General features: G+C 33.5%; 53 protein-coding genes, 2 tRNA genes and 2 pseudogenes. 33 read left to right on the top strand and 24 right to left on the bottom strand.

Annotated features, from left to right (window positions below; translation table 11 throughout):
• Nucleotides 1-197: 197 nt before the first annotated feature.
• Complete coding sequence (locus HMPREF2597_RS11065; protein WP_002478410.1) at nt 198-704, top strand: YjcG family protein; 507 nt, start codon at nt 198-200, stop codon at nt 702-704.
• Between the two features lie 59 nt (nt 705-763).
• Here HMPREF2597_RS11065 and ltaA read toward each other — a convergent pair whose 3' ends face one another.
• Nucleotides 764-1,957, bottom strand: coding sequence for a lipoteichoic acid biosynthesis MFS flippase LtaA (gene ltaA / locus HMPREF2597_RS11060; protein WP_002459494.1), 1,194 nt, complete (start codon nt 1,955-1,957; stop codon nt 764-766).
• Complete coding sequence (locus HMPREF2597_RS11055; RefSeq protein ID WP_002478409.1) at nt 1,935-3,110, bottom strand: diglucosyl diacylglycerol synthase; 1,176 nt, start codon at nt 3,108-3,110, stop codon at nt 1,935-1,937. The genes ltaA and HMPREF2597_RS11055 overlap by 23 nt, the downstream gene beginning before the upstream one ends.
• A 408-nt stretch (nt 3,111-3,518) precedes the next feature.
• Between HMPREF2597_RS11055 and HMPREF2597_RS11050 the strand changes: the two genes are divergently transcribed.
• From HMPREF2597_RS11050 to HMPREF2597_RS11020, 7 genes are all read left to right on the top strand, one after another.
• On the top strand, nt 3,519-5,003 hold the full coding sequence (locus HMPREF2597_RS11050) for a UDP-N-acetylmuramoyl-L-alanyl-D-glutamate--L-lysine ligase (RefSeq protein WP_002478408.1): 1,485 nt from the start codon (nt 3,519-3,521) through the stop codon (nt 5,001-5,003).
• The gene (locus tag HMPREF2597_RS11045) at nt 4,993-5,247 is read left to right on the top strand and encodes a YueH family protein (RefSeq protein ID WP_002459491.1); all 255 of its coding nucleotides are present in this window, start codon (nt 4,993-4,995) and stop codon (nt 5,245-5,247) included. The genes HMPREF2597_RS11050 and HMPREF2597_RS11045 overlap by 11 nt, the downstream gene beginning before the upstream one ends.
• Nucleotides 5,248-6,810 carry a peptide chain release factor 3 gene (locus HMPREF2597_RS11040; RefSeq protein WP_002478407.1) on the top strand — a complete coding sequence of 521 codons (1,563 nt, stop codon included), beginning with the start codon at nt 5,248-5,250 and terminating at the stop codon, nt 6,808-6,810.
• Between the two features lie 307 nt (nt 6,811-7,117).
• On the top strand, nt 7,118-7,915 hold the full coding sequence (locus HMPREF2597_RS11035) for a TerC family protein (RefSeq protein WP_002459489.1): 798 nt from the start codon (nt 7,118-7,120) through the stop codon (nt 7,913-7,915).
• Between the two features lie 199 nt (nt 7,916-8,114).
• The gene (locus tag HMPREF2597_RS11030; protein ID WP_002478406.1) at nt 8,115-10,091 is read left to right on the top strand and encodes a S1C family serine protease; all 1,977 of its coding nucleotides are present in this window, start codon (nt 8,115-8,117) and stop codon (nt 10,089-10,091) included.
• A gap of 16 nt (nt 10,092-10,107) precedes the next feature.
• Entirely contained in the window at nt 10,108-11,466 is a 1,359-nt protein-coding gene (locus HMPREF2597_RS11025; RefSeq protein ID WP_002459487.1) for a TrkH family potassium uptake protein, read from the top strand.
• 228 nt (nt 11,467-11,694) lie between these two features.
• Nucleotides 11,695-13,209, top strand: a complete 1,515-nt coding sequence (locus tag HMPREF2597_RS11020; RefSeq protein WP_002478405.1) for a bifunctional metallophosphatase/5'-nucleotidase — start codon at nt 11,695-11,697, stop codon at nt 13,207-13,209.
• A gap of 102 nt (nt 13,210-13,311) precedes the next feature.
• Here HMPREF2597_RS11020 and HMPREF2597_RS11015 read toward each other — a convergent pair whose 3' ends face one another.
• Together HMPREF2597_RS11015 and HMPREF2597_RS11010 are read right to left on the bottom strand one after the other, a co-directional pair.
• The gene (locus HMPREF2597_RS11015; protein ID WP_002459485.1) at nt 13,312-13,914 is read right to left on the bottom strand and encodes a CPBP family glutamic-type intramembrane protease; all 603 of its coding nucleotides are present in this window, start codon (nt 13,912-13,914) and stop codon (nt 13,312-13,314) included.
• 6 nt (nt 13,915-13,920) lie between these two features.
• Entirely contained in the window at nt 13,921-14,106 is a 186-nt protein-coding gene (locus tag HMPREF2597_RS11010; protein WP_002459484.1) for a YkvS family protein, read from the bottom strand.
• 199 nt (nt 14,107-14,305) lie between these two features.
• Between HMPREF2597_RS11010 and HMPREF2597_RS11005 the strand changes: the two genes are divergently transcribed.
• Nucleotides 14,306-15,292, top strand: a complete 987-nt coding sequence (locus tag HMPREF2597_RS11005) for a lipoate--protein ligase (protein WP_002459483.1) — start codon at nt 14,306-14,308, stop codon at nt 15,290-15,292.
• A 75-nt stretch (nt 15,293-15,367) separates the two neighbouring features.
• On the opposite strand, the gene HMPREF2597_RS11000 is transcribed toward HMPREF2597_RS11005, so the two are convergent.
• On the bottom strand, nt 15,368-15,586 hold the full coding sequence (locus HMPREF2597_RS11000; protein ID WP_002478404.1) for an IDEAL domain-containing protein: 219 nt from the start codon (nt 15,584-15,586) through the stop codon (nt 15,368-15,370).
• Nucleotides 15,587-15,804: 218 nt separating this feature from the next.
• On the opposite strand from HMPREF2597_RS11000, the gene HMPREF2597_RS10995 reads away from it, so the two are divergent.
• The 5 genes and pseudogenes from HMPREF2597_RS10995 (at nt 15,805) to HMPREF2597_RS10975 (ending at nt 17,676) form a co-directional block, all read left to right on the top strand.
• Nucleotides 15,805-16,374, top strand: a complete 570-nt coding sequence (locus HMPREF2597_RS10995) for a competence protein ComK (RefSeq protein WP_002459481.1) — start codon at nt 15,805-15,807, stop codon at nt 16,372-16,374.
• A gap of 143 nt (nt 16,375-16,517) precedes the next feature.
• A tRNA-Asn gene (locus HMPREF2597_RS10990) sits at nt 16,518-16,592 on the top strand.
• Between the two features lies 1 nt (nt 16,593).
• Nucleotides 16,594-16,682 (top strand) — tRNA-Ser (locus HMPREF2597_RS10985).
• Between the two features lie 96 nt (nt 16,683-16,778).
• Nucleotides 16,779-17,480: pseudogene (locus tag HMPREF2597_RS10980) on the top strand (minor capsid protein); the annotation flags it as partial.
• Between the two features lies 1 nt (nt 17,481).
• Nucleotides 17,482-17,676 (top strand): hypothetical protein, encoded by a 195-nt coding sequence (locus HMPREF2597_RS10975; RefSeq protein WP_002459479.1) that lies wholly within the window; start codon nt 17,482-17,484, stop codon nt 17,674-17,676.
• 716 nt (nt 17,677-18,392) lie between these two features.
• On the opposite strand, the gene HMPREF2597_RS10965 is transcribed toward HMPREF2597_RS10975, so the two are convergent.
• Nucleotides 18,393-18,884: a hypothetical protein gene (locus HMPREF2597_RS10965; protein ID WP_002459478.1), complete on the bottom strand. Its 492-nt coding sequence runs from the start codon at nt 18,882-18,884 to the stop codon at nt 18,393-18,395.
• Nucleotides 18,885-18,910: 26 nt separating this feature from the next.
• On the opposite strand from HMPREF2597_RS10965, the gene HMPREF2597_RS10960 reads away from it, so the two are divergent.
• Nucleotides 18,911-19,312, top strand: coding sequence for a DUF1433 domain-containing protein (locus HMPREF2597_RS10960; protein ID WP_002478400.1), 402 nt, complete (start codon nt 18,911-18,913; stop codon nt 19,310-19,312).
• Between the two features lie 395 nt (nt 19,313-19,707).
• Here HMPREF2597_RS10960 and HMPREF2597_RS10955 read toward each other — a convergent pair whose 3' ends face one another.
• From HMPREF2597_RS10955 to HMPREF2597_RS10950, 3 genes are all read right to left on the bottom strand, one after another.
• Nucleotides 19,708-19,893, bottom strand: a complete 186-nt coding sequence (locus HMPREF2597_RS10955) for a hypothetical protein (protein ID WP_002459476.1) — start codon at nt 19,891-19,893, stop codon at nt 19,708-19,710.
• Nucleotides 19,894-20,030: 137 nt separating this feature from the next.
• Entirely contained in the window at nt 20,031-20,135 is a 105-nt protein-coding gene (locus tag HMPREF2597_RS12985) for an SAR1012 family small protein (RefSeq protein WP_002478399.1), read from the bottom strand.
• A 234-nt stretch (nt 20,136-20,369) separates the two neighbouring features.
• Nucleotides 20,370-21,308: a 1,4-dihydroxy-2-naphthoate polyprenyltransferase gene (locus tag HMPREF2597_RS10950; RefSeq protein ID WP_002478398.1), complete on the bottom strand. Its 939-nt coding sequence runs from the start codon at nt 21,306-21,308 to the stop codon at nt 20,370-20,372.
• A gap of 177 nt (nt 21,309-21,485) precedes the next feature.
• On the opposite strand from HMPREF2597_RS10950, the gene HMPREF2597_RS10945 reads away from it, so the two are divergent.
• From HMPREF2597_RS10945 to menB, 4 genes are read left to right on the top strand one after another with little or no spacing between them, the layout of a single operon-like run.
• On the top strand, nt 21,486-22,847 hold the full coding sequence (locus HMPREF2597_RS10945) for an isochorismate synthase (RefSeq protein WP_002478397.1): 1,362 nt from the start codon (nt 21,486-21,488) through the stop codon (nt 22,845-22,847).
• Entirely contained in the window at nt 22,837-24,507 is a 1,671-nt protein-coding gene (gene menD / locus HMPREF2597_RS10940) for a 2-succinyl-5-enolpyruvyl-6-hydroxy-3-cyclohexene-1-carboxylic-acid synthase (RefSeq protein ID WP_002478396.1), read from the top strand. Before HMPREF2597_RS10945 ends, menD begins: the two co-directional genes overlap by 11 nt.
• Nucleotides 24,494-25,297, top strand: coding sequence for a 2-succinyl-6-hydroxy-2,4-cyclohexadiene-1-carboxylate synthase (gene menH, locus HMPREF2597_RS10935; protein ID WP_070817300.1), 804 nt, complete (start codon nt 24,494-24,496; stop codon nt 25,295-25,297). Before menD ends, menH begins: the two co-directional genes overlap by 14 nt.
• Entirely contained in the window at nt 25,290-26,108 is an 819-nt protein-coding gene (gene menB / locus HMPREF2597_RS10930) for a 1,4-dihydroxy-2-naphthoyl-CoA synthase (protein ID WP_002478394.1), read from the top strand. The genes menH and menB overlap by 8 nt, the downstream gene beginning before the upstream one ends.
• Before the next feature lie 119 nt (nt 26,109-26,227).
• On the opposite strand, the gene HMPREF2597_RS10925 is transcribed toward menB, so the two are convergent.
• Both HMPREF2597_RS10925 and HMPREF2597_RS10920 read right to left on the bottom strand, forming a co-directional pair.
• The gene (locus HMPREF2597_RS10925) at nt 26,228-27,391 is read right to left on the bottom strand and encodes an aminotransferase class I/II-fold pyridoxal phosphate-dependent enzyme (RefSeq protein ID WP_012990889.1); all 1,164 of its coding nucleotides are present in this window, start codon (nt 27,389-27,391) and stop codon (nt 26,228-26,230) included.
• Nucleotides 27,392-27,513: 122 nt separating this feature from the next.
• On the bottom strand, nt 27,514-28,521 hold the full coding sequence (locus HMPREF2597_RS10920; protein ID WP_002478392.1) for an acyltransferase family protein: 1,008 nt from the start codon (nt 28,519-28,521) through the stop codon (nt 27,514-27,516).
• 156 nt (nt 28,522-28,677) lie between these two features.
• Between HMPREF2597_RS10920 and HMPREF2597_RS10915 the strand changes: the two genes are divergently transcribed.
• Nucleotides 28,678-29,097, top strand: a complete 420-nt coding sequence (locus HMPREF2597_RS10915; RefSeq protein ID WP_002459468.1) for a MarR family transcriptional regulator — start codon at nt 28,678-28,680, stop codon at nt 29,095-29,097.
• A gap of 138 nt (nt 29,098-29,235) precedes the next feature.
• Here HMPREF2597_RS10915 and HMPREF2597_RS10910 read toward each other — a convergent pair whose 3' ends face one another.
• The 5 genes and pseudogenes from HMPREF2597_RS10910 to HMPREF2597_RS10895 form a co-directional block, all read right to left on the bottom strand.
• Nucleotides 29,236-33,048, bottom strand: coding sequence for a GW dipeptide domain-containing protein (locus HMPREF2597_RS10910; RefSeq protein ID WP_002478390.1), 3,813 nt, complete (start codon nt 33,046-33,048; stop codon nt 29,236-29,238).
• Between the two features lie 225 nt (nt 33,049-33,273).
• Complete coding sequence (locus tag HMPREF2597_RS10905) at nt 33,274-33,702, bottom strand: GNAT family N-acetyltransferase (RefSeq protein WP_002478389.1); 429 nt, start codon at nt 33,700-33,702, stop codon at nt 33,274-33,276.
• A 110-nt stretch (nt 33,703-33,812) separates the two neighbouring features.
• Nucleotides 33,813-33,908: pseudogene (locus HMPREF2597_RS12980) on the bottom strand (IS200/IS605 family transposase); the annotation flags it as partial.
• A gap of 234 nt (nt 33,909-34,142) precedes the next feature.
• On the bottom strand, nt 34,143-34,613 hold the full coding sequence (locus HMPREF2597_RS10900; protein ID WP_002459465.1) for a DUF2538 family protein: 471 nt from the start codon (nt 34,611-34,613) through the stop codon (nt 34,143-34,145).
• Nucleotides 34,614-34,633: 20 nt separating this feature from the next.
• Nucleotides 34,634-35,836, bottom strand: a complete 1,203-nt coding sequence (locus tag HMPREF2597_RS10895) for an LCP family protein (protein ID WP_070817299.1) — start codon at nt 35,834-35,836, stop codon at nt 34,634-34,636.
• A 347-nt stretch (nt 35,837-36,183) separates the two neighbouring features.
• Here HMPREF2597_RS10895 and HMPREF2597_RS10890 point away from each other — a divergent pair, with 347 nt between their 5' ends.
• Nucleotides 36,184-37,398 (top strand): serine hydrolase domain-containing protein, encoded by a 1,215-nt coding sequence (locus HMPREF2597_RS10890; protein WP_002459463.1) that lies wholly within the window; start codon nt 36,184-36,186, stop codon nt 37,396-37,398.
• Between the two features lie 354 nt (nt 37,399-37,752).
• Here the strand turns inward: HMPREF2597_RS10890 and rihC are convergent, their stop codons facing one another.
• The 6 genes from rihC to HMPREF2597_RS10860 form a co-directional block, all read right to left on the bottom strand.
• Nucleotides 37,753-38,661: a ribonucleoside hydrolase RihC gene (gene rihC / locus HMPREF2597_RS10885; protein ID WP_002478387.1), complete on the bottom strand. Its 909-nt coding sequence runs from the start codon at nt 38,659-38,661 to the stop codon at nt 37,753-37,755.
• 128 nt (nt 38,662-38,789) lie between these two features.
• On the bottom strand, nt 38,790-39,080 hold the full coding sequence (qoxD, locus tag HMPREF2597_RS10880) for a cytochrome aa3 quinol oxidase subunit IV (protein WP_002459461.1): 291 nt from the start codon (nt 39,078-39,080) through the stop codon (nt 38,790-38,792).
• Entirely contained in the window at nt 39,077-39,682 is a 606-nt protein-coding gene (qoxC, locus tag HMPREF2597_RS10875) for a cytochrome aa3 quinol oxidase subunit III (protein ID WP_002459460.1), read from the bottom strand. Before qoxC ends, qoxD begins: the two co-directional genes overlap by 4 nt.
• Nucleotides 39,672-41,660: a cytochrome aa3 quinol oxidase subunit I gene (gene qoxB, locus HMPREF2597_RS10870; protein ID WP_002459459.1), complete on the bottom strand. Its 1,989-nt coding sequence runs from the start codon at nt 41,658-41,660 to the stop codon at nt 39,672-39,674. The genes qoxC and qoxB overlap by 11 nt, the downstream gene beginning before the upstream one ends.
• On the bottom strand, nt 41,660-42,772 hold the full coding sequence (qoxA, locus tag HMPREF2597_RS10865; protein WP_002478386.1) for a cytochrome aa3 quinol oxidase subunit II: 1,113 nt from the start codon (nt 42,770-42,772) through the stop codon (nt 41,660-41,662). The genes qoxB and qoxA overlap by 1 nt, the downstream gene beginning before the upstream one ends.
• A gap of 301 nt (nt 42,773-43,073) precedes the next feature.
• Entirely contained in the window at nt 43,074-43,391 is a 318-nt protein-coding gene (locus HMPREF2597_RS10860) for a DUF5011 domain-containing protein (RefSeq protein WP_002459457.1), read from the bottom strand.
• A 258-nt stretch (nt 43,392-43,649) separates the two neighbouring features.
• Between HMPREF2597_RS10860 and HMPREF2597_RS10855 the strand changes: the two genes are divergently transcribed.
• The gene (locus HMPREF2597_RS10855; RefSeq protein WP_002478385.1) at nt 43,650-44,795 is read left to right on the top strand and encodes a globin domain-containing protein; all 1,146 of its coding nucleotides are present in this window, start codon (nt 43,650-43,652) and stop codon (nt 44,793-44,795) included.
• On the opposite strand, the gene HMPREF2597_RS12975 is transcribed toward HMPREF2597_RS10855, so the two are convergent.
• On the bottom strand, nt 44,778-44,999 hold the full coding sequence (locus HMPREF2597_RS12975; protein WP_225306461.1) for a hypothetical protein: 222 nt from the start codon (nt 44,997-44,999) through the stop codon (nt 44,778-44,780). The genes HMPREF2597_RS10855 and HMPREF2597_RS12975 overlap by 18 nt on opposite strands.
• 81 nt (nt 45,000-45,080) lie before the next feature.
• Nucleotides 45,081-45,938, bottom strand: coding sequence for a bifunctional methylenetetrahydrofolate dehydrogenase/methenyltetrahydrofolate cyclohydrolase FolD (gene folD / locus HMPREF2597_RS10845; RefSeq protein ID WP_012990888.1), 858 nt, complete (start codon nt 45,936-45,938; stop codon nt 45,081-45,083).
• A 210-nt stretch (nt 45,939-46,148) separates the two neighbouring features.
• Between folD and purE the strand changes: the two genes are divergently transcribed.
• The 11 genes from purE to purD are packed head-to-tail and all read left to right on the top strand — an operon-like array spanning nt 46,149 to nt 57,382.
• Entirely contained in the window at nt 46,149-46,631 is a 483-nt protein-coding gene (purE, locus tag HMPREF2597_RS10840) for a 5-(carboxyamino)imidazole ribonucleotide mutase (protein ID WP_002478383.1), read from the top strand.
• Nucleotides 46,618-47,745 carry a 5-(carboxyamino)imidazole ribonucleotide synthase gene (gene purK / locus HMPREF2597_RS10835; RefSeq protein WP_002478382.1) on the top strand — a complete coding sequence of 376 codons (1,128 nt, stop codon included), beginning with the start codon at nt 46,618-46,620 and terminating at the stop codon, nt 47,743-47,745. The genes purE and purK overlap by 14 nt, the downstream gene beginning before the upstream one ends.
• The gene (gene purC, locus HMPREF2597_RS10830) at nt 47,746-48,450 is read left to right on the top strand and encodes a phosphoribosylaminoimidazolesuccinocarboxamide synthase (protein ID WP_002478381.1); all 705 of its coding nucleotides are present in this window, start codon (nt 47,746-47,748) and stop codon (nt 48,448-48,450) included.
• Nucleotides 48,450-48,710: a phosphoribosylformylglycinamidine synthase subunit PurS gene (purS, locus tag HMPREF2597_RS10825; protein ID WP_002459451.1), complete on the top strand. Its 261-nt coding sequence runs from the start codon at nt 48,450-48,452 to the stop codon at nt 48,708-48,710. Before purC ends, purS begins: the two co-directional genes overlap by 1 nt.
• A 1-nt stretch (nt 48,711) precedes the next feature.
• Nucleotides 48,712-49,383 carry a phosphoribosylformylglycinamidine synthase I gene (gene purQ / locus HMPREF2597_RS10820; protein ID WP_070817298.1) on the top strand — a complete coding sequence of 224 codons (672 nt, stop codon included), beginning with the start codon at nt 48,712-48,714 and terminating at the stop codon, nt 49,381-49,383.
• A complete protein-coding gene (gene purL / locus HMPREF2597_RS10815; protein WP_002478379.1) occupies nt 49,376-51,565 on the top strand; it encodes a phosphoribosylformylglycinamidine synthase subunit PurL in 2,190 nt (729 codons plus the stop codon). Before purQ ends, purL begins: the two co-directional genes overlap by 8 nt.
• Nucleotides 51,544-53,028, top strand: a complete 1,485-nt coding sequence (gene purF, locus HMPREF2597_RS10810; protein ID WP_002459448.1) for an amidophosphoribosyltransferase — start codon at nt 51,544-51,546, stop codon at nt 53,026-53,028. Before purL ends, purF begins: the two co-directional genes overlap by 22 nt.
• Entirely contained in the window at nt 53,021-54,052 is a 1,032-nt protein-coding gene (gene purM / locus HMPREF2597_RS10805) for a phosphoribosylformylglycinamidine cyclo-ligase (protein ID WP_002478378.1), read from the top strand. The genes purF and purM overlap by 8 nt, the downstream gene beginning before the upstream one ends.
• On the top strand, nt 54,052-54,618 hold the full coding sequence (gene purN / locus HMPREF2597_RS10800; protein ID WP_002478377.1) for a phosphoribosylglycinamide formyltransferase: 567 nt from the start codon (nt 54,052-54,054) through the stop codon (nt 54,616-54,618). Before purM ends, purN begins: the two co-directional genes overlap by 1 nt.
• Before the next feature lie 15 nt (nt 54,619-54,633).
• Nucleotides 54,634-56,112, top strand: a complete 1,479-nt coding sequence (gene purH / locus HMPREF2597_RS10795) for a bifunctional phosphoribosylaminoimidazolecarboxamide formyltransferase/IMP cyclohydrolase (protein WP_012990887.1) — start codon at nt 54,634-54,636, stop codon at nt 56,110-56,112.
• A 22-nt stretch (nt 56,113-56,134) separates the two neighbouring features.
• A complete protein-coding gene (gene purD / locus HMPREF2597_RS10790) occupies nt 56,135-57,382 on the top strand; it encodes a phosphoribosylamine--glycine ligase (RefSeq protein ID WP_012990886.1) in 1,248 nt (415 codons plus the stop codon).
• Nucleotides 57,383-57,671: the final 289 nt, after the last annotated feature.

Raw genomic sequence — 57,671 nt, 5'->3', positions numbered from 1 at the left:
TAAGGTGAAAAAGCTTGATATAATCGTATTTTTAATACAGTTAACTACTGCCAATACAGAGATCAAAGCTCAAAATATAATTATGTCCCAGACTTAATAATATTATTAGTCAAAAATAATTAATTATTTATTTTTAAGTAACGGTTTTCATGTGATTTTGATATAATAGAGCTATGTAAAACAAAGGAGGGGTAACAATGATTTTAGGATTAGCATTGATTCCATCAAAATCATTTCAAGATGAGGTGAACGCATACCGTAAACGTTATGATACTCATTACGCTCAAATTAAACCTCATATCACAATCAAGGCGCAATTTCATATTAATGAAACGGAATTAGATTCAGTTAAACAAGATATTAAAGCTAGAATTAGTGATATTGCACCTATTGATGTACATGTGACAAAAGCATCAAGTTTTAAGCCAACTAATAATGTTATCTACTTTAAAGTTGCGAAAACAGATGAATTAGAAAAATTATTTAAACAATTTAATACAGATGCTTTTTATGGTATAGCTGAACATGCATTTGTCCCACACTTTACTATCGCTCAAGGTTTATCAAGCCAAGAGTTTGAAGATATTTATGGACAAGTTAAATTAGCAGGGGTAGACCATAAAGAAGTTATTGAAGCATTATCACTCTTAGAATATGACAATCAAGAAGATAAGTGGAATGTTATTGATACATTTCAATTTTAAACAATATGAATAAAAGATACTGTATGATGCACAGTCTAGTCATCATACAGTATCTTTTTTTAATGCGTATGTTTATTTGATTTAACGAAAAACGTGCCATAGAAAAATGCTAGAAATAGGAATACTATAGCTGAAAAGTAAAATGCATTATTCAAACTGTTTGTGAATTGAGTGATAAGACCGCCAAATAGTGGACCTATCATCGAACCAAAACCTTGCACACTATTAAAAACGCCCCATGTTTCTTCTTGCTCTTCGGGATTAATTTGTCCTGCCATAAACGTATTCCAAGCAGGGAGTAATAAACCATACATAAGGCCAATAAATAACGCAATTAACCACACAATCATGATGTTTGTGACTAATGACAGCCAGAAAATAAATGCTGTGTATAGTACAAAGCCAAAAATGATAATGCTATACATAAAGTTACGGCTATTATTGTCAATCATTTTAGATAAGAACAGCATAGAAAAGGCACAGGCCAATCCACCAATTACAATAGCAACGGTATATTCTATGGTTGTTACTTTGACAACTTTTGTCGCATACGTCGGTAAAATAGGAACGAGTGCTGAAACTGCTGCACCTTGGAGTAAAATACCAGGAAACAACACAAGATGTCGTTTCATAACGTTAATAATTTGACCGATTTGTTCTTTAACTGGCTTAGTATTGTAATTAGTTAATTGAATATTAACAAAGTAATACATAACCCAAGCAACAATGACAACTAAAGACATCATAAAGGCAAAGCGAGTAGGGTGCAATTTAACAAGCACATTCATAAACGCCCAACCAACGAGCAACCCAGAGAGCCATGCAAAATAAACATAACCCATTTGTTTGCCACGTTTATTTTCCTCTACACTTGATAACATGATAACCCAGATTGGGCTAACAGCGATACCGAGCATAATCGCTGATAAGATAATGATAATAGGGTTTGCTGGAACCCAAATCACTAAAAATAAACTAATAAAAGCGAGGAAAAAGCCTGCTGTTAGCACAAGCTTTGCTCCCCATTTTTTTAGTAGAAAACCTATAACGAAATTGGTAGATGCATCTGCAATAAAATGTATGGATAAAGCTGCAGATGTTACAGCCACGGAAATCGATGTGACAGTTGGCAAATAGTTTATATAACTAAGTGTATACATACCACGTGCGAATTCCATTAAAAATAAAATAATTAGCATGATGACAAAGCTTTTCTTACTATTTGTATGACTATTTGACAAAGAATCTTGCATACAATGGAACCCTTCCGTAAACTTCTTGATATTGTGATGAGTGATTGATTAAAGATAATAAATCAGTACATAATTTATATGTAGAATAGTCTACTTTTGTTTTTTTCATGCGTTGTGACATTGCTTGTAAAGCTTGTACATCATGCGTTAATTCAGATACACAGTTAATTGCATCTTCAGGTGTATCTGCAATTCTACCAAAACCTTTGTTTTCAAAATAACGCGCATTTTCTAACTCTTGTCCAGGTGCAGGGTTTAAAAAGACCATAGGAAGCGTTCTTGTTAGCGCTTCGGATATTGTGATGCCGCCTGGTTTTGTAATCATAAGTTGACTTGATGCCATCCATTCATTCATATTTTTAGTAAATCCTAGAATTAATACATTTTCTTGTTCTTTGAATTCAAAGGCTAATGATTGTTTTAAACCTTTGTTTTTGCCGCAAATCATCACAATTTGTGCGTGCGGACTCTTATCTAATATAGCTTTAATCAATTGGTCGAAACCTTTAGACACTCCGAATGCCCCTGCAGACATTAAAATCGTTGGTTTTTCTGGGTCTAATTTATGCTTTCTTAACCAAGCATCTTTATCAATCGGAGCTTCGAATTTATCTGATATTGGAATGCCTGTAACCTTAATATGAGATGCTGGAATGCCTACACTCATAAAATCAGCTTTGGTATCTTCAGTAGCTACATAATAACGCTGTGAATGCGGTGTGATCCAGTTTTTTTGCATACGATAATCTGTCATTACAGTTGCGATAGGTATGTTCATATTAAACTGTTCCGTTAAAACAGACATGACTGGTGTTGGAAAAGTCAAGAGGATCAAGTCAGGCTTTTCTTTCAACAGCAAGTTTATTAATTTATTTAAGCCATAATATTTGTAAAAACATTTATCTATCTCTTCAGGGCGACTATAGTAAAAGTTTTTGTACATATTGCGAAAATATTTAAAGCTATTGATATACCACTTTTTACAGATAGAAGTCAAAATTGGATGAGCTTCCATAAATAAGTCATGTTCAATAACACTGAGATGATCCAAATTCATTTCATTGAATTGGTTAACGATACTTTCTGTTACTTGTAAGTGTCCGTTACCAAAGGACCCAGTAATAATCAATATCTTTTTAGTTTGAGTAACCATAAATAGCCACCCTCCGTTAGTTTCAGTTTCAATTATATCTAAGCATTATAACACATTCATTCATCTTTGATAGTCGTCGTTGTCTTAATGTTACTAATCACTTAATAGTACTTTATTAATATAAAAATGTTAAATAATTAAGTCCTTACTATATTAATTGACTATATCTTTGTATATTACCATGGTAGCACGATTTTAATGAAATGTATTGTCATAATACAATTTATAGTAAATTTTTAAAATTTTTACCCTAAATTAATAAAGTTAAGCCCTAATTAATTTTTTGACTAATTAAATCGGATGTAAATGTTTTGATTGAAAAAGATAAGAATAAATTTATCATCATCTTTAAAACGTGTATAATGAAAGTATTGTAAAAAAAGTATTGTAAAAAAGGAGCGATACGTTTTGAATGCGAGCACATTATTTGAAAAAATTAGAGTAAAACAAGTAATTGGAACTTTAGATAGACACGTAACGGATATTACAACGGATTCACGTACAGCTAAATCAGGAAGTATTTTTGTAGCATCAAAAGGTTATACGGTAGACAGTCACAAATTTTGTCAAGATGTCATTAACCAAGGATGTCAAATTATTGTTGTGAAAAGTAAGCAAGAAGTCGAAGGCGATGTAACTCAAATTATTGTTAGTGAGACACTCAGAGTGGCAAGTTTGTTAGCGCATACCTTATTTGATTTTCCGAGCCATCAATTAACGACGTATGGTGTTACTGGAACAAATGGTAAAACTTCAATTGCTACCATGATTCATTTGATTTATCGTAAGTTACATAAAAATAGTGCTTATTTAGGAACAAATGGTTTCCAAATTAATGAGCAAAAGACAAAAGGTGCGAATACTACGCCTGAGACAGTGTCATTAACTAAAAAGATTAAAGAAGCCGTGGATGCTGGTGCAGAAGCGATGACAATGGAAGTGTCAAGTCATGGTTTAGCTTTAGGTCGACTTAGAGGTGTTGAATTTGATGTTGCTATATTTTCAAATTTAACACAAGATCACTTAGATTTTCATGGCACTATGGAAGCATATGGACATGCTAAATCATTACTCTTTAGTCAATTAGGAGAAGATTTATCTAAAGAAAAGTACGTAGTTTTAAACAACGATGATGCTTTTTCTGAATATTTAGCGTCAGTAACCCCATACGAAATTTTTACATACGGTATTGATAACGATGCGCAATTTAAAGCAATTCATATTAATGAATCATTACAAGGAGTAACATTTGAACTTGACACACCATTTGGTAACTATAATGTACAATCACCATATGTTGGTAAATTCAATATTTCAAACTTAATGGCAGCAATGATTGCTGTGTGGAGTAAAGGAATACCTTTTGAAACTATTGTCGAAGCAGTGAAAACGCTTGAACCGGTCGAAGGACGACTTGAAGTACTTGATCCGAATTTACCTATAGATTTGATTATTGATTACGCACATACAGCAGATGGAATGAACAAATTAATAGATGCTGTTAAACCATTCGTAAAACGAAAACTGATTTTCTTAGTAGGTATGGCGGGTGAACGTGATTTAACTAAAACTCCAGAAATGGGAACAGTAGCTTGTCGAGCAGATTATGTTATCTTTACACCAGATAACCCAGCTAATGATGATCCTAAAATGCTAACTTCAGAATTAGCTAAAGGGGCCACGCACGATAACTATGTTGAATTTGAAGATCGCGCAGAAGGCATTAGACATGCAATTGAAGTTGCCGAACCGGGGGATACAGTTGTATTAGCATCTAAAGGAAGAGAACCTTATCAAATTATGCCAGGACATGTTAAAGTTCCGCATAGGGATGATTTGATAGGCTTAGAAGCTGCCTATAAGAAATTTGGCGGTGGCCCCGTTGATCGTTAAACAACTGATTATTCATCATGAAACGGTTAATGTTTATCTATATAAGAATAAAGAAACAAATCATTTGTTGATAGCTATTCCAGATGTTTTCTGGTCTTTCGAAATATCTTTAGCTACACATATAAATAAAATTAACGATGAATTAATGATGCAATTATTTACTTTTAATAATGAACAAGATGCAAGTACAATTGCTTCTAAATTAACTGGTTGGATTGCGGATAATTTAAAAGGAGATTTATAAATGAGTTTAAAAGATGAAGTAGAGTCAAGAAAGACGTTTGCCATCATTTCTCACCCAGATGCTGGTAAAACAACGTTAACAGAAAAACTATTATACTTTAGCGGTGCGATTCGTGAAGCAGGTACTGTTAAAGGTAAAAAGAGTGGTAAATTTGCTACAAGTGACTGGATGAAAGTTGAGCAAGAACGTGGTATTTCAGTTACAAGTTCAGTTATGCAATTTGATTACGATAATTATAAAATCAATATTCTTGATACACCAGGGCATGAAGACTTTTCAGAAGATACGTATCGTACTTTAATGGCTGTTGATAGTGCTGTCATGGTTATCGACTGTGCTAAAGGAATCGAACCACAGACATTGAAGTTATTTAAAGTTTGTAAAATGAGAGGTATTCCGATTTTTACATTTATCAATAAGTTAGATAGAGTTGGTAAAGAACCATTTGAATTATTAGATGAAATTGAAGAAACATTGAATATTGATACATATCCAATGAATTGGCCTATCGGTATGGGACAAAACTTCTTTGGCATTATTGATCGCAAAACAAAAACAATTGAGCCATTTAGAGATGAAGAAAATATATTACATCTAAACGATGATTTTGAACTGCAAGAAGCGCATGCAATCCAGAGTGATAGTGCATTTAGCCAAGCAATTGAAGAAATGATGCTCGTTGATGAAGCTGGAGAGCAATTTGATGATGAGGCCTTATTAAGTGGCGATTTAACACCTGTATTCTTTGGGTCAGCATTAGCAAATTTTGGAGTGCAAAATTTCTTAAATGCTTATGTTGATTTTGCGCCAATGCCTCATGCAAGACAAACAAAAGAAGATATAGAAGTAAGTCCATTTGATGCTGATTTTTCAGGATTTATATTTAAAATTCAAGCCAATATGGATCCAAAACATAGAGATAGAATTGCCTTTATGCGTGTAGTAAGTGGTGCATTTGAGCGAGGTATGGATGTAACGTTACAGCGTACACTTAAAAAGCAAAAAATCACACGTTCTACTTCATTTATGGCAGACGATAAAGAGACGGTCAATCATGCAGTTGCTGGTGATATTATAGGTTTATATGATACGGGGAACTATCAAATTGGTGATACACTGGTTGGCGGTAAACAAAAATATAGTTTTCAAGATTTACCCCAATTTACCCCGGAAATATTTATGAAAGTATCTGCCAAAAACGTTATGAAACAAAAGCATTTTCATAAAGGTATAGAACAATTAGTACAAGAAGGTGCAATTCAATACTATAAAACATTACACACCAATCAAATTATTCTAGGTGCAGTAGGCCAGTTGCAATTTGAAGTATTTGAACACCGCATGAAGAACGAATATAACGTCGATGTTATCATGGAACCTGTAGGTAGAAAAATTGCTAGATGGATTGAAAACGAAGATGATATTAAAGATAAGATGAATACATCACGTTCTATTCTAGTTAAAGATAGATATGACCAACTTGTATTCCTTTTTGAAAATGAGTTTGCAACACGTTGGTTTGAGGAGAAATTCCCAGAAATAAAACTTTATAGCTTGTTGTAATTATATGAATCTTCAAGTTACTTATAAATTAGCCACACAATTTGTAGGCAATATATTGTACTAAGTTATCAATATATGTATAATATTGGTAACAAATGAATACCTATGACTGATGTCAGAGGGGAGTAACTTGAGATGTGGACAGGCACTTCGCTGCATTTATTAATAAAATGTCTGCATTAACACTTTATCGTCACTACGAAGGATGACTTCCGGTAAAGTGAGCGTCATCGCTTAGTGAGACCTTTGCTAATAATTTAGCATGGGTCTCTTTATTTGTATATCATGAACAAAGGAGTTGTCCGCTTTGGATCCGAGCTTAATTTTGCCTTATTTATGGGTTATACTCGTTCTTGTATTTTTGGAAGGCTTACTTGCCGCAGATAATGCAGTTGTAATGGCGGTAATGGTAAGACATTTACCACCAGAACAAAGAAAGAAAGCCTTGTTTTATGGATTATTAGGTGCTTTTATATTTAGATTTATTGCATTATTCTTAATTAGTATTATTGCGAACTTTTGGTTTATACAAGCAGCAGGGGCTGTTTACTTAATTTTTATGTCTATTAAAAATTTATGGAATTTCTTCCATAGTAAAGATGAACCTCAACCTGAAGGTGATGATCATCATTATGATGAACACGGGGTTGAAAAGAAATTAAGCCCATTACAATTCTGGGGCACTGTATTAAAAGTTGAGTTTGCAGATATCGCATTTGCAATTGATTCTATGTTAGCCGCAATGGCAATAGCTGTAACATTACCAAAAGTTGGAATTCATTTTGGTGGTATGGATTTAGGTCAATTTTCGGTGATGTTTATTGGCGGCATGATTGGTGTTATTCTAATGCGTTTTGCAGCAACATGGTTTGTAGAGCTACTTAACAAATATCCTGGCTTAGAAGGTGCAGCATTTGCTATTGTAGGTTGGGTAGGTATCAAGTTAGTTGTGATTGTTTTAGCACATAAAGACATTGCGGTGTTACCAGAAGATTTTCCACATTCAACTTTATGGCAAACTATATTCTGGGTAGTAATGATAGGTTTAGTTTTGGTAGGTTGGTTAACATCTGTACACAATAATAAAAAACGTGAACAACAATAAAGATAGATAACTTTGTCCATGGAGCATTCATGGGCAGAGTTTTTTTATAACTATAACAAATTGCAGATTTTAGTTAGACATATTAAGATTTAAAATATAGAAGTATATAGTAAAATGCTATAAATGTTCGTTATCATCAAGCAATTATACATTGATTGTGTCATAATAATAGAGTAATAAAAGTAAGGAGTTGTCATCTTTGGATAAGGGTAAAAAACAAGTGATACCTAGAAGTCAGTATCGAAGAAAAAGACGCGAATTTTTCCATAATGAAGAAAGAGAAGCACGAATTCAACAAGAGCAACAAGAAAAATTAAAACAAGCAAAAAAAGAAGCGCAGCAATCTAAAGTTAATGAAGAGCGTGTTAAAGATAATTTAAGAAAAGCACGTATTGAGAAATTAACGCAAGAAGAAATCCATCAACAACACAGTCAAGATATAAAAGAAAATACCCCAGACACTAGTATTCAAGATAATAATCATATAAAACAACCAGTTGGAAAAGAAACAAATAGTATTGATGATGAGAAAAATACAGTAGAACATCACGCTAAAAAAACTGACGAAAAAATAAAGCAACAGAATGCGATTGACCGTGCAGATAATTATCAAAATGATGAACCTATCCAACAGAAAACATCAGAAACAAAAGAAAAACCAAAAGAGACAGAATTACAAAATGATAGTAAAGATAATAAAGAGCAGCAACGAGATACATTAGAGAAACAGGAATCAAGACCTAAGAAAACGAATAAAAAACATAATAGTAAATTCAATCAGTCAACAACAAAAAAAGTCAATCAAGAAGAGCCACCTTTATACACACACCAGCAAATAAAGAAAGAAAATACACAACGTAAAAACGACACAGAGACAGTAAATTCAAAGGATGAACAAAAGCAACAAGCAGCAAATATAACAAGCGCTAAAAAGAACCATAAGCAAACACATCAAGAAAAGCCTAAAAAAACACAAACAGAACCCAATAAGGCAACTAAAGAGAATAAACAAGATAATATTAATAATGCACAGATTTTAGAAAGCATCACTAAATTCTTTAAAAAACATTGGGTTAAAGTTGTTATTGTTGTTGCATTAATTATATTAATTTTATTATTAAGTGCAATATTTAGAAATGTAAATAACACTGGAACAAATCAAAGTGGTTTACTCAACTCTGGAAATCATGATAAGAAATATACAGCTACTATGAAAAGTGCCAATAGCGCAGTTAAATCAGTAGTTACGGTGGAAAGTGAATCACCTAAAAACAGCACCTTACCCAAAGATACTAAAGACTCAGAAAGTGAAATTGGTTCAGGTGTCGTCTACAAAAAAGTGGACGGCGCCATTTATATTATGACCAATGCACATGTAGTAGGAAATGAAAAAAAACAAAAACTTACATATGGCAATAACCAAACAATTCAAGGAAAAGTTGTAGGAAAAGATAAATGGTCTGATATTGCTGTTATCAAAGCTGAAGCACCTAAAGACGATGCATTAACACCAATTGACATTGGCGATTCTAGTAATTTAATACTCGGACAATCCATTTTAGTGGTCGGTAACCCATTAGGCGTTGATTTTAAAGGCTCAGTTTCTAAGGGGATTATTTCTGGTATGAATCGTTTTGTACCAGCTGATTTAGATAAAGATGGTAAATATGATGTTTTATCGAAAGCATTTCAAGTTGATGCACCAGTTAACCCAGGGAATTCTGGTGGTGCTGTTGTGGATGAAAATGGTGACTTAATAGGTATTGCCTCTTTAAAAATCAACATGGATAACGTAGAAGGTATGGCATTTGCCATTCCAATTAATGATGCTCAAAAAATTGCAAAACAACTAGAAGATAAAGGGAAAGTTGTTTATCCTAATACAGGCATTGATTTACAAAATGTCGGCGACTTAAATGATACTGAAAGAAAAGCAATAAAATTACCGGACAAAGTAAAAAATGGTGTTGTGATTAAACAAATCGATACAGATTCTTTAGGTGAAAAATCGGGTTTAAAAACAGATGATGTCATAGTAGAATTAGATGGTAAGCTAATTGAAGATAATTTGAGATATAGACAGATTATATTTAGTCATAGAGAAGATTTAAAAACGATTACAGCAAAAATTTATCGTGATGGTGAGCTGAAAGAAGTAAAAATTAAATTGAAATAGTGTTGAGGTGAAGTAGATGTCTATCTTCAATCAGTTACTAAAGAAAACCACTCCTCAACAGGGGATTGTACTGTATTATTTAGTAGCCATCGTCATTGCATTTTTATTATTAAATTTACCATTTGTCCATAAACCTAATGTCAATGTCAATCCAATAGATACTTTATTTGTAGCTGTATCTGGTATTAGTGTGACTGGATTATCGCCAGTTAATATTGTAGACACATATTCTACATTTGGCCAAGTCATCATTCTAATCATTCTAAATATTGGTGGCATTGGTGTGATGGCTATTGGAACCCTATTATGGGTTGTATTAGGTAAACGTATTGGGATACGTGAACGTCAACTCATTATGCTTGATAATAATAGGGAAACGATGAGTGGAACAGTTAAATTAATACTTGATATTGTAAAAACCATATTTGTTATTGAATTAGTCGGTGCATTATTACTAGCATTTTATTTTTATAGAGATAATCCAGATTTAAAAAACGCTTTAATGCAAGGTTTATTTGTGTCAATATCAGCTACTACAAATGGGGGCTTAGATATAACAGGGGAATCTCTTATTCCTTATGCAAATGATTACTTTGTCCAAACTATCGTGATGGTATTAATTATTTTAGGTTCCATTGGATTCCCAGTACTATTAGAGACAAAAGCATATATAAAAAATAGAATAACTAACTTCAGATTTTCATTATTTACAAAAATAACGACATCAACTTATTTCTTCTTATTCTTTTTTGGGATTATAGCAATTTTAGCACTAGAACATAATCATGCATTTAAAGGACTTAGTTGGCATCAGGAATTATTTTATTCATTCTTTCAGTCAGCAACTACAAGAAGTGCAGGATTACAAACGATAGATGTGACTAACTTCAGTGATGCTACAAATATTATTATGAGTTTACTCATGTTTATTGGTTCATCTCCTAGTTCTGTAGGTGGTGGAATTCGAACAACTACATTTGCTATCTTAATATTATTTGCACTTAATTTTAGTAATAATGAAGAAAAAACATCTATTAAAGTTTTCAATAGAGAATTGCATATTATGGATATACAACGATCATTTGCTGTATTTATAATGGCAAGTATTTTAACCTTTGTAAGTATGATTGTTATTGCTACAGCTGAGAATGGTAAATTAACTTTCTTACAAGTGTTTTTTGAAGTGATGTCTGCGTTTGGTACTTGCGGGTTAACACTAGGGGTAACTGATGATATTAGCAATGTGACTAAAATAGTATTAATGGTTCTTATGTTTATAGGACGTGTAGGTTTGATTTCATTTATTATAATGATTGCCGGTCGAAGAGAACCAGATAAATATCATTATCCAAAAGAGCGTATTCAAATTGGTTAATTATCACTTGTACGTTGGAATAGAAGCAAAACGATAGTTTAATAATTAATTACACAATCTTGTCGGGGCGAGACTACGAATTCATATTGAATTCTGTCTCGCGCCTTTTTTAATATTTCTTAATATGTCTAGCTGTTGATGAAGAATTTAAAAACATACAGAAACTTGTTTAACATGGATTGTTTAATATGATCGATGTTAAACTAAAGTTGACAGGAGGATGGCAATATGGAGAAAAATGAGAGAATTAGTGTTGACGTCATTACTACTACGGATATGCATAGTCAATTCTTAAATGGAAATTATGGCTCAAATATATATAGAGCAGGGCAATACGTAAAAGATATTAGAAAACGTAATAAACATGTCTTGTTACTTGATAGTGGAGGAAGTTTAGCCGGCTCGTTACCAGCTTATTACTATGCCATAGTTGCTCCATATAAGCGACATCCTATGATAAAACTAATGAATGCGATGCAATATGATGCAAGTGGTATTAGTTCAGATGAATTTAAGTTTGGTCTGTCCTTTTTAACACGCTCAGTATCACTTGCAAGGTTTCCATGGTTATCCGCAAATATAGAATATAACATGACACGTGAGCCATACTTTTCAACGCCTTATGTAATCAAACAATATCAAGATGTGAGAATTGGTATTATAGGATTAACCGCAGATGGATTAATGAAAAATGAATACGCTGAAATGGAACCAGATGTAAAAATCGAGAAAACCTTACTATCTGCTAAACGCTGGATTCGTTATATTCATGAAACTGAAAAAATTGATTTTTTAATTGTAATTTATCATGGTGGTTTAGATAAAATAAGCCAAACTACAAATAGTCGTCATAGTGAAAATGCAAATGAAGCTGAGAAATTAATACGTGAGATGGGTGTGATAGATTTAATTATTACGGCGCATCAACATCAAACGGTAATAGGTAAAGACAATGAAACGGTGTATGTACAAGCTGGACAAAACGCTGAAGAATTGGTTCATATTAATATACAGTTTAAAAAACGCACGAATAGCTATGAAATAGAACATGTCAATGCCGAAGCTATAAATTTAAATCAACATAATGAAGATGAAGCATTATTAAAGTTAACATATTATGATAGAAAAGCAGTTACACATTGGTCTAATGAAATCATTGCTGAAACCTCGTGCTCCTTACAAGTAAATAGCTTAGAAGATATGGTAGCGGGTTCACATCACTTTACACAACTGCTGCATGACAGTTTGCGGTATGCATTTAACAATAATATCACCTGTGTTAATGTGCCTAGAAATGGAGAGCAAGGGTTAAAACAGCAGATACAAAATAAAGATATTTATGAAGCATATCCTCATCCAGACAAACCCATTGATATAACGCTGTTAGGTCAACAGATCAAAGATATCTTAGAATATAGTTATGCACATTTGGAAATTGAAGATGACCATTTGAAACAAACTGTGATAGATGAAACATTATGCACGCAATGGCAAGGATTTAATTATGAAGTGAATATGAAAAAGCCGCCATTTCAAAGGGTTACTATTAAAGGAATTGATTTAAATGGTAGTTATCGTGTTACTATGACCGATTATTGTTTTAGAAATTATCAGTTTATCATTGGTGACGTTATAGTAAACAGAGATAGTTTTGAATATCCAATGTCATTTATTATGACAAAACTATTAAACACCCATGACTATCGCCCTCAAATTAAAAATAATTTTATTGTAAACTCCTAACAATGATGCTTCATTAATTATAAACGTAGTGTAGCATTCAATTACTTGTTTTAAACTAAAAAATAAAAGCATTTCTTAGCTGCATAGACTAAGAAATGCTTTTTAACCATGAAATATTAATAATAGAATAATTGCAACAATCTGAGCAACAGATGTTGTTGCAATGCGACGTGTATAATGATAGCTGAGGGATAAAATAAGTTGACATACAAAGATGAAAACAACAATCCACCAATTATCTAAGTAAATAAACAAGGAACTGGAACATAATGCTGTAATTAGTACTTGTAACCAATATGGTAAATGAAATGCATTTAATTCCTTTTGCAGCACAGTTCGCATATATAATTCATGGCATGGTATGACAAATAATAAAGTAATTAGCATTTGCCATTTATAATGAACACCTGTTTTCGTTAATTCTTTAATTAATTCAGTGTAACTTAAATCATTTGAAATAAACGAGAATATTAACTGAATAATAATGAGTAAAAGGGCTGTAATTAATCCAACACCAATTGAAGTCAATAATCTTTTTGACTTAATGTCTCGCTGATAAAATACATAGCTTATTCCAGCAATTAGCATAATACCAGTATATAGGTACCAATATTCTTGATGTTCGCCCCACATCACAAGTAAAATAAGGTGAAATACGATAAAGCTTGCAATAAACCATTTTAAAGCATTAGATATCTTCTTCATTGAAAATTAACCTTCTTGTTCAACGATTTTATACCGTTTATGATTAATTACAGTTTTTTCAGGTAAATCTAAGTCATTGAAATTTTCCATGATAGTCAAATCAACAATAACAGAGTTATCATTTATTTTTTCAACACGGCCTCTTAAACCGTCATAAAATTCTACAATATTACCTACTTCAGCAACAGTCATTCTGAGTCCTCCCTCAAATCATAGCTAAATTTTATTTTACTAAAAATTACACTACAAATAAACAAATTTCTCTTATAAATGCATATTTAAAGCTAAAATATGAAAAAAATGTCATAAATGAGTTAATGATTGGAAATTTTATTGGAATTAAGGCATAAAGTAAATAAGGGCATAAAGAAGAGAACTAAGGAGAGATAGAATGAAGTTTATAAGTAATAATAATATTACTGATCCAACACTTAATCTTGCCATGGAGGAATATGTTTTAAAACAATTACCCTCAGAGGAAAGCTATTTCTTATTTTACGTGAATCGACCATCAATCATAGTTGGGAAGAACCAAAATACGATTGAAGAAGTAAACAAGGAATACATTGATGAACATCATATTGACGTGGTACGTCGTATTTCAGGTGGTGGTGCTGTTTATCATGATACAGGAAACCTAAACTTTAGTTTTATAACTGATGATGATGGAAATAGCTTTCATAATTTCAAAAAATTTACCGAGCCCATTGTTCAAGCATTACAGTCATTAGGAGTAAATGCTGAAATGACAGGACGTAATGACATTCAAGTAGGTAGCGCAAAAATTTCTGGGAATGCAATGGTAAAAGTCAAAGATCGAATGTTTAGTCATGGCACATTAATGTTGAATAGTGAATTAGATGAAGTGCAGAATGCTTTACGTGTTAACCCAGCAAAAATAAAATCTAAAGGTATCAAATCCGTACGTAAACGTGTTGCCAATATTGAAGAGTTTTTAACAGAAAAAATTACTATTGAAGAGTTTAAACAAATTATTTTAAAAACGATTTTCGGTGAACATGAAGTAGAAGAATATCATTTAACTGATGACGATTGGAAAAAAATAGAACAATTAAGCAATGAAAAATACAGAACATGGGAATGGAATTACGGTAGAAACCCTAAATATAATTTTGAAAGAGAACATAAATTTGAGCGTGGTTTTATACAAATAAAACTAGATGTTAAAAAAGGAAAAATCGAACATGCTAAAATATTTGGTGATTTCTTTGGAGAAGGTAATATTACAGAATTAGAACAAGCATTAATTGGGTGCTTACATGATTATCCTCACATCAAAGAGGCTTTAGCTGATTATGATTTTTATTATTATTTTGGAGATATTGATAAAGATGAAATAATTAAGTTAATGTCCTAAGCATTAATTAAGGGCTATTCGCTTACTTGTTTAAGTAGTGAATAGCCCTTTTAGGATTTATACCAGGATCCGGATTTAGTCATTTAGAAACGCCTCCAATTTTTTGTATTCGTTTGTGTAATTCATAAAGTCTGTTTCGTTTTTATCAATGAGTGCCTTATCAATCAAGGTGGTTAACTTATCCTTTCTAGCCTTTCTTAGCGCCTCATCAATAATAAGTTCAACGCCTAAGTCGTTAACTGTAGTGACAAATTGATCAAGAGTTGTGTGTTGCACATTAGTATTATAATGCATAAGAAACACGACCTTTCTACATATTTAATTTATTTAAAATTAGTATACATCTGTTCAATTTCGAAATCAATGAATATTCTGACATTTGTTCGAGAAAAAGGTGTAAATATATTTTTAAGGTATAACTTGACATTAAATAAAAATGATATAAAATATTAGTCAGTTATATGTTTTAAAGAATATATAATACTTTAATCGAAAGAAAGGAAGGTTACTCTATGGACAAAAAAACCATATATGTTATACGTAAAGGAGATATGGTCATACGACCCATTATCGACGATTATGGACATGCTCAAGGAACAGAAATCATTAAATTTGACACCACAAAAGAAAGAAGCCCATTTAAAACGCAGAAAATTATAGAAAGATCTTGCAAGTTTTACGGAAATAATTATCTTAGCAAAAAAGCAGAAACAAGTAGAATCGCTCGTATTAATAGCAAACCTCCGATATTACTCACTCCCTTATTCCCAACTTATTTTTTTCCAACACATTCTGACAGACAAGAAGAAAACATATGGATTAATATGCATTTTATTGTAGATATTAAGCCTTTAAAGCACAGAAAAAGTAAAGTCATTTTTGCTAATCATGAAACACTTATCATAAATGTGTCATTTCATAGTATGTGGCATCAATATATAAATGCCATTTTTTATTACTACATGGTAGATAAACAATCTAAAATGCGTTCAAATAACCCCGATATGCCTATTGATTATGAAAAATCCTCACTAAATATTTACGAAGCACTTTCCCAATATTCTCTATTAGATAATAAATAGCAGTGTGTTTAAATTTAAATTATGCGGGATGTTTATATTAATTTAGTGTAAATATTCCGTATAAATTTTAAAGAATATCTATTGCAAAAATCACGTTTATTGTTATAATAGTATTTGTGCTCATTGGAGATACTATACATTAATCCACAGTAGCTCAGTGGTAGAGCTATCGGCTGTTAACCGATCGGTCGTAGGTTCGAGTCCTACCTGTGGAGCCATGGAAACGTACTCAAGTTGGCTGAAGAGGCGCCCCTGCTAAGGGTGTAGGTCGCGAGAGCGGCGCGAGGGTTCGAATCCCTCCGTTTCCGTAATATCATTAACCCCATTAAATCAACGTTTAATTCACGTGATTTAATGGGGTTTTTATATAGATATAGTTTAATGGTGTGGATTAATCTAAATGTTTATTAATTACTGAATCTGCAAGAGTACAATCAGAATCGCAAAAGTTAACTTATTTAAAAGAATTAGGTGAAGATGGAGAGTACAAATATGTAGCTAAAATAGATAATAAGACATCTAAAATATGTCACTCATTAAATGGTAAAGTTTTTAAAGTTAAAGATATGGTTCCAGGTATTAATGCACCTCCTATGCACCCATGGTGTAGAAGTACAACTGTTCCGAATGTTGGTAATTGGCGAGATCAATTCTTTAAAGAAAGTAAAAGTAAATATAAAGTAGAAGATAAAGAAAAACATACTAGTCAATATGAAAAATCACAAGATAAAGCCAAAAAAGAAATGATACAAATGATAAATGATGGTAGAATAAAAGTAGAATTAAATGTGGAAAAACAAAATAGGCATTCTTTAAATAATAAATTGTATTTGGAGAATAAAAAGTTTGCATTAAAAAACAATGAGAAATTACCTAGCTACACTATACTTTCTAATAATGAGTTAAATAGATTATTAAAAATATACTCGACAACTGGAAAAATTCTAGTTAATAAAGGTGGTTTTAGTCGTAAAGAAATTATTGATTTCGAAAAAATTATAGGAAAAGCTTTTGTAGAAGGAAAATATATTGAGACATCATTCGGCAAAGTTCATTATTCAAAAACAGGTTCTCATATAGTACCTTTCATAAGTAAGGAGAATTAAAATGTTAATCAAAGATGTATATCGTAAAAATGTTATTGTCATACTTAATAACAAGGAAAAATTTAAAGGTTTTGTGATTGATTATGAAAATCCATTAGAAAGTGATACTGGAAACTATTGCATGGATTTAGCAACAGATTTAGGTTTTTACTCTATTGATGAATCAGAGATTAAAGAAATAAAATTAATGTTATAATAGCATCCTTTCTACACAGATAAATAGAAAGTGGTGCTATTTTTATACGATTTTTTAACCTTTTCGAAAGGTTATTTTTTATGCCCAAACCATGCTTATGGCGTTAAAAGGTGCAAGTGTTAAGTCCGAACCATGCATGACTTAAAACTAATCAAGAGTAAATATATGAGGTGTAAAATATGCAAACTAAGAAGACCAACATGTTGAAATTAAAGTTACAGTTTTTCGCAGAAGAATCAGAAAATAATGCGTAGACATCTTATAAACTAGAAAAATAAGTTATAGACGAACTGAATCAAGCGTTTTAATCGTGTCTTAATTGGTGTGTTTTTTTGTCTCAAAATAATTATGCCAAAAGACATAATATATATGAGGTGAGTGAATGAAGAAAAAATAAAAGCACCCAAAAGCATTAAATGCTCAATTAAAGTAAACTTGGTCATTCTACAAATTGAGCTAGCTTTTGAGTACTAAACAATTGAGGGGTTTGCTTCCCTCTCTAATATAAGTATAACATAATCCTCATTTCAAATATATGAAAATAAAAGTGTATAACAGAAACAAAATTAAAGTAATAACCCCACCTAATATAGTAACTACTATCAATTCGGATGAAAAATTATTAATTTTATTCTTTTCTTTTAAATATTTAGTTAAATAAACAGAACTATACATTGATATTAAAAGTAGGATTATAAATGCAATTGAATTCATGTCTATTGCCACCCTACATATGTCATTATATTAAATTTCCCTTTCGCGACTACACCACTTTTAACTCCACCGTGACCTAAAAAACCTACTAAACCACTAACCATATTATCGGGAAATTCATGACGAATGGTTTTTTTGGATAAATCTTGATATTCATCATAAAATTTGACATCTTTGGGGTTAGTTTTAATTTGATCATCGAAGATTCCAGATAATCCAAGTTTAACATCCGTCCCTATATCGGCAGGTTCTTTAGGTTCAGTACCCGCATAAACCATGTAAACCGTATCATTATCTACTTTGCCGTTACTATCTATAGGCGATAGAGCCATCGCTTGAAATCCATTCGCTTTATCAATGCGCGAAGCTTGAATTTTAAAATTTTGAGTAGTGCCATCAGAATTTTTAATCTTATTTTTACTGAATTTTTTTGTATCATAAGAGTTGCCAGCAAGTCTATAATATGTGTTATCTTTATTATGTAAAGCAGTCATAAATTCACCTCAAAGGGATTGATTTTTTGAATAAAAAAATATTTTTAGCAGTTATAATATTAATTAGTATAGTTTTAATCACAGGAGCCGTCTATTTAAAAATGAAATATGACGAAAAAAAAGAAAAAGAACAAAAGTACTATAATGAACAAAAAGAAAGAATAGAACTTTTTATGAAATATAATGTTAAAGGATATAGGACAATACATTTTACTGCAATAGAAAAAAATCCAATGGATGGCTATGATATTAGCGGTTATATAAATAATGATAAAAAAATAGCTTTTACAGCTGGTGTAAGATCTTTAGATGATTTTCAATTTGATGGAAACATATCAAGCTCTGCCAAACTTGAAGTAATGTATAAAAACAATCCGAAACCTGTATCTGAAATAAAGAAAGAACAAAACAAAAAAGAGGATAAGTAAATCAAAGTTGTAACTAAGTGACATTTTAAGTGATGTTTTTACGCTGAGATATGTTCTTTGTTGTAGTGAGAAATGGTATTTGTATATATTGGACTTGTATACCAGGTAATTCATTTTTGTCATCTATGCTAACAGCAACAACCACTATTATAATATTTTTTATTGTTAATAAATGGGGAAGAAAATCATAGAAAAGAGAAAGTAAAACCGTGCTCATTTGAGCGTAGTTTTTTATACAAAACAAGGAACGTTCCCTACAGCTTATAATGACTGGTGTTATAGTATTTTAAAATACCCTCCGTTTCCGTAATATCATTAACCCCATTAAATCAACGTTTAATTCACGTGATTTAATGGAGTTTTGTTTGTGACTTTTAAAAATTCACTACCTAACTTTATTTGTTCTTTTTATCAGATTTTTTTCCATCCAATTGTTTATCTACGTCTTTATCTCGATGCTTATCTTTAATCTCTTTTTTATCATTGCGTTTATCTGCACTTTCTTTCTCTGTCTTTTCGGCATGACCACAAGCGCCTAGTACGAGTGTACTTGCAAGTAAAATTCCAAAGAACTTTTTCATATGTGTTCCTCCTAAAATTTGATTGACAGCAGTATTTCAACAATATTCTGAAAAAAGTTGTACTTCAACCTATAAGTTAACAATATTAAGAGTTGAAATCATCTTATGAGATGGTGTTATAAAAATGCAACTATAAGTTATTGTTGTTGTTTGGATGATTTACTGTCAATTTTATCTTTAATAAATTTAATAATATAACCTGTGATAATCGCTTTTATTACGCGTTTTAGAAAGTTTTTCATGTATTTACTCCTCTAATTTGAATTAGTCTATACATGTTTATACCCATTTAGCATAAAAATAAAGCTTACATGTTTGAGTTGAGCAGTAAACTTTAAAACTATTTCCTTTTATTTTTAATAAAAGAATGTGTGGTTTTTAATTATTGTTATATGAATTAAAAAATAATAAAAAGACGGGTATTTAGTCTACATCGACTTTAATACTCGCCTTATAAAGCTTACATGATTTATTGTTTATAACGCACCGCCTAAAGCACTTAAATAGATAGCTATTGCATACAGTACACCAAAAAATGTATTGGCTTTGCCAGTAGCTACCATAGCTGGCATCATAGTTTCAGGTGTATCGTTTTTATTAAAACGACGTACAGCTTTGACTGGCATAGGGAAAGATAAAATGGGTAATAGATAAAGTAATGAGCCTTGTGGTTTAAATAGAGCAGTATAAATCACAATAAGATATGCAATGACATATAAAATGGCCATGAGTGTGATGGATGCTTTTTTACCTAGTAAAATTGGCAAAGTTTTACGTCCACTTTCTTTATCTTTTACTCGATCACGTATATTGTTTGCCATATTAATAAGTCCTATTGTTATAACTATAGGTATACTCACCCAAACAGCATAGCCTTGTATATTACCTGTTTGGATAAAAAATGATAATAAAATGATAATCATACCCATAAATATACCTGAAAACAATTCTCCTAACGGTGTCCAAGAAATCGGTATTGGACCTCCAGTATATAAATAGCCTACTGCCATACAAACTAAGCCGACAGGAATAATCCAGAAGGAACTTTGTACAGCTAAGAATATACCGAGTAATGCCGCAATAATATAAAATGCAACCGCAAGTTGCATGACGGATTTCGGACTCATACCATTGCGAACAATAGCGCCTCCAATACCTACAGAATTGTGGTCATCTAAACCTTTTTTGAAATCATAGTATTCGTTAAACATGTTTGTAGCTGCTTGTATTAATAAACAAGCTAGTAACATAGCTAAAAATAAACTAAATTTAAATTGGTCTTTGCTACCTAATAGAAAAAGTTTCGAAGCAGCACTCCCAACTAATACAGGAACTACTGCCGCTGTTAGAGTATGAGGTCGCATAAGCTGCCAATATTTATTGACAGTTGAGTATTGAGAATATTTATTTGACATAATAGATGATACCTCTTAAAAAGATTTATTTTATTATAGATATTTTAAAGGAATCGTACATAAAGGTCAATTAACGGAGAAAATGATATGTTTATTTAAGCAATTAGCCATACAGGTAACTTTAAAAATGATACAATAATGTAATGAATAAATATAGATATGAAAGAAGTGAAATGAATGGCTGCGAATCTTTTAGAAGACGAGATTAATCATGTGTTATATTCGAGTAATAAAGATTGGGTGTCAGTAGAGACAAAGTTACATCGTGAGCTTAATCCAAGTGAATTACTTCAACTAACTGAAGCACAAGCGGGAGATCGTTTTTACTTACGTTTAAATGATAATAAGTCTTCGTTTTTCGGCTATCATGCAATTCAAAAATTTCAAAATAACTTTGATAATAAACAGAATATATTTCGAGAATGGGAAAAATTCAAACATGATATTGAGTTGATTTATCCAGAAACGGATAAACATCATTTAAGGATTTGCGGTGGATTTCAATTTTCCAGTCATAAGTCAGATGATGAATGGCGCGAGTTTAGTATTAATCATTTTATAGTCCCTGAAGTGTTAATTTCAAGGGATGAAGAGGGTACTGTACTAACTTATACGACAAAACGGCTATCTTTCGATATGTCCCGTTTCAAAGAGATCATTGATTATTTTGAACATGCAGATATCACTTTAGACGATGATGAAATTTTAAATGTTACTAAAATGGAAGATATTTATAAAGATGAATGGCGGGACTTGGTTCAAGAGACCATTGACTACATAGATGTGCACAAAAAAATTGTTTTAGCACGACGGAGACTAGTGAAATTTGCTAATAACATTAATATTGCGCATGTGCTTGAGCGTGCAATGGCTAATGAAAGAAATAGTTATATTTTTCTTATCGAGTCTAATGAATCCATTTTCATTTCACAAACGCCGGAACAATTATTTAAAGTTGAGAATCATGTTTTATCAACTAAAGCAGTTGCCGGAACGATTAAACGTACACATGAAGAAGCAGAAGATAAAGCAAATGTTGAAGCATTTTTAAATGATCGTAAAAATTTAGATGAACATCGTTTTGTTGTTAATAGCATTTTAAATGATATTGAACCATATGTAACGCAGGTGGATTATAACAAAACACCTAATATTTTAAAAAATGACCACTTATATCATTTATATACTCAAATTACAGGCAAATTAAATGATAAACCTTACAGTGATTTAATTGACTTTATGCATCCTACTCCAGCACTAGGAGGATATCCTAAGGAAGAAGCTTTACACTATATAGAACAAAAAGAGTTTGGTACGCGAGGACTTTATGGTTCACCGGTTGGCTTTATTGATGTATATAATGATTGCGAATTTATAGTTGCCATTCGATCAATGCTTGTGAAACAAAATCAAGCTACTTTATTTGCTGGTTGTGGCATTGTTAAAGAATCTAATCCTGATAGTGAAGTGGCTGAAACGGCAGTTAAATTCTTACCGATGATGAATGCATTAGGAGTTGTGAATAAGAATGAATCATAGAGAAGCATTAACATTACAAGTGTTTACGTTTGCGTCTGAACTATTTGCTTATGGTGTGAGAGAAGTAGTGATTAGTCCGGGATCAAGGTCAACGCCGTTAGCAATTGCTTTTGAAGCTCATCCAGATATCAAAACTTGGATACATCCTGATGAACGTAGTGCTGCCTTTTTTGCTTTAGGTTTAATAAAAGGTAGTGAAAGACCAGTAGCTATACTATGTACTTCTGGAACAGCAGCAGCAAATTACACACCAGCAATTGCAGAGAGTCAAATTAGTCGTTTACCATTGATTGTGTTAACGAGTGATCGACCACATGAATTAAGGAGTGTGGGTGCACCGCAGGCTATTAATCAAGCACAAATGTTTAACAATTATGTTAAATATCAATTTGACATGCCAGTTGCAGATGATACAGCATTTACACTTGATACAGTATATTATCAAATGCAAATAGCAAGTAATTATTTATATGGACCACATAGAGGGCCAATACATTTTAACTTGCCATTTCGAGAGCCGTTGACACCTAATTTAGAATGTACAGAATATTTAACTTCTGAAGATAAAGCTTTACCACATTATACTAAGACGATGGATATTCAATCATTACAACCTATGTTACAACAATTAAAAGGACTTATTATTGTTGGTGATATGCAGCATCAAAAAGTAAATGCAATATTAACATATGCAGAACGTTATGATATTCCAGTTCTGGCCGATTCAATTAGTCAGCTACGTCAATACCATCATCCCAATGTAATAACGACGTATGATTTGTTATTTAGGTCAGGGTTTGAACCTGATGTAGATTTTGTTATTCGAGTAGGAAAACCAGTTATATCTAAAAAGTTAAATCAATGGTTACAAAGCACGAAGGCTCAGCAAATTTTAGTTCAAAATAATGATCAAATTGACGTCTATCCAAAAGTACCTAATCAAGCTATTGAAATGTCTGCAAATGACTTTTTTGCGATGTGTCAACAAGCAGAATGGGTTGATCGAAGTACTTGGTTAAAACAATGGCAACAGCTTGAACAGCAAGCCCGTGAACATATTGTTGACCATGTTATGCAAGCAACGGATGATACGGCATATGTATATGAATTACTAAATAAATTGACTCATAAAGATAAACTTTTTGTGAGTAACAGTATGCCGATTAGAGATGTGGATAATTTACTTTTCAATTGCGAAGCGGAAGTATATGCAAATCGAGGTGCTAACGGTATTGATGGTGTTATTTCTACTGCACTAGGTATGGCAGTTCACCAACATGTTACATTATTGATTGGAGATTTAGCATTTTATCATGATATGAATGGTTTATTGATGGCAAAATTGAATGATATTCATCTTAATATTGTCATAATTAATAACAATGGTGGCGGCATCTTTTCATTTTTACCACAAAAGGAAAGTGCAGCTCACTATTTTGAACGATTATTTGGTACGCCAACGGGATTAGATTTTTCATATACTGCACAACTTTATGACTTTCAGTTTGAACGCTTTAATTCAGTGCGAGATTTCCAATCACAATCATTAAATCAGCACTCGCGCACAATCTATGAAATTCAAACTGAACGTGAAGATAATAGACAGCAGCATCAGAAGCTGTATCAAAGGTTGAGTGAATTAAAAGATGTTACATTATAATTTTTATCAAGCAAAGCAATCTTCAGAGCAATTAATCGTATTACTTCATGGCTTTATTAGCGATAGTCGCACGTTTGATCCATACATTGAAATGTTTACTTCAGAAGTGAATGTTGTGACGATTGATTTACCAGGACATGGGAACGATACAAGTAATAGTAAACTGACATGGGATTTTTCTTTCATTACACAAGCCATAGACGAGGTTTTAGCGCATTTTAGTGATAAGAAGGTATATTTGCTTGGCTATTCCATGGGTGGGCGTGTCGCGCTTTATTATGCGTTATATGGACAATGTAGATTATCGGGATTGATACTTGAAAGTACATCACCAGGCATACATCAAGCCGATGAACGTTTAGAACGCCAACAAATAGATGCTGCACGTGCTAAAGTGTTAGATATTGCGGGTCTAGAGGTGTTTGTAAATGACTGGGAGAAATTACCATTATTTTATACTCAGCGTGACTTAGACAGATCAGTGCGACAAAATATACGTCATTTAAGATTGGATCAAAATCCAACGCGACTCGCTCAGGCTTTAAGAGATTATGGCACTGGAAAGATGCCTAATTTATGGGAAGCGATTAGCAGTTTACATATGCCTACGTTGATTATGGCAGGGGAGCTAGATGTTAAATTTGTTAATATTGCTAGACAAATGACTGATTTAATGGGTACTAGTCAACAAGCTGTCGTGCCTAATGTTGGGCATACAATTCATGTGGCAGATAAAACAGAATTTGGTACAATAGTACTAGCTTTTTTAAAGGAGGAGCAAAATGACTAGACAGTGGGAAACACTTAGAGAATATGATGAAATTAAATATGAATTTTTCGATGGAATTGCTAAGGTAACAATTAATAGACCAGAAGTGCGTAATGCTTTTACGCCTAAAACAGTTGCTGAAATGATTGATGCATTTAGTCGCGCGCGTGATGATCAAAATATTTCAGTTATCATCTTAACTGGTGAAGGTGATAAAGCCTTTTGTTCAGGTGGTGACCAAAAGAAACGTGGACATGGTGGTTATGTAGGTGAAGACCAAATCCCTCGTTTAAATGTGTTAGATTTGCAACGTTTAATTCGTGTCATTCCTAAACCAGTCATTGCAATGGTTAGAGGTTATGCTATTGGTGGAGGTAACGTGTTAAATGTGGTTTGTGATTTAACAATCGCAGCTGATAATGCCATCTTTGGACAAACAGGACCTAAAGTAGGTTCATTTGATGCTGGTTATGGCTCAGGTTACTTAGCAAGAATCGTTGGACATAAAAAAGCACGTGAAATTTGGTACTTATGTCGTCAATATAATGCTCAAGAAGCATTAGACATGGGCTTAGTTAACACAGTTGTGCCTTTAGACCAAGTTGAGGATGAAACGGTTCAATGGTGTAAAGAAATTATGAAACACTCACCAACAGCTTTGCGTTTCTTAAAAGCTGCAATGAATGCAGATACTGATGGCTTAGCTGGTTTACAACAAATGGCTGGGGATGCTACATTACTTTATTACACAACTGATGAAGCGAAAGAAGGTCGTGACGCGTTTAAAGAAAAACGTGACCCAGATTTCGATCAATTTCCTAAATTCCCATAAGAAATTTAATGTATATATATATTAATGACGATTAAAGGACACTTAAAGTGTATTGTTTAGACTAATTAGTATGGTACGTCTAACATTGCTTATTAAGTGTCCTTTTAACTTTTATATACTCAATTATAATTATTTGTTAAAAATTGTTTTAATCGACGCATGCCTTCTTGTAACACAGGCATATCGTATGCATAAGAAATACGTATATGGCCTTTGCCTATATCTGTAAAAGATGAACCCGGCACGATTGCGACGTGTGCTTCCTCTAACAAGCGTACACAAAAATTAAAATCATCATCAGTGAATGCTTTAATACTTGGGAAAATGTAAAATGCGCCTTCAGGTTGAGCATTCAACTCAAATCCCATCTCAGTCAATGATTTAAGTAAATAATCACGACGTGTGATATAAGCTTCATTCATATATTGAGGGGCTTTTAACCCTTCGTTTAACGCAGCTATACAAGCATATTGTGCCGGAACATTAGCGCAAATACAATTATAGGCGTGCATAAACGTCAATTTTTCAATTAAGTAAGCAGGGCCAAGCAAAAAACCAATTCTAATACCAGTAGCAGAATGGGATTTGCTAAGACCTCCGATTAATAATAATTGATTTCTAATTGCTTCAAATTCAGCAAAAGACGTGTGATATCCTTTAAATGTATTTTCAGCATAGATTTCATCACTTATGATGAAAATAGGATATTTTTTCAACGTATTAACAAGTGCGTACACTTCATCTCGACTTAAAATAACGCCAGTAGGGTTAGTCGGATAATTCAATAAAATGACCTTTGTTTTATCCGTAATATGTGTTTCTATTTGTTCAGGTGTAACCTTAAACTGACTTTTAGTTGTGTCGATATATACTGGAACACCTCCTAATGTTTCAACTAAAGGAATGTATCCAGCATAGATAGGACCAGGAATTAATACTTCATCTCCAGGTTCGATGATGCTGCGCAAGGATGTATCAAGCGCTTCACTTGCACCATTTGTAATAATAATTTCTTCTTCTGGACTATAGATAAAATGATATTTATCGTTGAAATACTGACTAATTGCCTTACGTGCTTCTAATAACCCTTTGTTATGTGAATAGCTAGTATGGTCTAATTCAATTGCCTTAATATAAGCTTGTTTCACACTATCCGGCATTGGGAAGTCAGGTTGACCTATAGTCAAATTCACGCAATCATCAATATCTTTCATACGATTTGAAAATTGTCGTATGCTGGGCGCTCGCAAATAGGTAGAATTTGAATTTAATGATAACTTCATATTTACACCTCTAAAAAAACCAAATTATAGTTGCTATGCGAATGATAGTTTAAATTATTTCTATCATACCATAGATAAAGACTATAATTTGGCAATTTACTTAATATTTTAAATTTTCACAATTAATCTTTAAAAGCTGAAGGTTTTTTTAAATGAATTAATGGATTCACAAATTTGCATATGGGTTTGCTGGATAACACTAAGACGATGATTGCAGACAAGCCAAATAAATAAAGATACGTATATATGTTAACAGGTTCTTGGAATGGGAATAGTTTATAACCACGTACAACCCCAATAACTAAGCCATGTAATAGATACACTTGCATCGTGCGTCTACCGATATATGTGAGTTTGACATTATGTTTTGGTACTAAAATTAAAAATGACAACATCGTAGTTAAGATAATCACATACAATAACAATCGTTTAAGTGGACTGTAAACGTCATTTGGATGCTCACCTACAGATGTATATGCGCTGCTGCCTAATAACCAATCGGCGTTAATAGGATGAAGTACATAGCCTACAAAGAACAAACATAAAATAATTATAGATATCGGTATTAACTTTTTATTTCTTAATAATTTAGTATTTTTCTTAGTCATTAAGTATCCTAAATAAAAAATTGGAAAGAATACAATCGTTCTTGAAATACTTAAATATTCACCAATATTATTAGAATAACCAGCTAATAAAGATACAACTAATGAAATAGTTAGCACATATACTGGTTTGTAATTTTTAACGATGACTAGAATGACATGAAAGAAAAATAGTGTTAATAGAAACCATAGCGCAAAAACAGGATTAAATGGATCTAAATGAATGGCATCTTCTTTACCAGTTAAATAATAATAAATTGAGAAAAAAGCAAAGAATAAAGCGTAAGGAACAATTAGTTTTTTGGCTACTTTTTCTAAATAGTTGGGTTGCTCAATATTTTTGGCAAAATACCCAGAAATAAAAAGAAAAGTTGGCATATGGAAACTATAGATTAATAAATACAATGCGGACAAATATTTATCTTCAGACGTATAAGACACTAATAAATGTCCCAACACGACAAGAAAGATTAATATGGCACGTGCATTATCAAAAAAGTAGTCTCTCTCTTTTAATGTGGACATTTATGTTATAACTCCTTTTATATGTTAACTGTATCTAATTTATTATATTTAATGACAGAAATGCAACGAATTTAATCATTTTGTCGAATAGTATTGTATATTTTTCCAATAAATCTTATAATATTATCAATTAAATAATAGTGGAGTAGAACAACAATGTACAAACAACTAGAAAATCTTATTACACTTACCAACAACGACTTGAACTTAGTGAACAGACGATTTGGCCAAAGAACAGATATTACGGCCGACCAATTAGAATTATTACGTATTTTATACAATTATGACCGTTTATCGCAGTATGATTTAACGATGAAGATAAGTAGAGAACAGTCTATTGTATCGCGATGGATAAAAAAATTAGTGTCAAAAGGGTATATTATGAGTCAACAGTCACATGAAGACTTACGTTGTAAAGAATTAACCTTAACAAATGAAGCACGTGATTTAATTAAACAAATCAATACGGCACGATGCGAATTAATTGAAGCGCGTTGCCAATGCTTAACAGAGGAAGAGGTTGAAAGCTTAACACAATTACTTAATAAATTAAACAGTAGACATATTTATTTATAATTCTAATAATCATGTTATATGCAGAACGAGTTGATAAGACTGTGAGGTCTTATCAACTCGTTTTTGTGATTTTTACATTGAAGAAACAAACAGTGATACTTTTATGTGTATATGAAGTATCACTGTTTGCTTTAAATATTATTTATAAGTTGGAACATCGAAATATTTACCAGATTCGTGAATTGTATCGTAGAAATTTTTCATATTTTGTGCATTGACGCTTGCCCAAGTGACACCCGTAGCATATTGGTGTTTACCTGGATTTTCAGGATTCCATCTCATTTTATAAAGTGTGTTTTGTCCAGCTTTAACATAAGATTGTCCAATAAATTGAGCGCCACCAACAATTGCTTTTTCTACAGAGTCCCATCCAGCTTTTTTAGCATAAGTTATACCATCAAAAACAGGATTGCTGTCGTATGCTCCAATACCAAAGACGTTATGGTATTTAATTGCGGTTGTTGTGCTTAACTTACCATTGACAATATTAGCACCTTTAGCTAGTTGTGATTGACCACGTCCTGTTTCAAGTAAAGCATGTGAAATTAAATAAATTTCATTTAAGCCATATTGTTTAGCAGCTTGGCTGAATGCTTGACCTTGATTCTCTAATACACCGCAACCTTTTAATAAATTATTCAAACTAGCAACCGATAAGTACTGTGGTTGATCTAATTGTAAAAATTGATATTTTTGAACCGGATCATTAACAAATTTTGATGTGTCCATCGCACTTTTAACTTCTGCGAGTGTAGCATTACGCCATTTTGATGGACCAACATAAGATTGTGGCGGGTAAGGTAATGACATTTGTAATTGTGCTGCGGCATCTAAAGTCATACCTGTTGCTGAATATTTAATCAATTCTTGTGACAAGTCATTTTCATTTATCCAAGCAAATTGACCGTCGCTAAATTGTCCGTAATACCATTTCACACCATTCACCACTTGGTATTTTGCGACAACGAATGTTTGTTCATAATAAGGGCTTAATAAATGCTTTGTTTGCAAGCTTAAATCGTCATAGAAATAGCTATCCTTATTATTAATAACAAACGTATAATTATATGCTGTGTTTGAAGATAATGATGTTAAATCTTTTTCTGCAATCCAACCTAGCTTGTTATTAACACTACCATATAAATACTTAACGCCATCGATTGTGACTGATTTTGTCGCTTTAAATGTACGTTGTGCTAATGAATTTGCTTGTTCCAATTGTTGTTGCGTTGTACCCCAAGGGATTGAATATAAACCTTGGTTTTTACTGTTAACGCGATATTGATTTGTAACTCTATTTTCAGTTCCATAATTTTTAATATTAACATCTTTAATGTTATACCAACCGATAGGGGTATTTTGATTATGATTTGTTAATAGTACATAAGTATTATTGCCAACTGTACGCTGTTTAGTGATAGTGAATGTTCTATTGCCATATTTAGCAGCATTTTTACCAGCTTTATCATAAACGCTTGTGCGTATGCCTGAATTATTTACTTTAACTTGGCCAATCTTATTCACTGTTTGTACAGCTGAAGCAGCTTTTTGTGTTGTTGAAGCCGTTGTTACTTTTGTTGTTGGTGTTGTTTTAACAGCTAATGTACGCACAGCTGATTTAGCAGGTGTAGCAACATCGCTTTGTTTAATCCAGCCCCATTGATGATTGATTGAACCATGTAGGTATGTTTCTTTACCAACTGTTAATTGGTCAATTGAATTAAACTGACCGCCATTTTTAGGCGTTTTAGCAACAACTTGGTTGTCTTTGCTCCAAGGAACGTAATAAATATTGGCGTTACCTTTAACATTGTATTGTTTCTTAACTTTTGTTGGTGTGCTTTGAGCAATAGTCACTTGATCTGCTGGTACCCAGCCACGTGTAACATTACCGTTAAAATCTGCTAATAAATAATAAGTTTTATTATTTAATGTCGCTTTTTTATTGATTGAGAAAGTTCTTCCACTTAATAATGGATTTTCTTTAACTGTTTTATCATATACTGTTGTATAAGCGCCTTTAGTATCAGTTGATACTTGACCTAGCGTATTGGTTAAATTTGAAACATTTAATTTTTTAGAATTATCTGTTGATGGCTTTGTCGATGATGAATCATTGTTTATAGCAGATAAATATGCTTTACTAATCCAACCAGATTTACCATTCACTGTACCGTATAAATAAGTAGCTGTACTAATCATTTGTGATTTTGTTGCTTTAAATGTTTGGTTGCTTGAACCTGAAACTGTTCCAGCTACTTGGCTTGGCGTACCCCAAGGAACAGTGTAAAATTTTGTGCCTGGTTTAACACTGTATGATTGATTAACTTTAACAGGGGATTTTGCTGTGTTATAAACCACGTCACCTTGTTTTACCCAACCAAATGTTTTACCAGTATTGTAATCATTAACTAAGTAAAATTTATCATTACCTAGAGTAGCTTGTTTAGTAACTGATAACGTTTTTTGTACTTGGTTTGTTTTCTTGCCTGTTTTATCATAAACAGTAACAAATAAACCACTATTTGATGGTTTAATTTGCGCCACACCAGAGTTCGTACTTACTTTAAGTTTTCCTGGATTTGTAGGTGTTGATGGTTTCGATGGATCTGTTGAGCTTGATGTGCCCCAAGGTGCAACTTGCCCTGTTTTAATAAGATATTTTTCATTAATCAAGTCATATAGTTCCGCATAACTATAACCATGAGACTGTAAATATGCATGTGGGTCAGTATGGTCTGTGCCACCTAGCCAATGACTTACAGCATAATGTGTCCATACCGTACCATTACCATCATTTTCAGCACTATCAGGTTTTAAACCATAATATTGAAGTTGTGTTGCTGCATAATCAGCATAGTTGTTCATCGAACGCGCAAATGAAGCATAGTCATGCGTATGCACAATTTCGACATTAATAAATCGATTGTTAGCATTTGGGCCTGCTCCCCAAGAAAGGTAATCTGTAGGTGCTGTTTCAACAATTCGATTACCGTCTACAAACGCATGTACAAATGCAGAGTTGTAGTTACGTTTCATGAAAGCAATTTCACCATCGATAGTAGAATTATCGTTTGCTGTATCATGCACCACAATACCTTCAGGTTTTCCAACACCATTTCTATAGCCATATTTAGGGAAATAAGATGTATAATCTTCTTCAATTTTAGGTGCTTGTATATTATTTTTACGTATGTAATCATTAATTGAAGAATTAACTTGTGGCTTATATTTAGGTAATGATGATGTTGCTTTATATGTACTTACAGCTTTTCTAAATCCAGTAAAGCCAGATGTTGATTTAGCTGTTTGAGCTTTAGTTGCACTTGAGCCCATACCGCCAACGCGTCCTTGATAAGTAGTAACGCTATTAGACTGTTTTTGTGCAGTATTTTGAGTAGATACTGCTTTTTGATTTGTTGTCTCAACATTGTTTTGTGATTTTAGTGATGTATTTGCTGCTTGTGTAGCTTGTTGCTTTGTCGTTGTAGACGTATTTGCATTAGCTTGCTGTTTTGTTTTGTTACTTTGTGCAGCATTTTGGTTATATGTTTGAGCATTTTGACGTGCTGTAGTTGTGGCAGCTTGTTGTTTTGCTTGTTCAGTTTGTTGTTGATTTTTTGCATTTTGTTGCTGAGACGTCTGTGCATGAGTTTGGTCAGTTAACGTATCTAATTTAGCATCATATGTTTGACCTGACGTTGTATCTGATGATTTAACTAATGAAGGATTATGATAGGCTTGAACGCCTGATACATTTTGAGCTGCGTTAGATACAGCTTTTTTTGCCTTGTTTGCTTTAACGACATCATTTTGTTGATCAATCACATTTTTGTTTGTAGATTGATCTGTTGTTGACTCAGCTGCGTGAGCATGTTGTGCAGTTAATGTTGCTCCAAAAAGCGATAATGCAAGCATTGACGGCAATTTAAGATTGAATTTTTTCGTCATATTTCGTACTCCTTAATAATTGTTAAATACAATTTCATTATAAGGCTTCTCCTTATAAAAAAGATTAATTTAACGATTTTGTAAACTAAGTTTAATTTTACTTTTTAAAAAGAAATGATTAAATGACTTACAATGCGTTGTAGCAATGTTTCAAAGTTAATACTATTTATGTGAGAAAAAGCAGATATGTCATAATTTAGATGTTCCTGTAATCGAAACGTAATATTAATAAAGATATTTTTCCATTTTGATATGCTCAATTTGTTCTTCCATAAAGGGTTGACCTACTGTGGAATAGCCTAATAACTTATAAAAAGGTTTGGCATGTATTTGCGCATGTAATGTCACATAGCTATATCCTTGTTCATGGATAAATTGTTCGATAGCTAGCATCAATTTCTTACCTACACCCGTTCTGCGATATGATTTAATGACCGCAATGCGTTCAACTTTAACGGAAGTATTATCGTTTCTAAACCTTCCACAAGCAATGGGTTTACCTTGATGATCATAACCAATGACATGTGTGCAATCGTCTTCAAACGCATCTAGTTCATGCGCTAAAGGAACACCTTGTTCTTCTACAAATACGGTCTTACGTATGTTAAAGCAATCAGTCAGCATTGCTTTATTTGTTACAATTTTAAATATCATCTTATCTCTCCTTTATGCATAAAATATTACCCCTTTGCTTATATGACTAATCTAAATATCAAATTTGCTTGTCTATCGAATATCATTAAACTGATTTTACCTTTTAATTATCCAACAAATGTGGATACGCCTATTTTTGGCGAAAAAACGATGTGATACTTACAATGCCATTTTGTATGTGTGTAACTGTTTCTGTCAGATAACATGTTTATATTGGTTGACTGGATTGAAAATGCATTTATTACAAACTTTTTTCAGTCCTAGTCAACCTTGTGGAGGTGGGACTACGAATTCATAATGAATACTGTCCCGCTATCTTCTTTATATAAATAAAGAAGATCCTAAGACATAATGATTATGTTTAGGATCTTAACTAAGTGAATGATATTCCGCAACTTAATTTTTCTAGGAATACTGTCTCAGATTCATATATGTGTGTATTAAATTGCTTCTTTTCTAATAATAGCTGTATATTGCCAAAAAATTCTCATTTGGGCAATATTCCAATTATTCATTCCCATTGTGAAACCAGAAGGTCTAAAGATGGTAACATCTGTTACTTCTAGTGCAGCTGCTACAAGATATTGTAATGGAATACTTAAGTTTTTCATTGTTTCAGTAATACCATTTTCGTCGTAGACCCAAGAAAAGGGTAAATCTGATTCGAAGACATCTACTTTATCAAATATTTCTGGTAATGCAAGTATATAGCAGGCACCATCGACAACCGGGTTCTCAGCGCTGTGACTATAATAGACGAGTAAAGCCTCATAGTTTTCGCGATGTTCGTGATTGACATAAAAGAATTCATTTCTAAACAAAGCCATATCTTTACTATGGATAATTTGTTGTTCTAACATATTAAACATTCCATTAATATTGGCAATTTTTTCGTAAGTTTTACGAGACATTTAATGAACTCCTCTCCATATTAATACGTTTGTGCTGAATTAGTTTGACTTTGATTATTCGCATCATTGTTGTATTGAGTGTTACCAGTATTTCCATTTTGTTGATTGTTAGTTTGATTAGCTGAATTATCTTGGTTCGATGACTCCTTATCATCATTTGAAGCTGTGCTGTCTTTTTGATTTTTACGCAATAAGCTTTCTTCTAATTCGGTTAATGGAACGAGAGAACCATAGTGTTTGATTACGCGTTCGTCTAAGAAATCATCTTTATCTGTAATTTTAGATAGACCTAAGTCAGAACGCAAAATATTTGAATATTTTTGAATGCTTTTCACACTAGGATTGTAATAATAAATTCCATTTAGATAGTCATCGCTACCTTTAAGTTGCGAAGTTTTAAAATCAACATCATCAGAAAGGTATCGTGATGCTAAAGCCTCAATTTGTTTTGTAGTTAAATTATGTTTGGCATTTTTGCCAGCAATCTCTATGAGGTTGTCTAATTTATCGTAAGAATCCATTTCTTTGGCTTTTTTAAATAGTAATTTTATTAATTCCATTTGACGCTCACCACGTTTTAAGTCTGAATCATGATGACGTGTTCTGGCAACGGCTAGTGCTTGATCACCGTTTAATTTTTGATAACCTTTTTTAATTTTTATTTTACCTGAATCTTCTTTGTTCGGTTCACTTAAATTATAGGGTACATCATAATAGATTCCACCAAGTTCATCCACTGCTTGTACAAAGGCTTCCATATTTATGCGCACATAAAAATCTACTGATACATTTAAAGTTGCTTCTACAGAATCCATTGCAGCTATAGGGCCACCATAAGCATGCGCGTGTGTGATTTTATCATAATAGCCTACTTTTGGTATGTAACTGATTGTATCACGTGGAATACTTAGCAATCTAATTTGTTCTTTCTTAGGGCTAAATGTTGATAGGATCATTGCATCAGTACGTGAATGTTCAGTTGACTGACCGTTTTTACGTCTACTGTCATTATCGTCTATACCTAAGAATAGAATTGAAACTGCATCTTTAGATGGGTCAACTTTTCCTTCACGTAAGTTAGATTGACGTTGTGCATCATTTTTACTATACGATGTTTGAAATGCACTTTCAGAACTTTTAAATAGTTGGTAAGCGAAAATTGCAGGCACAGCAATTAAAGCGAAAGTTAATAATATCATAAAGTATTTCAGGATTTTGTTCATATATTGTGCTCCTACGAATTAAAAATAGTGGATGACCACTTTAAATTGTCATTATAGCCCTCAATTTTATAACTTTATAGACTAAATTACAATACTTATCTTAACAAAGTTTTTACAAAGTTAAAACAATATTTCCGATGAAAACTAAATAGTCAACCGTATAACAAAACTGTTATATCAGACATCCTACGACCTTAGTAGGATGAATTTTTAGTAGAATGGCATAAGATAAACTTAGTGCAATCGCTGAATAAATAACTTATAATATAAAAAAGTTAACTAACGAATTGCAACTAAATGTATTACACGATGTGTAAACAAGAAAATTTTTGTGAGGACCAAAGCGCATGAATATAAATAAAAAGTTAATAGGCATTATTGTTATACCATTTGTATTGCTAGGAATTTTAGTATTTTCATTTCATCAAATGTGGAATGATGACACGGGCAATAAATCTCAAATAAAGATATCAACGAATAAAGAAGATAGTGCCGACTCGAATGAGGATTACATAGCAAAAAGAAATAAAAGTGTAAAAGATGTTGCCAATTTAAAGACAATAGAAGCTAAAGGCAAGCAATATCAAGAAATAAATAAATATCTTAAAAAGCAAAAATTTAATGGAACAATTGCGGTTTTTAAAGATGGTAAATTAGTTATGAACAAAGGCTATGGTTATCAAGATTTTGAACATAAGATCAAAAGTTCACCTAATACAATGTATTTGATAGGTTCGGCTCAAAAATTCACCACTGGTTTAATGCTTAAACAACTTGAACTTGAGCATAAAATTAATATTAATGCACCAGTGTCTAAATATTTACCTTGGTTTAAAACATCAAAAAAGATAACGTTAAAAGATTTAGAACTACATAAAAGTGGATTATATAAATTCCAAGCATCTCCGTCTTATGAAACTTTGGATGATGCTGTGCATGCTATACAAGAAAAAGGTATGGACCCTAATGGCTATCATAAACATTTATATAATGACGGCAATTATCTTGTGTTAGCTAAAGTTATAGAAGAGGTAACACACAAACCATACGCGCAAAATTATTATGAACGCTTAGGTAAACCATTAAAACTTAATAACTCAGCATTTTTCAATGAAAAGCCATTTCAACAACATATGGCGATAGGTTACTATTACAAAAATAATAATTTAATAAGTGCCAAGCCGAATACACTACAAGAATATTATGGTGCCGGTAATTTATTCATGACGACTAAAGATATGGGAGTTTTACTAGAAAAATTAATTAATAATAAAATTTTTGATCAATCAGTAACTAATCCGTTCATTCATGAATTTGGCACCAAACGCTATCCAACTAATTATCGCTATGGCTTTTATACGTTCCCTAAATATAATAGAGTCAGTGGTATGTTTAATGGTCAAAATTTTACTGGTTTTTCTAATGGCAAATATACAGTGGTTTTAGGGACAAACAAGATACTCTCCAATACTACTAATAACGAATATAAAATTACGCATATATTCCAAAATATCTTAAAACAAAACTATGATATTAATGTATATGGTAAAAAGTTCTATTAAAAATAACCAGGTTGGGACATCAATCCCAAAGAAATAGCACAAAGATGATTTGATATTAAAAATCGTCTTTGTGCTTCTTTTATACTCAATACTGCGCGTTTATATATGAATTTACACTAAAATGATTTTTAAAAAATAAGAACCTTTCACATTATTTAATAAATTTCTCTAAATGAGAGGACTTATGTATAAAAACAATAACCTGCCTCTACATAAGTTACCAAATAGAAACTTCATTCTTAATAGCCTACAAATGATATCTCTGACCACATTAATGACATTATGAAAAGCATATAGGGCTTTGCCGTTGTCATTTTAATTCGTTACATGAATGTCTCAGACTGATTGTTATGTTTATTTACAATATGCTAATGAAGACAAGAAACTTTCTAGATACTGATTAGATTGTGATGATGTTACGACCGTACAATTCGGATTGTTAGACTTAATATCAACTACTGTAGCACCCTTTGTATATTTACCATTGAGCTCAATTTGTAATCTTGCTGATACAGTATGATATTGATTGGGATTTAAAAGATATAGAATTGTAAAGACATCATAGACATTTAAACCGTGTTCAATGTTTTCAGTGCGATAATGCTGAAATAAATGATAGAGCATTGTTCCAGTTTGATTTATTTGTTTTAGCTGTTTAACTACTGAATGGGGCAAGGGAGATTGTCTTGCTAAATCCAATCCGACCATTGTTAACGGGACACCAGAGTTTACTACAATATTGGCTGCTTCTGGGTCACAATACATATTAAATTCAACTAGGGGAGTTACATTTCCTCGACCTAGACTACCACCCATAAAAATAATTTCCTTAATATAGTGTGCGGTTTCTGGATAGGTTGCTAATAATAAAGCGATATTTGTTAGTGGTCCTAAAGCAATAATGATCACGGGTTCTATACTTTCTATAAGTACATCTTTTATAGCTTCTACAGCTTTAGTAGAAGCTAAATCAGCAGTGGTTATTGGAGGGAAATCATACCCTGCCATACCTGATTCACCATGGACTTCTCGTGCGTCATATAAATCATTAATTAATGGATGAGCAGCACCACGATGTACGGGTACGTTACTATTAAAAAAGGATTTTAATTTAAGCGCATTACGTGTTGTATTCTCAATGTCGACATTACCATTCACGGTTGAAATCATTTTTACGTCTATGTAGGGATGATTTAAAGCAATACTAATTGCTGCTGCATCATCAATACCAGGGTCCGTATCAATAATAATAGGGAAAGTCATTATTATCTTCTCCTTATGTCATTTTTAGTCTTAGTTTACCTTAAAAAATAAATGCAAACAAAAAACCAGCTATCAAAGATTTTACTTTGATAGCTGGTTTTCACTTACATTCATAAGTTAGTAGCGCATTATAAGTGGTGTGAGTGTCCACCTTGCATTACCCAGTACGTACCGATAACAGTAACAAGGGTGATGATAATGGCAAAAATAACTTTGAATGATTGAACTTGTCCATCTTTACCTTCAGTTAAATGCATAAACATTAATAATTGAAGGGCAGCTTGGATAAATGCAAATCCAAAGATGATTGTAACTTTAGCATGGAAAGTCAATGTTGTGTATAGAGTTACAAACACTGCTAAAAGCGTTAATACGATAGAAGCAATAAATCCGATTGTATGTTTTACGATTGTATTCATCCGCTATACACCATCCCTATCATATATACGGCAGTGAAGATGAAGATCCAAACAACATCTAAGAAGTGCCAGTATAAACTTACAATGAATAACTTAGGAGCATTGTATTTATTCAATCCACGAGTTGCTACTTGGATTAATAAGCAAATGATCCAAACAATACCTAACGAAACGTGGGCACCATGAGTACCTAAGAGGATGAAGAAACTTGACCAGAACGAACCGATTGTTGGATTTACACCTTCGCTAGCATAGTGCGCGAATTCGTATATTTCAAATCCAACGAATACAAGGCCTAATGCAAGTGTAATAATCATCCATAACATCATTAAGTTTTGCTTTTCTTTACGCATATAGTAAATTGCAATACCACATGTGTAAGAACTTAATAACAAGGCAAATGTCATAATCAATACGAGTTTTAACTCGAATAAATCAGTTGTCAATTTACCTGCATAATCGCCACCATGTTGTAACGTTAATAACGTTGCAAATAGTGTACCAAATAAGGCAAATTCGGCTGTAAGGAAAATCCAAAAGCCAAGTTTATTTAGTTCACCTTCATGCGTACGTGCATCAATAGTTTTTACATCATGACTCATGACTTACAGCCTCCCTTTCTTTAATTCGTGCTTCTCTTAAGCGAGCTTCATTTTCAGCAACTTCAGAAGCTGGAATATGATATCCGTGATCTTGAACGAAACTTTGATAAATCATCGTACCAAATACACCTACTAAACAGATTAGGGCAGGGATGATTGTTTCGAAGATTAAGAAGAAACCACCGATAGTCATGAAAATACACATCCAGAAACCAGTGTGTGTATTGTTAGGCATGTGAATGTCTTTGTAATTATGGTTGTCTAAGTAGTGACGACCATGTTCTTTCATATCAACAAATGTATCATAGTCATTCCAGTCTGGAGTGATTGCAAAGTTGTATTTAGGTGGAATAGCTGAAGCAGTAGACCACTCTAATGTACGACCAAGACCATCCCAGTTATCACCAGTTGCTTCACGAGGTGCTTTGATATGGCTATAAACGATGCTAACAACAAGGAATAAGAAACCTACTGTCATTAATAGGGCACCGATTGTTGAGATGAAGTTTAGTAAAAACCAGCCATCTGAAGGCATATACGTGTATAAACGACGTGGCATACCATCTAGTCCAAGAATGAATTGTGGTAAGAAACAAACGTTAAATCCAATCATGAACAACCAGAAACACCATTTGTTTAATGTTTCATTTAATTTGTAACCCATCATCTTAGGATACCAGAATATTAAACCAGCTAAGCAGGCAAATACTACACCAGTAACCAATGTATAGTGGAAGTGAGCTACTAAGAAATAAGTGTTGTGATATTGATAGTCAGCTGATGCCATCGCTAACATTACACCAGTAACCCCACCTAATAGGAAGTTAGGAATAAATGCTAATGAGAATAACATCGGTGACTCGAAAGTAATTCGACCTTTGTATAGTGTTAATAACCAGTTAAATAGTTTTACACCGGTTGGTACACCAATAAGCATTGTTGAGATTGAGAAGAATGAGTTGATTAATGCACCATTACCCATTGTGAAGAAATGGTGAACCCAAACTAAGAAACTCAAGAATGCGATACCAGCAGTTGCCCATACCATACTTTGATGTCCAAATAAACGTTTACGAGCAAATGTTGGGATAATTTCAGAGTAAATACCAAATGCAGGTAAAATAACGATATATACTTCAGGGTGCCCCCATACCCAGAAGAAGTTTGCCCATAACATAGGCATACCGCCGTCTGCAACGGTAAAGAAGTGTGTTCCAAAGATTCTATCAGCTGTCATTAACGCTAATACAACAGTGAATACTGGGAATGCCAAAATGATAATTAATGTTGTAACAAATGCTGTCACTGAGAACATTGGCATTTGCATAAATTTCATTGTTGGCGTCTTCGCTCTAAGAATTGTAACGAAGAAGTTGATACCGGTCATCAGTGTACCAATACCCGATAGCTGAATTGCAATCAAATAGTAGTTTACACCTGGACCAGGACTGAATTCGCCAGCTAGTGGTGCATAGTTTGTCCAACCAGCAGCTGGTGAACCACCAATAATAAATGATAAGTTGAATAAAATCATACCAGCAAAGAATAACCAGAAACTAATGTTATTCATAACTGGGAAGGCTACATCACGCGCACCAATTTGTAATGGAATAACAACATTCCATAAACCGAACACAAATGGCATAGCCATAAAGATAATCATGATAACACCGTGTGTACTAAAAATTTCATTATAGTGGTTTGATTCTAAGAACTTGTTGTCTGGTACAGTTAATTGCGTACGAATTAACAGTGCATCAATACCACCACGAACGAACATTAATACTGCACAGATTAAATACATTAAGCCGATTTTTTTATGGTCTACGGATGTGAACCATTCAGTGTATAGATATTTCCATAATTTGAAATAAGTAATTACCGCAATAACAGCGATGACTAAGAATGGTGCACCAATTTGTGCAGCTGTAATCATCCAGTTACCTTTAACTAGTAATTGATCCCATGGAAAATTCATTAATGTCCACCTCCATGATCATCATCGTGCTTAGACGCATTTTCGTCTTTAGCAGATTTTGAGATTTTTTCCATTTCCTTATGATTGTGTTTTTCTTCATCCTTAAATTTACCTTCATAAGGATCATCGTTGCCAAGAATCATAGGTTTCATTCCATGACGTGCATAGTTAGCATTTGTAACTTTAACTTTACGTGCAGGCTTGATTGGTTTATCAGTTACATCTTTGTAAAGATCTTTTTCATCTGTGAAGTTAGGATCTTTTAGCTCGAAATTAAAACGTTTATAAGCATAGAAGATGTATTCTGGATCAGCTGCAGGGTCAACAAATGCCATATGTGTACCATTGAATGTGAGTTCTTTATTAGAAGTACTTGGTAAGAGTTGTTTATCAAAGGTATCTTGATCTAACGTTTTCTTACTGTGTGCTTCTTTAACCCATGAATCAAAATCTTTTTCACTTACAGAGTGAACTTTAAATGTTTGACGTGAGAAACCTTCACCATTGAAGTTAGAGTTACGTCCTCTGAAAGTACCTAATTGATCGGCTGTTAAAGTCCAATCCATAGTCATGCCAGTCATGGCATATTTTTGACCACCCAATTGTGGAATCCAGAAACTTGTCATGGTATCCATCGCTTGAAGCTTGAATGTTACCGGACGGTCTTTAGGAATAGTTAATGTATTCACCGTTTCGACCTTCTGATCTGGATAAGCAAAGAACCATTTATATCCAGCACTTACTGCGTAGATTGTAATAGGATCTTTGTCCTTTTGAGGTGGTTTTTCGTAATCGTATAAAGTTTTAACTGTTGGAATAGCTAAAGCAGTTACGATTAAGATTGGTACCACAAACCAAATAGTTTCAATTAAACCATTGTGGTGCATCTTACCAGATTCGTCATTTTTATTATAACTGTACTTAAAGATAAAAACGGCGAACATCGTAAGTACAACAGCAACAATAACAAGCATGAAGACGATTGAGTAGATAATCAAGAACTTCTGACTACTTGCTACTGGCCCTTTTGCATTAAAAACTTCTAAATTGGAACAACCACTAAGCAATACCAGTGTCCCAAACATTAGAAGCAAAGACTTAAATTTTGACACTTTTTTGACCTCCTAATACTACAAATGTAGGGCTTATCATTAATTTTAGTTTATTACGCAATATTTACAAGTACCTATAAGAAAAAAATTAAAATTATATGTAGGGAAAGACTAATAATGTGAGTTGTGGCGGGAAGTCCGAGATTTGTTAAAATTATGTGTCCATTCTGTGAAACCTAATATTTTAGCGGGAAGAATAGCAGATCAAGGGAATAGTTGAGAACGGTTATCATTTGTAGGGGTTAAGCGGTTTCCAGAATATTAAAAAAGACAGAGTTAAAACGCTCTGTCTATGTATCAATTATTTAACTTCGATATATCGGGTTGAAGTTTCAAGTGCGCCATCCGAATCAACGACTTCATATTTAACTTTATATTTTCCTGCTTTTGTTGTGTCAACATGGCCGTCAACTTGAATTTTATGTGTTAAATCTCCATCCTCTTTATCATACGCGCGTATACCTTTCAAAGGATGGTATTGTTGTCCTTTTTCAATAACTATATCATTTACTCCCTTTAATTCGGGTGCGTGGTTAGTAGTTGCTTCTGCACTTAAATTTGGGGTAACAAGGGTAGCGGAGACACCAAGCGCTGAAAGTGACTGTATTAGTTTATTCATATTTTGTTTACCTCCGAGTCATTAAGTCGTCTATCTATTTATCTTCACTATACACGTTTAGTTTTTATAATTCATCGTACTATAGTCCTAATATACAATAAATAAAATTTAAATTAAATAAACATCTAGAAAAATATTTATTAAGGTTTTGTAAAATGACTAATTTGTGAATTATTTTGCATAATAGTGAATTAGGTCCAATCTAAGGTTTAGAATAAAAAGTGGAAATAAGTTTGTATCATTAAGGGAGTTGAAGTTATGTTAACTGAGAAAGAAATGGATATTGTTCAACAAACAGTACCCGTATTGCAAGAAAAAGGAACAGAAATTACATCAAACTTTTATAACAGAATGTTTAAGCAACATCCAGAGTTAAAAAATATGTTTAACCAAACCAATCAACAAAAAGGATTTCAATCCACAGCGTTAGCACAAAGTGTATTAGCAGCAGCTATTAATATAGAACATTTAGAACGGATTATGCCAGTGGTAAAAGAAATTGCTTATAAACATTGTGCTTTACAAGTACCACCAGCAGGATATGATATTGTAGGAGAAAATTTAATTGCTGCTATTAAAGATGTTGTCGGACTTGATGATAGTAGTCCAATCATACAAACATGGAAAAATGCTTATCGAGAAATAGCACAAGTATTTATTGATGTAGAGCAAGAGATATACAGTCATATGTTATGGGAAGGCTTTCAACCATTTAAAATTGTTAAAATTGAAGAATTATCTTCCGATATTAAAGCATTTACTGTTGAATCATCGCAATATGATTTAAGTCGCTTTGAACCTGGTGAATATATTACGGTCGATGTCTCAAGTGATAAAATGCCTTACCGAGCTAAACGTCATTATTCAATTGTAGCTGGAACACCACAGCATTTAACCTTTGCAGTTAAAAGAGATGTTTCTACCCACCATGAAGGTGAAGTGTCTACTATTTTGCATGATGAACTGCATGAAGGGGACGATATTAATCTCTCCGCGCCGGTGGGACCATTTAAAGTAGATAATAACAGAGACAAACATTTGTTTTTAGGTGCAGGTATTGGTGTAACACCGCTCGTTCCAATGTTTAAACAAGTAATCGATAATGATAAACAATCACATTTTATTCAAGTAACTGCAGATACTGATGATACGCCATTTGTTAATATATTATCTCAGTATAGTGATAATGCTACAGATGCAAGCTATGAATTATATGATCGCTCAGTGCAAGGATATTTAAAACAAGCTGATTTAGTACAACATATTGATGAACAAACTGCAGTATATGTTTGTGGAGGTACTAAATTTTTACAATCAATGATTAGTATGTTAAGAGAAATGGGTGTAAATGAAAGTCAGATTCATTTTGAAACATTTGTGCCTAAATTAAGTGTTGAAGTATAATATTGGATAAAAACGATCTAGAAAACGCCTTGCTAAGATATAAATATGACGTATTTTGGCGAGACTCTTGAGGGAACAGGACAAGCTGAAGACAGGGGCCCCAACAAAGAGAAATGCGAAAAGCATTTCTCTTTGTTGGGGTGGCTGAAGCTGTCCCCTAAGAAAGCGAGCCAACAATACGAAGTATTGAATAAAAAGAAACACTCAGATGAGTTGAATTCAATTCATCTGAGTGCTATTTTTCTGAGATTTATGTCCCAGCCTTTTCTATAATTTGAGTACTAATTATTGAATGCCACGACGAAGTTTTTCGGCTAATAATGTATTATTTAATACCATTGTAATTGTTAATGGGCCTACGCCTCCAGGAACAGGTGTTATCGCTCCTGCAACTTCTTTTACAGCTTCATAGTCGACATCTCCCTTAAGTTTACCGTTTTCATCAGGAGTATTACCGACATCAACAATGACAGCACCTTCTTTAACATCTTCTTTTGTGACGAGTCCTGGCTTTCCGACTGCACTGACAATGACATCTGCTTCTTTAAGGTGTGCATGCATATCTTTAGTACGAGAATGTAGAATAGTTACTGTTGCGTTCGCTTGTAATAATAGCTTAGATATCGGTTGTCCTACAATATGGCTGCGGCCAATCACTACAGCATTTTTGCCTTCTAAATCTATATCGGCATGTTTTAAGATTTCCATAATGCCCAGTGGTGTACAAGGTACAAAAGTTTGCTCATCAATATATAGTTTGCCTATATTTGACGGGTGGAAACCATCAACATCTTTATCAGGATTGATTGCTTCTAATACTTTTTGTTCGCTTACTTGTTTTGGAAGCGGCACTTGGACAAGAATGCCACTGACTGAATCATCATTATTTAAACGGTCAAGTTCTTTTAATACATCTTCTTCAGACGTATCTTCAGCTAAATGTACGATTTCAGAAATCATACCAATTTTTTCGGCAGCTTTCTTTTTTGAATTAACATAACTTTGGCTTGCACCGTCATTACCTACTAAAATCACAGATAGTTTTGGAGTATAACCTTGCTCTTTTAATTGCTCAACTTGATCTTTCAAGCCTTGTCTGTAATCTTTAGCAATTTGTTTCCCATCTAAAATTTTTGCAACCACAAAAAATTCCTCCTTGTTTACTCAAACATAGTTATAGCTTAACTTTAAACGATTAATCACGTCGTTTTTGTGCCAAAAGACGTAAATTAATTGTAAAAATCGAATTAAAGTTCGATTTTTGATTGAAAAAGACTTCAATGATTGTTATGCTATATCTGTAATATACAACTAATCGTCTCTATATTTCAAACTTTTGAAAGGGTGTACAAATTGAAAGTAGCAGTCATTATGGGTAGTTCTTCAGATTGGAAGATTATGCAAGAAAGTTGTGCGATGTTAGAAGAATTTGGTATTCCGTTTGATAAGAAAGTTGTTTCGGCACATCGTACACCAAAATTAATGTACGATTTCGCAAACCAAGCGCGCGCTAATGATTACGATATCATTATTGCGGGAGCTGGTGGTGCAGCGCATTTACCGGGTATGGTAGCATCAATGACAACCTTACCGGTGATTGGTGTGCCAATCGAATCAAAAAGCTTAAAAGGACTAGATTCGCTATTGTCAATTGTTCAAATGCCAGGAGGTATTCCTGTTGCTACAACAGCTATAGGGAAATCTGGTGCTAAAAATGCGGGTATTTTAGCTGCGAGAATTCTAAGTATCAGTCACAAGTCAGTACTTGAAAAGTTAGAAAATTATGAAAAAACACTCGTTAAGAAAGTAGGGGACATGCAGCATGAGCTTCAATAAGTTAAAGTTTGGCGACACTATAGGCATTATTGGTGGTGGACAGTTAGGAAAAATGATGACCCAATCTGCTCAAAAAATGGGTTTTAAAGTTATTTGTTTAGATCCAAATACAGATTGCCCATGCCATCATATTGCTAATGAGTTTATCACTGCTGCCTATGATGATACACAAGCTTTACAAGAACTTGGTGAAAAATCAGATGTCATTACGTATGAATTTGAAAATATCTCAGCACAACAATTAAAGACGTTATCTGAACAATTTAATATTCCTCAAGGTTACCAAGCAATAGAATTACTTCAAGATCGACTAACCGAAAAACAAACATTAGAGCGAGCCGGGGCTCATATTGTTCCATTTTTATCAATAAACAATATAGATGATTTATACAATGCCATAGAAGAGTTAGGCTATCCTTTTATCATCAAAACAAGATTTGGTGGTTACGACGGGAAAGGACAAATTTTAGTTAAAGATCATACGGCGATAGAAGAAGCCAAACAGCTTATTGCGCAACAAGAATGTGTAGCTGAGCAATACCTCGACATTGAACGAGAAGTATCATTAACTGTCACAATCGGTAATCAAAAACAAACGACGTATTTCCCATTACAAGAAAATGAACATCGCAATCAAATATTATTTAAAACAATTGTTCCAGCACGCAGTGACAAAGAACAACTAGCAAGAATAGAAGTAAACAAAATCATCGATACTGTACATTTTGTTGGCACGTTTACAGTGGAATTCTTTATCGATAAACAAAATCAATTATATGTTAATGAAATTGCACCAAGGCCACATAATTCAGGTCACTATTCTATTGAAGCATGTGATTATTCTCAATTCGATACGCATATTCTTGCGATAACTGGTCAGACATTACCTCAGACTATAGAACTGCTAAAGCCTGCCGTTATGATGAATTTACTTGGTCGAGATTTAGATTTATTAGAAGACGATTTTGGTCAACATCCAGAATGGCATGTTCATATTTATGGCAAAGCTGAACGTAAACCAGATCGCAAGATGGGTCACATGACGATACTAACAGATGATGTAAATGCCACTGAAGCTACCATGCTTAAACAATTCGAAGGGAGAGAGTTATAAATGGCATTATTATATGAAGGTAAAGCAAAAAGAGTATTTTCTACTGAAGTAGAAAATCAATTGCGTGTTGAGTATAAAGATGAAGTAACGGCTGGCAATGGTGCGAAAAAAGATACCATGAAAGGCAAAGGTCGCTTAAACAATCAAATTACATCTATTATATTTGATTATTTAAGCCATAAAGGTATAGAGAGTCATTTTATTAAACAATTATCTGAGACAGAACAATTAGTTAAAGAAGTAAAGATTATTCCATTAGAAGTTGTTGTTCGTAACGTTGCAGCGGGCTCCATCACGAAACGCTTAGGTTTAGATAAAGGATATCAATTTAACGAACCACTAGTTGAATTTTTTTATAAAAATGATGACTTAAATGATCCGCTAATTACTGATGACCATGTCAAACTATTAAACATTGCCAACGATGAAGAAATACAAACATTAAAACAAATGGCTAAGGATATCAATCATGTACTGATACAACTTATGGATGAAATGGATTTACAGCTTGTGGATTTCAAAATAGAATTTGGAAAAACACAAGATGGAAAAATTTTATTAGCAGATGAAATTTCACCAGACACTTGTCGTATATGGGACAAGGATTCAGGTACGAATTTTGACAAAGATGTATACAGAAATGAAACAGGCTCACTGATTGACACATATCAAACATTTTTAAATAAATTGGAGGAAGTTAAATAATGAAAACGATTGAACTTCATATTACTTTACAACCACAAGTATTAGATACTCAAGGGCAAGCATTAAATCGTGCTGTACATGACTTAGGTTATACGCAAGTCAATGATATCCGCGTCGGCAAAGTATTATATATGTCTGTTGATGAAGCTACGGATGAAGCAGTTGATAACATCATTACAACGCTTAGTGAAAAGTTATTTGCCAATACAGTCATTGAAGAATACAGCTATAAAATCGTTGATGAAAAGGAGAATGCATGATATGAAATTTGCAGTTCTCGTATTCCCTGGTTCTAATTGTGATAGAGATATGTATAACGCGGCGATTAAAACAGGTGCTGAAGCTGAATATGTAGATTATCGTGAGACATCACTTGAAGGTTTTGATGGTGTACTTATACCAGGAGGATTTTCATTTGGAGATTATTTGCGCTCAGGCGCCATGGCTAGCGTAGCCCCAGTAATTGATGAAGTTAAACGTTTAGCAAGTGAAGGTAAACCAGTATTAGGTGTATGCAATGGTTTTCAAATTTTAACTGAAATTGGCTTATTACCAGGAGCTTTACTTCATAACGATTCCCATTTATTTATTAGTAGAAATGAAACCTTAAAAATTGTTAATAATCAAACGCCTTTTACTAACTTATATGAAAACAATGATCTCGTAGTATATCCAGTAGCACATGGTGAAGGGCACTATTATTGCACTGATGACATATATGAAGAATTAGTAACCAATAACCAAATCATATTAACGTATCAAGACAATCCTAATGGCTCATATAAAGATATTGCTGGCATCGTGAATAAAGAAGGGAATGTGTGTGGTATGATGCCTCATCCAGAACGTGCACTTGAAACAATTCTTGGTACTGATAGTGGCGTAAAATTATTCGAAACAATGGTTAATAGTTGGAGGGAACAACATGTCTAAGTTTATTGAACCTAGTATTGAAGAAATTAAAGTTGAAAAATTATATCAAGATATGGGTTTAAGTGATGCTGAGTACACTAAAGTTTGTGATGTTCTAGGTAGAGAACCAAACTTTACTGAAGTAGGTATATTTTCTGTTATGTGGAGTGAACATTGTTCATATAAACATTCTAAACCATTTTTAAAACAATTTCCCACTACAGGTGAGCGTATATTGATGGGACCAGGTGAAGGTGCTGGTGTAGTTGATATTGGTGATAACCAAGCGGTCGTTTTTAAAGTTGAATCACATAATCACCCTTCAGCAATTGAACCATATCAAGGTGCAGCAACTGGCGTAGGTGGGATTATTCGTGACATTGTGTCAATAGGTGCACGACCTATTAATTTATTAAACAGTTTGCGTTTTGGTGAATTATCAGTGAAACAAAATCAACGACTACTAAAAGGGGTCGTTCGCGGTATAGGTGGCTATGGTAACTGTATCGGTATTCCTACTACTGCAGGTGAAATTGAATTTGATGATCGTTATGATGGCAATCCATTAGTTAATGCGATGTGTGTAGGTATTATTGACCATGATATGATTCAAAAAGGGACGGCTAAAGGCGAAGGAAATTCAGTTATATATGTTGGTTTGAAAACAGGTCGTGATGGTATTCATGGTGCAACGTTTGCGTCTGAAGAATTGACGGAAGAAAGTGAAAGTAAACGTCCTTCAGTTCAAATTGGCGACCCTTTTGTAGGTAAGAAATTAATGGAAGCTACCCTAGAAGCAATTACATACAAAGAGCTCGTAGGTATTCAAGATATGGGAGCAGCCGGATTAACATCGTCATCGTCTGAAATGGCAGCTAAAGGTGGCAGTGGCTTAATATTAAATTTAGACCAAGTGCCGACTAGAGAACCTGGCATATCTCCTTATGAAATGATGCTTTCTGAAACACAAGAAAGAATGTTACTTGTTGTTGAAAAGGGTACGGAACAAAAATTCTTAGATTTATTTGATAAACATGAATTAGATAGTGCTGTTATTGGTGAAGTAACAAATACAGACCGTTTTGTACTTAAATATGAGGATGAAGTATTTGCAGATATTCCAGTGCAATCACTAGCTGATGAAGCACCTGTTTATGTGCTTGAAGGCGAAGAAAAGGCATATAATACTTCTAAAAATGATTATAATTCTATCAATGTTCAAGAGGTATTTGACCAGTTACTCACACATCCAACAATTGCATCAAAACATTATTTATATGAACAATATGATCAACAAGTGGGTGCCAATACAATCATTAAACCAGGTTTACAGTCTTCAGTTGTTCGTGTTGAAGGTACCCAAAAAGCGATTGCTTCTACCATTGATGGCGAAGCACGTTATGTCTTTAATCAACCATATGAAGGTGGAAAAATGGTAGTGGCAGAAGCCTATCGCAATTTAATTGCTGTTGGTGCCACGCCACTTGCAATGACAGATTGCTTAAATTATGGTTCTCCTGAGAAAAAAGAAATCTATCAACAATTAATAGATTCAACAAAAGGGATGTCAGAAGCATGTGAAATTTTAAAAACACCAGTAGTATCTGGTAATGTTTCGCTTTATAACGAAACACGTGGTACATCTATTTTTCCAACACCAGTTGTTGGTATGGTAGGGCTAATTGAAAATATCGAATATTTAAATGATTTCCATCCTCAAGCAGGACATAAATTGTACTTAGTTGGAGATACTAGGGATGATTTCGGTGGCAGTCAAATTGAAAAATTGTTATACGGCAAAGTGAATCATGAATTTGAAGCGATTGATTTAAGCGATGAAGTGACAAAGGGTGAAGCCGTTAAAAAGGCAATTAGAAATGGTGTGGCTTCACACGTACAGACTGTTGGCAAAGGTGGATTGTTAATTACTCTCGCTAGAATCAGTGCGCATTATAGTCTTGGATTAAAAGCTAAAGTAAATCTTTCAGATGCACAGTTATTCAGTGAAACGCAAGGACGTTATGTGATTGCTGTTAAAGCAGGACAAGAATTAAATATTGAGCATGCAATTGAAATAGGTCAACTTACAGATACGGATGAATTTAATGTTGCAGCTGCTCATACATCAATTTCTAAGAGAGCTTCTGATATAAAAGCACAATGGGAAGGAGCTATTGCGCAATGTTTAACTACAGTGGATTAAACGAAGAGTGTGGCGTATTTGGAATTTGGAACCATGCAGAGGCAGCTCAATTGACATATATGGGATTGCATAGTTTACAACATCGCGGTCAAGAAGGCGCTGGAATTGTTGTCACAGATGGTAACACATTAAAAGGTGAACGTGGTGTAGGGCTGTTAACTGAAGCAATCAAAGAAGTGCAAATGGAACAATTAAAAACAGGTCGTAACGCTATAGGTCATGTACGTTATGCAACATCAGGCAATAAAGGTATCGAGAATATTCAACCATTTCTCTATCATTTTTATGATATGAGCGTTGCAGTATGTCATAACGGAAATTTGATCAACGCACAATCATTACGACAATACTTAGAAAAGCATGGGGCAATATTTCATTCGTCTTCAGATACTGAAGTGATTATGCATTTAATTCGTAGAAGTAAAGCACCAACATTTGAAGAAGCACTAAAAGAAAGTCTACGCCAAATTAAAGGTGGTTTTACCTTTACGATTTTGACGAAGGATGCTTTATATGGTGCAGTTGATCCTAATGCCATTAGACCATTAGCGGTCGGAAAAATGCAAGATGGAACTTATATATTAGCAAGTGAAACATGCGCTATTGATGTTTTAGGTGGAGAATTTATCCAAGATGTTCACGCAGGAGAATATGTCGTTATCAATGACGAAGGTATAAAAATAAAATCATATACAAAACACACAAGTACTGCGATTTCAGCAATGGAATATATTTATTTTGCGCGTCCAGACTCTACAATAGCTGGTAAGAATGTGCATGCAGTTCGTAAAGCTTCTGGAAAGAAATTAGCTCAAGAAAATCCTGTAGAAGCAGATATGGTTATTGGTGTACCTAATTCATCATTATCAGCAGCTAGTGGCTATGCTGAAGAAAGCCAGCTGCCTTATGAAATGGGATTAGTTAAAAATCAATATGTCGCTAGAACGTTCATCCAACCAACTCAAGAATTGAGAGAACAAGGGGTACGTGTCAAACTATCAGCTGTCAAAGACATTGTAGAAGGTAAAAAAATTATTTTAGTCGATGACTCAATTGTACGTGGCACAACTATTAAACGTATAGTCAAAATGCTCAAAGATTCCGGTGCTAAAGAAGTACATGTAAGGATCGCATCACCAGAATTTATGTTTCCAAGCTTTTATGGTATTGATGTTTCAACTACTGCTGAGTTGATTTCAGCGAGTAAATCACCTGAAGAAATTTGTGACCATATAGGTGCCGACTCATTAGCCTATTTAAGCGTTGATGGTTTAATAGAAGCTATTGGCTTAGACTATGATGCGCCATATAGTGGTCTATGTTTAGAAAGTTTTACAGGTGATTATCCAGCTGGTTTGTATGATTATGAAGAAAATTATTTTAAGCACTTGAGCCCACGACAAAAAGCATATATCGAGAATCACCAACACTATTATGATCGAGAGGGAAATAAAAATGTCTAAAGCTTATGAACAATCTGGAGTAGATATAGAAGCAGGATATGAAGCAGTAGAAAGAATGTCAGCACATGTAAAGCGAACACTACGAAAAGAAGTCTTAGGTGGCTTAGGTGGTTTTGGTGCGACATTTGACTTATCACAATTGCAGATGACAGCGCCTATGCTTGTGTCAGGTACAGACGGTGTAGGAACAAAGTTAAAGTTAGCTATCGATCATGACAGACATGACACCATTGGAATTGATGCCGTAGCCATGTGTGTGAATGACATTCTTACAACTGGAGCAGAACCATTATATTTTTTAGATTATATTGCGGCAAATAAAGTTGTTCCAGAAGTTATTGAGCAGATTGTAAAAGGAGTCAGCGAAGGATGTCAACAAACAAATACCGCACTGATTGGTGGTGAAACCGCGGAGATGGGAGAAATGTATCATGAAGGTGAGTATGACTTAGCTGGCTTTGCTGTCGGTGCTGTTGAAAAAGCAGAATACATTGATGGCTCAAATATAAAAGCAGGTCATGCAATTATTGGTTTAGCTTCTAGTGGGATACATTCAAATGGTTATAGCTTAGTACGTAAATTAATTAAACAGACTGACATTGATTTATACGATGACTTCAATGGTCAAACATATTTAGATACATTCTTAACACCTACGCGACTCTATGTGAAACCGATACTTGATTTAAAAGATAAAGTAACAATCATGGGGATGAATCATATCACTGGTGGTGGATTTTATGAAAATATTCCTAGAGTGTTACCTGATGGTTTAGCTGCGCAAATTGATGTGAATACATTCCCAACACCTCCTATTTTTGACTGGTTACAACAACAAGGACAAATTTCTACGGATGAAATGTATAACATTTTTAATATGGGAATAGGGTATACGGTCATCGTTAGTCAAGATGACATTGCTAAAGCACTAGATGTCCTAAAAAAACACGATGTCCCTGCTTACCACATAGGCAATGTTATAGAAGATGCACATGTGCCTATTTATCTCAAGGGGGTAGAATAGTGACTAAGGTAGCTATTTTTGCCTCTGGGTCGGGCAGTAATTTCGAAAATATTGTTTTAAAAGTGGATAAAGGAGAACTCAACAATATAGAAATTACTTCACTTTATACTGATCATCTCGATGCGTATTGTATTGAACGCGCAAAACAGTTAAAGGTAGCAGTTAATATCAACGAACCAAAAGATTTTGACTCAAAATCTGCCTATGAACACCATTTGATTCGTTTACTAGAGCGTGAAGAAGTGGAATGGATTATTCTCGCAGGTTATATGAGGCTAATTGGTCCTGATTTGTTAGATGCATACGAAGGTAAGATTTTAAATATTCATCCATCATTATTGCCAAAATATAAGGGGAAAGATGCTATTGGTCAGGCTTTTAATAGTGGTGATAATGTTACAGGATCAACAGTTCATTATGTTGATAGTGGCATGGATACGGGAGAAATTATTGAACAAAGACAATGCGAGATCAAACCGGATGATACCAAAGAAAATTTGGAAGAACGAGTCAAACAATTAGAATATGAACTTTATCCTAGTGTTATAGCTAAGGTTATTAAATAAGGAGTTAAGTTAATCATGAAAAAAGCAATTTTAAGTGTTTCAAATAAAAGTGGCATTGTGGAATTTGCTAAAGCATTAAGTGATTTAGACTATGAATTATATTCAACCGGTGGAACTAAACGTGTACTAGAAGAAGCAAACGTTCAAGTTAACTCAGTTTCTGATTTAACTCAATTTCCTGAAATTATGGATGGACGAGTTAAAACATTACATCCTGCTGTGCATGGAGGTATCTTGGCCGATCGGGATAAACCTGAACATCTTGAACAATTAGCAGCTCAGCACATTGATTTAATCGATATGGTTGTTGTTAATTTATATCCTTTTCAAAATACCGTAGCTCGTCCAGATGTTACAGAAGAGGAAGCGATTGAAAACATAGATATTGGTGGGCCAACCATGTTACGCGCCGCAGCAAAAAACTTTAAACATGTAACAACGATTGTTCATCCATCAGATTACAATGAAGTTATTGATCGTATTAAAGCGCATCGTTTAGACGAAAATTTTCGTAAAGCATTAATGATAAAAGTGTTTGCTCATACAAATGAATATGATCATGCGATTGTTAGTTTCTTTAAAGGAGCCAGTGAACAATTAAGATATGGTGAAAATCCTCAACAATCTGCACGTTTTGTACGTACATCAAGTAGTAAACATACCATTGCTGGTGCGAAACAGTTACATGGTAAAGCATTAAGTTTCAATAATATTAAAGATGCAGATTCTGCTTTATCATTAGTAAAGAAATTTAAAGAGCCAGCTGCTGTTGCTGTTAAACATATGAACCCATGTGGCGTAGGAATTGGTGAAAATATAGAAATCGCATTTAAAAATGCTTACGATGCAGATAATCAATCCATTTTCGGAGGGATTATTGCTTTAAATAGAACGGTCACTGCAGAATTAGCTGAGACATTGCATGCTATCTTTTTAGAAGTAGTCATTGCGCCAAGATTTACAGATGAAGCCTTAGATATTTTGACAAAAAAGAAAAATATACGGTTATCAGAAATTGCTATGACAATTGATAAACGTGAAGAAGAATTTGTCTCTGTTTCAGGTGGTTACTTAGTGCAAGACAAAGATAATGATGAAATTACAAAAGAGGATATGAAAGTTGTAACGCATGCAGTACCTACTGATGATCAATGGGATGCCATGCTGCTAGGTTGGAAAGTCATTCCTTCCGTAAAAAGTAACGCGGTCATCTTAAGTAATTCCAAACAAACAGTTGGTATTGGTGCTGGACAAATGAATCGTGTAGGTGCTGCAAAGATTGCTTTAGAACGTGCAATTGAAATCAATGATAATGTGGTGATGGTATCAGATGGGTTCTTTCCAATGGATGATACAGTAGAATTAGCAGCGCAACATGGCATTAAAGCAATAATACAACCAGGTGGTTCAATTAAAGACCAAGATTCTATCGACATGGCAAACAAATATGGTATAGCGATGGTAATGACAGGAACTCGTCATTTCAGACATTAAACTAATAGGAAGGGAGAAATATATGAACATTCTAGTTATTGGTTCGGGCGGAAGAGAGCATGCATTAGTCTCAAAGCTCAATACGTCACCACTTGTCAATCATATAGATGTGATACCTGGAAATGATGCGATGAGTCAAATTGCTGATATTCATAAAGATATTGCAGAAAGTGACCACCAGCAAATTTTAAAATTTGCTCAAGCACATCAAATTGAATGGATCATTATAGGTCCTGAACAACCATTGATAGATGGCTTGTCAGATTTACTAAGACAACATGGATTTAAGGTGTTTGGTCCCAATCAGGATGCTGCACAAATTGAAGGTTCAAAATTATTTGCTAAGCAATTAATGGAGAAATATCATATACCAACAGCAGAATATAAAGAAGTAAATAGTAAAAGTGAAGCATTAACTTACGTAAAAGATTGTGAGTTACCGATAGTCATTAAAAAAGACGGTTTAGCAGCAGGTAAAGGTGTCATTATTGCGGAAACTAGAAAAGATGCTATTGCAGCAGTAGAAGAACTGTATCCCAAAGCGCAAGGTAAAGTTATCTTTGAAGCGTTTTTAGAAGGTGAAGAATTTTCATTAATGACCTTTATTAATGGTGATTATGCTGTACCGTTTGATTGCATTGCGCAAGATCATAAGCGTGCTTATGATAATGATAAAGGACCTAATACAGGGGGTATGGGTGCCTATTGCCCAGTACCACATATTTCTGAAGAGGTACTAAGTCAAACCAACAAAGATATTGCGCAACCTATAGCCAAAGCAATGAAACTGGAAGGCTATCATTACTTTGGTTTACTCTATATTGGTGCAATACTAACTTCTGAAGGTCCAAAAGTGATTGAATTTAATGCGCGTTTTGGTGATCCTGAAGCACAAGTATTACTTGCACATTTAGAAAGTGATTTAATGGCGCAAATTATCGCTTTAGCAAATAAGGAACCGATTCATTTTCAATGGAAACCAGGTTTCGTTGTTGGAGTAATGTTGGCTTCACAAGGTTATCCTGGTACTTATGTTAAAGGGCACAAAGTTTCTGGATTTACTTTAGATAATTCTTATTTTGTAAGTGGTTTAACAAAGGACGAAGCGGATTTCGTGACATCAGGCGGACGTGTCATTTTAGCCATTGGTGAAGGTCAGACAATACAGCAGGCACAACATGAAGCATACCAAAAGGTCAAGCACATAAAAAGTGACAATCTATTTTACCGACGTGATATCGGTAATAAAGCAATTGCTAAAGAAAATTAATGATTAATAATGTGAATTCAGTTTGGGATATCATTATGTTTTAGGCTATGAACTATATATTTTGTCAAGAGTTGACTGAAAATACGCTGATACCAAGCTTGTTTCAATCCTAGTCAACCTTGCCGAGGCAGGACTAGAATTCATAATGAATGCTGTTCCGCTCCCTCATAAAATAAACAGTTTGAGACAGCACTCTAGGAATGCGAAATCGTATAATATGGCGTTTTGAATATAAAGAAGCACAAAGATGATTTATGTCAAACCATCTTTGTGCTATTATTTTGGGATT

It is taken from the genome of Staphylococcus sp. HMSC063A07 (genome assembly GCF_001836955.1).
GTDB classification, from domain to species: domain Bacteria; phylum Bacillota; class Bacilli; order Staphylococcales; family Staphylococcaceae; genus Staphylococcus; species Staphylococcus lugdunensis.
The sequence above is the reverse complement of the archived record's forward strand: the minus strand, read 5'-3'. Positions and strand labels throughout refer to the sequence as shown.

What these genes read in the sequence shown, in the direction of transcription:
- HMPREF2597_RS11065 (WP_002478410.1), top strand. Translation starts at nt 198, where the DNA reads ATGATTTTAGGATTAGCATTGATTCCATCAAAATCATTTCAAGATGAG.
- ltaA (WP_002459494.1), bottom strand. Translation starts at nt 1,957, where the DNA reads ATGCAAGATTCTTTGTCAAATAGTCATACAAATAGTAAGAAAAGCTTT.
- HMPREF2597_RS11055 (WP_002478409.1), bottom strand. Translation starts at nt 3,110, where the DNA reads ATGGTTACTCAAACTAAAAAGATATTGATTATTACTGGGTCCTTTGGT.
- HMPREF2597_RS11040 (WP_002478407.1), top strand. Translation starts at nt 5,248, where the DNA reads ATGAGTTTAAAAGATGAAGTAGAGTCAAGAAAGACGTTTGCCATCATT.
- HMPREF2597_RS11025 (WP_002459487.1), top strand. Translation starts at nt 10,108, where the DNA reads ATGTCTATCTTCAATCAGTTACTAAAGAAAACCACTCCTCAACAGGGG.
- HMPREF2597_RS11020 (WP_002478405.1), top strand. Translation starts at nt 11,695, where the DNA reads ATGGAGAAAAATGAGAGAATTAGTGTTGACGTCATTACTACTACGGAT.
- HMPREF2597_RS11015 (WP_002459485.1), bottom strand. Translation starts at nt 13,914, where the DNA reads ATGAAGAAGATATCTAATGCTTTAAAATGGTTTATTGCAAGCTTTATC.
- HMPREF2597_RS11010 (WP_002459484.1), bottom strand. Translation starts at nt 14,106, where the DNA reads ATGACTGTTGCTGAAGTAGGTAATATTGTAGAATTTTATGACGGTTTA.
- HMPREF2597_RS11005 (WP_002459483.1), top strand. Translation starts at nt 14,306, where the DNA reads ATGAAGTTTATAAGTAATAATAATATTACTGATCCAACACTTAATCTT.
- HMPREF2597_RS11000 (WP_002478404.1), bottom strand. Translation starts at nt 15,586, where the DNA reads ATGCATTATAATACTAATGTGCAACACACAACTCTTGATCAATTTGTC.
- HMPREF2597_RS10995 (WP_002459481.1), top strand. Translation starts at nt 15,805, where the DNA reads ATGGACAAAAAAACCATATATGTTATACGTAAAGGAGATATGGTCATA.
- HMPREF2597_RS10975 (WP_002459479.1), top strand. Translation starts at nt 17,482, where the DNA reads ATGTTAATCAAAGATGTATATCGTAAAAATGTTATTGTCATACTTAAT.
- HMPREF2597_RS10965 (WP_002459478.1), bottom strand. Translation starts at nt 18,884, where the DNA reads ATGACTGCTTTACATAATAAAGATAACACATATTATAGACTTGCTGGC.
- HMPREF2597_RS10955 (WP_002459476.1), bottom strand. Translation starts at nt 19,893, where the DNA reads ATGAAAAAGTTCTTTGGAATTTTACTTGCAAGTACACTCGTACTAGGC.
- HMPREF2597_RS12985 (WP_002478399.1), bottom strand. Translation starts at nt 20,135, where the DNA reads ATGAAAAACTTTCTAAAACGCGTAATAAAAGCGATTATCACAGGTTAT.
- HMPREF2597_RS10950 (WP_002478398.1), bottom strand. Translation starts at nt 21,308, where the DNA reads ATGTCAAATAAATATTCTCAATACTCAACTGTCAATAAATATTGGCAG.
- HMPREF2597_RS10945 (WP_002478397.1), top strand. Translation starts at nt 21,486, where the DNA reads ATGGCTGCGAATCTTTTAGAAGACGAGATTAATCATGTGTTATATTCG.
- menD (WP_002478396.1), top strand. Translation starts at nt 22,837, where the DNA reads ATGAATCATAGAGAAGCATTAACATTACAAGTGTTTACGTTTGCGTCT.
- menH (WP_070817300.1), top strand. Translation starts at nt 24,494, where the DNA reads ATGTTACATTATAATTTTTATCAAGCAAAGCAATCTTCAGAGCAATTA.
- menB (WP_002478394.1), top strand. Translation starts at nt 25,290, where the DNA reads ATGACTAGACAGTGGGAAACACTTAGAGAATATGATGAAATTAAATAT.
- HMPREF2597_RS10925 (WP_012990889.1), bottom strand. Translation starts at nt 27,391, where the DNA reads ATGAAGTTATCATTAAATTCAAATTCTACCTATTTGCGAGCGCCCAGC.
- HMPREF2597_RS10920 (WP_002478392.1), bottom strand. Translation starts at nt 28,521, where the DNA reads ATGTCCACATTAAAAGAGAGAGACTACTTTTTTGATAATGCACGTGCC.
- HMPREF2597_RS10915 (WP_002459468.1), top strand. Translation starts at nt 28,678, where the DNA reads ATGTACAAACAACTAGAAAATCTTATTACACTTACCAACAACGACTTG.
- HMPREF2597_RS10910 (WP_002478390.1), bottom strand. Translation starts at nt 33,048, where the DNA reads ATGACGAAAAAATTCAATCTTAAATTGCCGTCAATGCTTGCATTATCG.
- HMPREF2597_RS10905 (WP_002478389.1), bottom strand. Translation starts at nt 33,702, where the DNA reads ATGATATTTAAAATTGTAACAAATAAAGCAATGCTGACTGATTGCTTT.
- HMPREF2597_RS10900 (WP_002459465.1), bottom strand. Translation starts at nt 34,613, where the DNA reads ATGTCTCGTAAAACTTACGAAAAAATTGCCAATATTAATGGAATGTTT.
- HMPREF2597_RS10895 (WP_070817299.1), bottom strand. Translation starts at nt 35,836, where the DNA reads ATGAACAAAATCCTGAAATACTTTATGATATTATTAACTTTCGCTTTA.
- HMPREF2597_RS10890 (WP_002459463.1), top strand. Translation starts at nt 36,184, where the DNA reads ATGAATATAAATAAAAAGTTAATAGGCATTATTGTTATACCATTTGTA.
- rihC (WP_002478387.1), bottom strand. Translation starts at nt 38,661, where the DNA reads ATGACTTTCCCTATTATTATTGATACGGACCCTGGTATTGATGATGCA.
- qoxD (WP_002459461.1), bottom strand. Translation starts at nt 39,080, where the DNA reads ATGAATACAATCGTAAAACATACAATCGGATTTATTGCTTCTATCGTA.
- qoxC (WP_002459460.1), bottom strand. Translation starts at nt 39,682, where the DNA reads ATGAGTCATGATGTAAAAACTATTGATGCACGTACGCATGAAGGTGAA.
- qoxB (WP_002459459.1), bottom strand. Translation starts at nt 41,660, where the DNA reads ATGAATTTTCCATGGGATCAATTACTAGTTAAAGGTAACTGGATGATT.
- HMPREF2597_RS10860 (WP_002459457.1), bottom strand. Translation starts at nt 43,391, where the DNA reads ATGAATAAACTAATACAGTCACTTTCAGCGCTTGGTGTCTCCGCTACC.
- HMPREF2597_RS10855 (WP_002478385.1), top strand. Translation starts at nt 43,650, where the DNA reads ATGTTAACTGAGAAAGAAATGGATATTGTTCAACAAACAGTACCCGTA.
- purK (WP_002478382.1), top strand. Translation starts at nt 46,618, where the DNA reads ATGAGCTTCAATAAGTTAAAGTTTGGCGACACTATAGGCATTATTGGT.
- purC (WP_002478381.1), top strand. Translation starts at nt 47,746, where the DNA reads ATGGCATTATTATATGAAGGTAAAGCAAAAAGAGTATTTTCTACTGAA.
- purS (WP_002459451.1), top strand. Translation starts at nt 48,450, where the DNA reads ATGAAAACGATTGAACTTCATATTACTTTACAACCACAAGTATTAGAT.
- purQ (WP_070817298.1), top strand. Translation starts at nt 48,712, where the DNA reads ATGAAATTTGCAGTTCTCGTATTCCCTGGTTCTAATTGTGATAGAGAT.
- purL (WP_002478379.1), top strand. Translation starts at nt 49,376, where the DNA reads ATGTCTAAGTTTATTGAACCTAGTATTGAAGAAATTAAAGTTGAAAAA.
- purF (WP_002459448.1), top strand. Translation starts at nt 51,544, where the DNA reads ATGTTTAACTACAGTGGATTAAACGAAGAGTGTGGCGTATTTGGAATT.
- purM (WP_002478378.1), top strand. Translation starts at nt 53,021, where the DNA reads ATGTCTAAAGCTTATGAACAATCTGGAGTAGATATAGAAGCAGGATAT.
- purH (WP_012990887.1), top strand. Translation starts at nt 54,634, where the DNA reads ATGAAAAAAGCAATTTTAAGTGTTTCAAATAAAAGTGGCATTGTGGAA.
- purD (WP_012990886.1), top strand. Translation starts at nt 56,135, where the DNA reads ATGAACATTCTAGTTATTGGTTCGGGCGGAAGAGAGCATGCATTAGTC.